The following is a 57671-nucleotide window of genomic DNA, read 5'->3' on the forward strand; positions in this document are numbered from 1 at the left end:
CTGGCCGGTGGTGGGGTGGTGGGCGCCGGGCCACCCGGCTGGCGGCATCTGGCCGGTGAAGTGCGGCGCGTTCGTGGGCGACTGCGGCCCGAGTGGTGGTCGCCGGCCGTCGGGCTTGTGGTGGCGCTGTTGGGTGCGTCGGTGCTGCCGCTCGTCGCCGGGGCGGCCGGGGTGCCGTTGCTGCGGCGGGTGCGGCTGGCCGGGGAGGCGCGCCGCGCGCGGGAGCGGCACGGGGACGCGGTGATCGCGCTGTGCGGGGCGCTCGCCGGGGAGGTGCGCGCGGGACGGCAGCCGGGGGAGGCGCTGCTGCGCGCCGCCCACGACTCCGGTGGACTCGGCGACGCGCAGGCGGCGGTGCTGGCGGCTGCGCGGTTCGGCGGCGATGTGCCGGGCGCCCTCGCAGTGGCGGCACGGAGGCCGGGAAGTGACGGACTGCTGGGACTGGCGGCGTGCTGGCGGGTGGCCGTGGACCAGGGCGCGGGGCTTGCGGCAGGGCTGGACCGGCTGGAAGGGGCACTGCGCGCGGAGCGGGATCAACGGGCCGACCTGCGAGCGCAGTTGGCGGGCGCCCGGTCCACGGTCGTGATGCTCGCCGGGCTGCCGGTCTTCGGCCTCCTCCTCGGCGCGGTCATGGGCGCTGATCCGCTGGCTGTGCTGCTGCACTCCGGGGCGGGACTGGGGTGCCTGTTCGCCGGCGGGTTGCTGGAGGGGCTGGGGATGTGGTGGGCGCTGCGGATTGTGAGAGGGGCGGAGGTGGTGTGAGGGGCGGAGGTGGTGTGAGGGGGAGTGGTGGGGCGGCCGGGACGTGTGCGGAGGGCGAGGTCGGGCGTACGGGGTGTCTGTGGAGAGCGTGGGTGGCGGTGGGTGAGAGCGGGTTGGCGTGGTGCCGGTCGGTGGGCAGCGGCGCGAGTCGTGGGAGGCGGGCATGTCGGGAGGTTCGGTGAGTACGGAGGTTGTCCACAGGTTGGGGGTGGCCGTGGGGGTTCTGCTGGCGGTCGGGTGGCTGGTGGGGTGGGGGGAATCGGTGCGGCGCGAGCGGAGAGTTCGGCACCGGGCGGCGGAGTTGCTGGTGGCCGGGGAGGCGAGACCGGCCCAGGCGCGGTTCCAGGCGTGGGGCGTGGCGCGGAGATGGTTGCCCGCGGTGGCGGTGGCCTGTGCCGGGTGGCTGCTGGTCGGCGGAGTCGTCGGGGCCGTGGTCGGGGTCACCGCAGCGGCCGCGATGGATCGGTGGCTCGGCCGGCGGACGGCTGCCGGATCCGGGACGGAGTACGACCCCGCGGAGGTGGCGCGACAACTTCCTCTCGCTGCCGATCTGTTGGCGGCCTGCATCGCGGCCGGCGCCGGACCGGTGGACGCGGCCGAGGCCGTGGGCGAGGCATTGGGCGGCCCGGTGGGAGAGGGGTTGGCCCGGGGCGCGGCGGAGATGCGGCTCGGCAGCGAACCGGGCGCTGCCTGGCAGACGTTGGCCGCGATGCCCGCGGCCGGACCGCTGGCCGGGCTGCTGGAGCGGGCCGACGTGTCCGGGCTTCCGGCGGCCGGACCGGTCGCGCGGCTCGCCGAGGACGCCCGTGCCGACTGGGCGCGCGCGGCGACCGCCAGGGCACGACGGGCGGCGGTCATGGTCACCGCGCCGGTGGGGCTGTGCTTCCTGCCCGCGTTCATCGCGGTCGGGGTGCTGCCCGTGGTGATCGGGCTGGCGGACGGGGTCCTGGGAGGGGGTGGCCCTTGACGGAGGTGGCAAGACGCAGGAACTGAACAGGTCTGACGGACAACGGAACGGATCCTCACGGGGGTTGAGATGTACAAGGCGGTACGGGCACGGATGCGTGCCCTGGTGTGCAGGGCACGGGCGGCACGGAGGGACGCGGGGATGGTCACCTCCGAGTACGCGATGGGAATCATCGCGGCGGTGGCGTTCGCGGTGGTCCTCTACAAGGTGGTGACCAGCGGGCAGGTCAACGCGGAACTCCAGGCCATCGTGAAGCGGGCCCTCGATGCGCGGATGTGAACGGCGCTGGAACGACCGGGGGTTCGTGACGGCGGAGTCGGCCGTGGTGCTGCCCGTCCTGGTGATGTTCGCGATGGCACTGGTGTGGGGCCTGCTCGTGGTCGCCGCGCAGATCCAGTGCGTGGACGCGGCACGGACGGGCGCCCGTGCGGCGGCCCGTCAGGACCCGGCCGACGCCGTCGTCGAGGTGACCCGCGAGGTCGCCCCGGCCGGTGCGGAGGTCACGGTGAGCCGGAACGGGGGCCTCGTCCGAGTGGTCGTCGTGGCGAAGCCGTCGGTGCTGAGGGGGCTGCCGTTCGAGGTGCGGGAGGAGGCCGTGGCGGCGGCCGAGGAGATGACGGGAGCCGAGGCCCCGGCGGCGGCAGGGGCAGGGGCAGGGGCGGGGGCGGGGAGATGAGGGCGCGTTCGGGCTCGCCGGACCGCGGTCGCCGCGCGCGGCGTACCCGCCGCACGGCCGAACGCCGGTACTCGGACCGGGGATCCGCCACGGTATGGAGCGTCGCCGCCCTCGCTGTCCTCTGCGTGGTGTTCGGCGTCGTCCTCGCCCTGGGGCAGGCCGTGGTGACCCGGCATCGTGCGGCCGGCGGCGCGGACCTCGCGGCGCTCGCCGCGGCGTACCACTGGGCCGAGGGCCCCGCGGCGGCCTGCGCCCGGGCCGACCGCGCGGCCCGGGCCCAGGGCACCCGCCTCGTGCGGTGCGCACTCGTCGGCGACATCTCGGACGTGACGGCAGCATCCGGCCGGGGACCCTTCGCGGCGGAGGTCAGGGCACGGGCGGGACCCGCGGAGGCGGGTCCCGAGACGGGGGTTGCCGGGTCGAGTCCGGGGGTGGGGGTTGCTGGGTCGAGTCCGAGGGTGGGGGTGGGGCTTGCGGGGCCAGGTGCGGAGACACGGCCTGCGGAGGCGGGCCCGGAGACAAGATCTGAGGGGGCGAGTCCGGGCTAGGGCTTGTGGGGCGAGCTCGGAGGTTGGGGTCGTGCGGGTTCGCTTGCGTACGTGACCCGTAGGGGTCGCATACGGGACCCGTAGGGCTCGCATTACGTGACCCCGTGGACAAGGGGGCGGAGCCATGGCCCGCGGGCCGCGCCCGGAGCCACGGCCTACGAAGAAGAACCTGAAGCCACGCCCCCCGGAGAAGAGTCCGGGGCTGCCCTTCCGGCATCGGTCGCCGTGCCCGGGGCTGCCGCCCCCGAGAGCAACCCCCCGGGCTCCTCCGCCGGCGCTCCCCGCAGCAGTGTGGTGAGGAGTCGTACGGCGCCCCTCTTGTGGAGCGGGTCGTTGCCGTTGCCGCACTTGGGGGACTGGATGCAGGAGGGGCAGCCGGCGTCGCACTCGCAGGAGGCGATGGCCTGGCGGGTGGCGGTGAGCCAGGCGCGGGCCGTGTGGAAGGCGCGCTCCGCGAAGCCGGCGCCGCCGGGATGGCCGTCGTAGACGAAGACCGTGGGGAGGAGGGTGTCGGGGTGCAGGGGGACGGAGACGCCGCCGATGTCCCAGCGGTCGCAGGTGGCGAAGAGGGGCAGCAGGCCGATCGAGGCGTGCTCGGCGGCGTGGAGGGCGCCGCCGAGGATCTCGGGGTTGATCCGGGCCTCGTCCAGCTGGTCCTCGGTCACGGTCCACCACACCGCGCGCGTGCGCAGCGTACGAGGAGGGAGGTCGAGTTTTGTCTCGCCCAGGATCTCGCCGGTGATCAGGCGTCGGCGGAGGAAGGAGACGACCTGGTTGGTGACCTCCACCGATCCGTAGCACAACCGCCCTTCCCCCCAAGGGATTTCGGTGTCCGTCTCCAGGACGGAGATCGACGTCGTGTCGCGGGCGACCGTCGCGTACGAGGGGCTCGCCTCCTCGACCAGGGCGACCGAGTCGTCCAGGTCGAGGGAGCGGACGAGGTACGTACGGCCCTGGTGCAGATGGACCGCGCCCTCGTGCACGGTCGTGTGCGCGGCGCCCGCGTCGACCGTGCCGAGCAGCCGGCCCGTGCCGGACTCGACGACCTGTACCGGCCGCTCGCCCTCGCCGCGGATGTCGGTGAGGTCGGCGGCCCGTTCCCGCCGGGTCCAGTGCCAGGCCTTCGTCCTGCGGCGCAGCAGCTTCGCGGCCTCCAGCTGGGGCAGGAGGCTCTCGGTCTCCGGGCCGAACAGCTCCAGGTCGTCGTCGGTCAGCGGCAGTTCCGCCGCCGCCGCGCACAGGTGCGGAGCCAGCACGTACGGGTTGTCGGGGTCGAGGACGGTCGACTCGACCGGCCGGTCGAAGAGGGCCTCGGGGTGGTGGACCAGGAAGGTGTCCAGCGGGTCGTCCCGGGCTACCAGGACCGCCAGCGCGCCTTGGCCGGAGCGGCCCGCCCGGCCCGCCTGCTGCCACAGCGACGCCCGGGTGCCCGGGTAGCCGGCGATGACGACCGCGTCCAGGCCGGAGACGTCGATGCCGAGTTCGAGGGCGGTCGTCGCGGCCAGGCCGAGGAGTTCGCCGGAGTGCAGGGCCTGTTCGAGGGCGCGGCGCTCCTCGGGGAGATAGCCGCCGCGGTAGGCGGCGACACGCCGGGCGAGGGAGCGGTCGACCTCGGCGAGGCGCTCCTGGGCGATCACCGAGATCAGCTCGGCGCCGCGCCGGGAGCGGACGAAGGCGACCGTGCGGACGCCCTGGACGGCGAGGTCGGTCAGCAGGTCGGCCGTCTCGGCGGTGGCGGTGCGGCGGACCGGGGCGCCCTTCTCGCCCTGGAGTTCGGTGAGGGGCGGTTCCCAGAGGGCGAACACCAGTTCACCGCGGGGGGAGGCGTCGTCGGCCACCTCCACCACCGGCAGGCCGGTCAGCCGCCGGGCGGCCACCGAGGGCTCCGCGGCGGTCGCGGAGGCCAGCAGGAAGACGGGGGAGGAGCCGTAGCGGGCGCAGAGGCGGCGCAGGCGACGCAGGACCTGGGCGACATGGGAGCCGAACACGCCGCGGTAGATGTGGCACTCGTCGATGACGACGTACTTCAGCGCCTTCAGGAAGGAGGACCAGCGGGGGTGGGAGGGCAGGACCCCGCGGTGCAGCATGTCCGGGTTGGTCAGGACGTAGTTGGCGAACTGCCGGATCCACTCGCGTTCCTCGAACGGGGTGTCCCCGTCGTAGACGGCCGGTCGAACAGAATTGCCCAAGGGTTGTGAAAGTTCCTTCACCGATCGGCACTGATCCGCCGCGAGCGCCTTCGTGGGTGCCAGGTAAAGGGCGGTGGCGCCCCGGCCGTTCGGGGCCTCGGAGCCGTCCAGGAGCGTCGAGAGGACGGGGGCGAGATAGGCCAGCGACTTGCCGGACGCGGTGCCGGTGGCGACGACCACGGAGTCGCCGTCCAGGGCGTGCTCGGCGGCGCGTGCCTGGTGGGCCCAGGGGTGTTCGATCCCCGCCGCCTGTACGGCGGCGACGACCTCCGTTCGGATCCGGTCAGGCCAGACGGCATGGCGGCCCGCGCGCGGGGGCACATGCTCCGTATGAGTGATGCGCGAAGCCCGGTTCGGCCCCGCGGCCAGCCGGCCCAGGACCGTGCCCGGGTCCACCCGGGAAGCGGGCTCTGTCGAGGATCGATCGGATCGGTGATTCTTGGCCATCGGCACCGAGTGTGTCACTGGCGTGACGGACAATGGGGCCAAGGCGTCGTGCACGCCTGCCGGTAAGTGATTGAATGCCATCGCGGCTGGCGAACCGTCCTGGGACTGCAAGCCGAGGTGTCCCGAGGGACGACCGCTCGATAGCAAGGTGCTGGAGGATCCGTGGACCTGTCCCTGTCGACCCGTACCGTCGGCGATCGTACGGTCGTCGAGGTCGGTGGCGAAATCGACGTATATACCGCGCCCAAGCTGCGCGAGCAGCTGGTCGAGCTGGTGAACGACGGGAGTTTCCACCTCGTCGTTGACATGGAGGGCGTGGACTTCCTCGACTCCACCGGGCTCGGCGTACTGGTCGGCGGCCTGAAGCGGGTGCGTGCCCATGAGGGCTCGCTGCGCCTGGTCTGCAACCAGGAGCGCATTCTCAAGATCTTCCGCATCACCGGTCTGACCAAGGTGTTCCCGATCCACACCTCGGTCGACGAAGCGGTGGCAGCCACCGACTGACCACCGGCCCCGGGCCGGTCGGAGCCCGTGCCCGGGGCGGAAGACGTTCCAGAAGGAGGACCGGGATTTCGGCGGCCCGGCCCTCCGGACAGCACGCCCGTAGTTCCGAGGGGGATGCATGGCCACCGTTGAACTCCGCTTCAGCGCGCTGCCCGAGCACGTCAGGACCGCCCGCTTGGTGGCGGCAGCGGTGGCGCGCAGGGCCGGAGTGGACGAGGCCGTCCTCGACGAGGTGCGCCTCGCCGTCGGTGAGGCCTGCACCCGGGCCGTCGGACTGCATCAGCTCGGTGGCGTCACGGCACCGGTGAAGGTGGTGCTGATCGAGGAGGAGAAGCAGTTCTCCATCGAGGTCGGCGACGAGGCGCCGCGCTCCGCCCCGGGCGACCGGGCACCGGGCGCCGCGGGCGAGGACGCGGAGTCCGAGGAGGACGAGATGGGCCTCGCGGTCATCAGCGGCCTCGTCGACGACGTCGAGGTCACCGCCGGGGAGCACGGCGGGCTGATCCGCATGACCTGGCCCACCACGCCCCCGGTGGCCGAGCTTCCCTGACTTCGGTGGCCCGAGCCCGGTGGCCGAGCTTGCCCGCCCCCCGGGGCGCTGCGTATCCGTACCCGAAGGGCCCTACTCCGGTAGGGCCCTTCGGCATGTCGGTGCACGGTTTCTGTGCCTACAGTGGACTCGTCCGAAGCAATTCGTGAATTCCTTCACGATCAATCGCGCGATAATTCGATCACGTTCCTGACGGCGCCTGTTTCGCGTCAATGCATCTGGGGCATTACCGCTTTCGGGTTCCGCGATCGGAGGTCGATCATTTGCCGGAGGGCATGTGACGACCAATTCCGTTAACCGCGCACTGTTTTGATCAGGTTCCGGTACCTACAATCCGTCCACATCTTGAGCTCAGCCCAAGCGTCAAGGAGGACGAATGGCGGGGCTTTCTACCCCTCATCAGTTGGACCACCCCACAACCCTCGCAGCCGCAGTTCTGACCGACGGCAACCGCGTCATGGTGATGGTCATCGGGGCCGTGGCCCTGGCCGCGCTGGTGGTCGCCGGAATTCTCGTGCGCCAGGTGCTCGCGGCGGGCGAGGGCACCGACAGCATGAAGAAGATCGCGGCGGCGGTCCAGGAAGGCGCGAACGCCTATCTGGCCCGGCAGTTGCGCACGCTCGGTGTTTTCGCCGTTGTCGTGTTCTTCCTGCTCATGCTGCTGCCCGCGGACGACTGGAATCAGCGCGCCGGCCGATCGGTGTTCTTCTTGATCGGCGCCGCGTTCTCGGCGGCCACCGGTTATATCGGCATGTGGCTCGCCGTACGCAGCAATGTGCGCGTTGCCGCCGCGGCCAGGGAAGCGACCCCGGCGGAGGGTGAGCCGGAAAAGGATCTCACCGCCGTCTCGCACAAAGCCATGAAGATCGCTTTCCGTACGGGCGGTGTCGTCGGCATGTTCACGGTGGGGCTCGGTCTGCTGGGCGCCTCCTGTGTGGTGCTGGTGTACGCGGCCGACGCGCCGAAGGTGCTGGAGGGATTCGGCCTCGGAGCCGCCCTCATCGCCATGTTCATGCGTGTCGGCGGCGGCATCTTCACCAAGGCCGCCGACGTCGGCGCCGACCTGGTCGGCAAGGTCGAGCAGGGCATTCCGGAGGACGACCCGCGCAATGCCGCGACCATCGCCGACAACGTGGGCGACAACGTCGGCGACTGCGCGGGCATGGCGGCCGACCTCTTCGAGTCCTACGCCGTCACCCTGGTCGCCGCGCTGATCCTCGGCAAGGCGGCCTTCGGCGACGCGGGGCTCGCCTTCCCGCTGCTGGTGCCCGCGATCGGCGTGCTCACGGCCATGATCGGCATCTTCGCCGTGGCCCCGCGCCGCAGCGACCGCAGTGGCATGACGGCGATCAACCGCGGCTTCTTCATCTCCGCGGTGATCTCGCTCGCCCTGGTCGCCGTCGCGGTCTTCGCCTACCTGCCGTCCTCGTACGCCGACCTCGACGGCGTCACCGACGGGGAGATCCTGGCCAAGGGCGGCGACCCGCGGATCCTCGCGCTCGTCGCCGTGGCGATCGGCATCCTGCTCGCCGCCGTGATCCAGCAGCTGACCGGCTACTTCACCGAGACCAACCGCCGGCCGGTCAAGGACATCGGCAAGAGCTCGCTGACCGGCCCCGCCACCGTCGTCCTCGCCGGTATCTCCGTCGGTCTGGAATCGGCCGTCTACACCGCCCTGTTGATCGGCCTCGGCGTGTACGGGGCGTTCCTGCTCGGCGGTACGTCGATCATGCTGGCGCTGTTCGCGGTGGCGCTGGCGGGCACCGGCCTGCTCACCACGGTCGGTGTGATCGTCGCGATGGACACCTTCGGGCCGGTCTCCGACAACGCCCAGGGGATCGCCGAGATGTCCGGCGACGTCGAGGGCGCGGGCGCCCAGGTGCTCACCAACCTGGACGCCGTCGGCAACACCACCAAGGCCATCACCAAGGGCATCGCCATCGCCACCGCCGTACTCGCGGCGGCGGCGCTCTTCGGCTCGTACCGGGACGCCATCACCACCGGCGCGCGGGACGTGGGCGAGAAACTCTCGGGCGACGACGCGCCACTGAGCCTGATGATGGACATCTCGCAGCCCAACAACCTGGTCGGTCTCATCGCGGGCGCGGCGGTCGTCTTCCTCTTCTCCGGACTCGCCATCAACGCCGTCTCGCGGTCGGCGGGTTCGGTGGTCTACGAGGTGCGACGGCAGTTCCGCGAGCGGCCCGGGATCATGGACTACACCGAGAAGCCGGAGTACGGCAAGGTCGTCGACATCTGTACGAGGGACGCTCTGCGGGAACTGGCGACCCCCGGCCTGCTCGCCGTGATGGCGCCCATCTTCATCGGGTTCACCCTCGGGGTCGGCGCGCTCGGCGCCTTCCTGGCGGGCGCGATCGGCGCGGGCACGCTGATGGCGGTGTTCCTCGCCAACTCCGGTGGCGCCTGGGACAACGCCAAGAAGCTCGTCGAGGACGGCCACCACGGCGGCAAGGGCAGTGAGGCCCACGCCGCCACGGTGATCGGCGACACGGTCGGCGACCCGTTCAAGGACACCGCCGGTCCCGCGATCAACCCGCTGCTGAAGGTGATGAACCTGGTGGCGCTGCTGATCGCACCCGCGGTGATCGATTTCTCGTACGGCGACGACAAGAACATCGCCGTACGGATCGTGATCTCGGTGCTCGCGTTCCTGGTCATCGCCGGTGCGGTCTACCTCTCCAAGCGGCGCGGAATCGCCATGGGCGACGAGGGCGATGCCGATCGGGCCGCCAAGTCGCCCGATCCGGCGGTGGTTTCGTAGGACCCGGCGACGAGGTTCCGTCCAAGGGGCGGGCGGACGGCGCGTATTGACGCGTCGTCCGCCCGCCCCTGTGCGTTCACGCCCTCACGTGAGCCTTCTCTCGCTTGGTGCAAATGGTTACAAAAGGCTTCTTGGTGGACCTCCCACATGCGGGCGTAGGCCATCCGGCGTGTATGTTCCGGGGCCGAGAGCCATGGAAGGGACCAATCCGGTGAACAAGAAGCTCGCGGCCGCACTGTCCGGCGGTGCGGTACTGGTACTGGCGCTGTCGGGATGCGGCGGCGACGACAACGAGAAGCTGGACGCGTGGGCCAAGGAGGTCTGCGACGCGGTGCAGCCGCAGGCGAAGAAGATCGAGACCGCCAACGCCGCGATCCAGAAGGAGACCTCGGACAACAGCACTCCGGAGGAAGTGCAGAAGACCGACTCCAAGGCCTTCCAGGACATGTCGGATGCCTACAAGGCGATCGGGGCCGCCGTGGACAAGGCCGGGGCACCGAACGTGGAGAACGGCGAGAAGAAGCAGAAGAACGCCGTCAAGGAGCTCAACGGCATCTCCGCGTCCTACGCCTCCCTGAAGAAGCAGGTCGACGAGCTCGACACCAAGGACCAGGCGAAGTTCGCCGACGGTCTGAAGGACGTCGCGGCCGAACTGAACAAGCTCAGCCAGAGCGGCAACGACGCCCTCAAGGAACTGGAGGAGGGCGAGGTCGGCGTGGCGATGGCCAAGCAGTCCACCTGCAAGTCGGCGTCGGAGTCCGCTTCGCAGTCGGCGGCTGCTTCGTAGTCGGCGGTCGCTTCGCAGCCGAGGGCTGCTTCGTAGTCGGCGTCCCCTGCGCAGTCCGCGGCCGCGAGCCGAGCCGGAGTGGCGGACGGCCTCCTTGTTGTGCCGCGGTGAGCCCGTAGTGCGGGTCACAATGGTGGCGTGAGTACCTCCAGCCTGCCCGCCCTGCCCGCGGCCCCTTCCTCCGGCCGGTCCGACGTCACCGCACGGCTGCGGGACGCCCTGCTCGGGGCGTCCTTCACCGCCGACGGTCTCCTCGAACTGCTCGGCGCCCCCGCGTACGCGGCGCTCGCCCGCAGCGAGATCGTCCCCGCCCTGCGGGCGACACGCGGAGACACGCCGCTGGAGACCCTCGTACGGCTGTTCCTGTTGCAGCAGCCCGTGCCGCACGCGCGCGTGGCGGACGTGCTGCCCGTGCAGGAGTGCCTGGAGAGCGGGTGGCTGGTCCGCGCGGGCGCCGACGAGGTGGCCGCGACGGTGGACGTACGGCCGTACGGCGGGCCCGCCGGCGAGGACTGGTTCATCGTGTCCGACCTCGGATGCGCGGTGGGCGGCGCCGGAGGGATCGGCAGCAAGGACGAGGGCGTCGTACTCGGTGTCGGCGGGGCCTCCACGACCCTCGCCGGCATCACCGTCCGTACGCCGGTCGCCTCAGCCCTCGACCTCGGCACCGGCTCCGGGATCCAGGCGCTGCACGCCGCCCAGCACGCCACGCGCGTGACGGCGACCGATCTCAACCCGCGCGCGCTGCACGTCACCGCGCTGACGCTGGCGCTGTCCGGCGCTCCGGCCGCGGACCTGCGGGAGGGCTCGCTGTTCGAGCCGCTGCGCAACGGAGAAACGTACGACCTGATCGTGTCGAACCCGCCCTTCGTCATCTCGCCCGGCGCGCGACTGACGTACCGCGACGGCGGGATGAGCGGGGACGATCTGTGCCGCTCGCTCGTTCAAGGGGCGGGCGACCGTCTGAACGAGGGCGGGTTCGCGCAGTTCCTTGCCAACTGGCAGCACGTGGAGGGGGAGGACTGGCAGGACCGGCTGCGGTCCTGGGTGCCGCGCGGCTGCGACGCCTGGATCGTGCAGCGCGAGGTGCAGGACATCACGCAGTACGCCGAGCTGTGGCTGCGGGACGCCGGTGACCACCGCGGCGACCCCGCCGAGTACCAGGCGCGCTACGACGCATGGCTGGACGAGTTCGAGGCGCGCAAGGTGAAGGCCGTGGGCTTCGGTTGGATCACCCTGCGCAGGACGGGGGCCGCCGTGCCGTCGGTCACCGTGGAGGAGTGGCCGCACCCGGTCGAACAGCCGCTCGGCGACACGGTCCGGGCTCACTTCGACCGCCTCGACTACCTGCGCGCGCACGACGACGCGGCGCTGCTGGCGGGGCACTTCAGGCTCACCGCCGAGGTCGTCCAGGAGCAGGTCGGCCTGCCCGGCGCCGAGGACCCGGAGCACGTGGTGCTGCGGCAGAACCGCGGCATGCGCCGCGCCACCAAGGTGGACACGGTCGGCGCGGGCTTCGCGGGCGTCTGCGACGGCTCGCTGAGCGCGGGCCGCATCCTGGACGCGATCGCCCAACTGGTGGGCGAGGATCCGGTGTTGCTGCGCGACCGCACGCCCGCACAGATCCGGCTGCTGGTGGAGCAGGGGTTCCTGGACCCGGCGTGAGCCTCGGCGGCGCGCCACGGGGGAGGCGCGTCCGGCCTCCTCGGGGGCGTGGGGCCGCCGTCCTCGGGGGCGTGGGACTGTCGTCCGCCGATACGACGGGGCCGCTGTCCGTTGAGACGACGGGGCCGCCGTCGGCGAGCGCCTCGCGGGCCAGTCGTCGCCGACCCGGGTGGTGTGTCCGTACGGCGAGGTCGTGGTGGTCGGCACCGTCACCGACCACGTCGACGCCCTGCCGGACGCGGGCGGCTACGCCGTCGTACCGACCCGGAGGGCTGCACCGCGGCCAACAGCGGTACGGCATGTCCTGTACGGGGCGCCATGCCGCGAGAGGCGAGTTTCCGTGGGAGGTGGGCCGTTTCCGCGACGAGGGCGGGAATCTGCCGGGCGACACATTCGAGTCGACTTGGGCGCCGGGTGAGAACACACCGTTCCACGGCGGGCCGGCCGACGCCGGGGACCGGGACGGGACATTCGCCGAGGTCGTGTGCCCCGTCGGCCGGAGCTGCGGCGCAAAGACGGCCGGAAAGGCACCCGCGCGCGGCGCGGCCCGAGCCCGGCCGGGGCCGAGCGCGGGCGAGGAGGCCGACGGGCCCACAGCCGCGTCGGTTCCGCGTTCACCTCGGGTTCGCCTGTCCGCCGCCCGTGCGTGTCAGTCTCCCCGGGCTGGACACACGCGGACGGGAGAAAAGGGGCAAGGGGGCCATGGAGAGTGGACCGGCGATCTTCGCGGGACTGGTGTTCGCCCTGTTCGGAGCCGGACTGCTGGCGTGGACGGTGACCCGCGTGCGGCACCGCCAACCGGTCGTCCACGGTGTGAACCCCGTCGCATCGCTGACCCTGGCGAGCCTCGCCGCGGTGATCGCGCTCGTCCTCGGCGCATGGTGCTTCACCCGCCTGTGAGAACCGCGCCCGAGCTGCGCCTCCGGCAACTGGGAGGCGGTCCTCCGGAAAGGCTCGAAATGGCCGGTCGGTACTCCGGGCGGCAGGAACGGCGGTAGTCGGGTTACCGTTCGAGTGGCCGTTGCGGGCTTTTCCCGTTTGACACGGGGGCGGGATGTACCGTCACACTCCGCAGCGTCACCATGACCCGACCCCGGGAGCAAGGCCTGGGGAGGCCACCCAGCGTCGACCGGAGAGAAGAGCGAAGTTGTCCCCGACCAGCGAGACCGCGAAGGGCGGCCGCCGACTCGTGATCGTCGAGTCGCCTGCCAAGGCGAAGACGATCAAGGGCTACCTCGGCCCCGGATACGTTGTCGAGGCGAGCGTCGGGCACATCCGCGACCTCCCCAACGGCGCCGCGGAGGTGCCCGAGAAGTACACCGGCGAGGTCCGCCGCCTCGGCGTGGACGTCGAACACGACTTCGAGCCGATCTATGTCGTCAACGCCGACAAGAAGGCCCAGGTCAAGAAGCTCAAGGACCTGCTGAAGGAGTCCGACGAGCTCTACCTCGCCACCGATGAGGACCGCGAGGGCGAGGCCATCGCGTGGCACCTCCAGGAAGTGCTCAAGCCCAAGGTCCCGGTCAAGCGGATGGTCTTCCACGAGATCACCAAGGCCGCGATCCAGGCCGCCGTGGCCAACCCGCGCCAGCTCAACCAGAAGCTGGTCGACGCCCAGGAGACCCGCCGCATCCTCGACCGCCTCTACGGCTACGAGGTCTCGCCGGTCCTGTGGAAGAAGGTCATGCCGCGCCTGTCGGCCGGCCGGGTCCAGTCCGTCGCCACACGACTCGTCGTCGAGCGGGAACGCGAGCGCATCGCGTTTCGTTCTGCTGAGTACTGGGACCTGACGGGCACCTTCGCGACCGGCCGCGCGGGGGACCCCTCGGACCCGTCGTCGCTGGTCGCCCGCCTCCAGACCGTCGACGGCAGGCGGATCGCGCAGGGCCGCGACTTCGACTCCCTGGGACAACTCAAGAGCGCGAACACCCTCCACCTCGACGAGGCCAACGCCCGCACCCTGGCCGCCGCCCTGGAGCAGACGCAGTTCTCGGTCCGCTCGGTCGAGTCCAAGCCGTACCGCCGCTCGCCGTACGCCCCCTTCCGGACGACGACGCTCCAGCAGGAGGCGTCGCGGAAGCTCGGCTTCGGCGCGAAGGCGACCATGCAGGTGGCCCAGAAGCTGTACGAGAACGGCTTCATCACCTACATGCGTACGGACTCCACGACCCTGTCGGACACGGCCGTCGCCGCCGCCCGCGCCCAGGTCACCCAGCTGTACGGCGCCGACTACCTGCCGTCCGCCCCGCGGACGTACGCCGGGAAGGTCAAGAACGCCCAGGAGGCGCACGAGGCCATCCGCCCGTCGGGTGATCGTTTCCGCACGCCCGCCGAGACCGGCCTGACCGGCGACCAGTTCAAGCTCTACGAACTGATCTGGAAGCGGACCGTCGCCTCCCAGATGAAGGACGCCACCGGCAACAGCGTCACCGTGAAGATCGGCGGCACCGCCGCCGACGGCCGGGACGTCGAGTTCAGCGCCTCCGGCAAGACGATCACCTTCCACGGCTTCCTGAAGGCCTACGTCGAGGGCGCCGACGACCCGAACGCCGAGCTGGACGACCGCGAGCGCCGCCTGCCGCAGGTCAGCGAGGGCGACCGGCTCTCCGCCGAGGAGATCACGGTCGACGGGCACGCCACCAAGCCCCCGGCCCGCTACACCGAGGCCTCCCTGGTCAAGGAGCTCGAAGAGCGCGAGATCGGCCGCCCGTCGACGTACGCGTCGATCATCGGCACGATCCTCGACCGCGGCTACGTCTTCAAGAAGGGCACGGCCCTCGTGCCGTCCTTCCTGTCCTTCGCCGTGGTCAACCTCCTGGAGAAGCACTTCGGGCGGCTCGTCGACTACGACTTCACCGCCAAGATGGAGGACGACCTCGACCGCATCGCCCGCGGCGAGGCGCAGTCCGTGCCGTGGCTCAAGCGCTTCTACTTCGGTGAGGGCGCGGGAGAAGGCGGCGCGGCGGACGCCGGCAACGGCGACGGGGACCACCTCGGCGGCCTCAAGGAGCTGGTGACCGACCTGGGCGCGATCGACGCGCGCGAGGTGTCGTCGTTCCCCGTGGGCAACGACATCGTGCTGCGGGTCGGCCGCTACGGCCCGTACATCGAGCGGGGCGAGAAGGACGCCGAGAACCACCAGCGCGCGGACATCCCCGAGGACCTCGCGCCGGACGAGCTCTCCGTGGAGCTGGCCGAGGAGCTGCTGGCCAAGCCGAGCGGCGACTTCGAGCTGGGCACCGACCCGGCCACCGGCCACCAGATCGTCGCCAAGGACGGCCGCTACGGCCCGTACGTCACCGAGGTGCTCCCCGAGGGCACCCCGAAGACCGGCAAGAACGCCGTCAAGCCGCGTACGGCCTCGCTGTTCAAGTCGATGTCGCTGGACACGGTGACGCTCGACGACGCGCTGAAGCTGATGTCGCTGCCGCGGGTCGTGGGCACCGACGCGGAAGGCGTGGAGATCACCGCGCAGAACGGCCGCTACGGGCCGTACCTGAAGAAGGGCACGGACTCGCGCTCGCTCCAGTCCGAGGAGCAGCTCTTCACGATCACCCTCGAAGAGGCGCTGGCGATCTACGCCCAGCCCAAGCAGCGTGGCCGGGCCGCCGCCAAGCCGCCGCTGAAGGAGCTGGGCACCGACCCGGTCAGTGAGAAGCCGGTCGTGGTGAAGGACGGCCGTTTCGGCCCGTACGTCACCGACGGGGAGACCAACGCGACCCTGCGCTCCGGCGACAGCGTCGAGACGATCACCCCGGAGCGCGGTTTCGAGCTGCTCGCCGAGAAGCGCGCCAAGGGGCCCGCCAAGAAGACGGCGAAGAAGGCCACGACCAAGAAGGCCGCCGCGAAGAAGGCCCCGGCCAAGAAGGCGACGGCCGCCAAGAAGACCGCGGCGAAGAAGACGACCACGACGAAGAAGACCGCGGCGAAGAAGACGACGGCCGCGAAGACGTCGGCCGCGAAGACGACGGCGTCGAAGCCCGCCGCCGAGGGCTGAGGGCCCCTCTCCTCGCGGCGGACTTCGCGAACTCCTCGGCGCGGACTTCGCGAAGCGAACGCCCCGGCATCACTCTTTGGTGTCGGGGCGGGCGTACGTTCGGACGGCCGCCGCGGGCTGTCGGTGCGTCCCGATAGGCTGAAAGCATGACGCGTGCCGAGCAGCCGACGGCCCACCATTCAACCCCTGACGACGCCCTGGTCGCGGACTCCCGCGAGCGCGCCGTCCGCGCCCTGCTGCGCCGACCGCAGCTCAGGCGCTTGTGGAGCGCACAGCTCGTGGGCGGAGTCGGCGATGTCCTCGCCCTTCTGGTGCTGGTCCTCCTCTCCGTCCAGGCGGCCATCGCCGCGGGCTCCTTCGGAGGCGGGCACCGGGGTGTGGCGTTCGCAGTGGCGACCGTCTTCGGCGTGCGCATCCTTGCGACGCTGCTCTTCGGCGCGGTCCTGCTGGGCCCGCTCACCTCGCTGACCTCCCACGAGGGCCCGCTCGACCGCCGCTGGACCATGGTCGGCGCGGACGGCCTGCGGGCCGCCCTGCTGATCATCGCGCCGCTGTGGATCGACTGGACGCCCGACGACGCCCTCGCCGTCCTCCTGGTGACCGTCTTCGTGACCGGTGTCGCCGAGCGGTTCTGGACCGTGTGCCGGGAGAGCGCGGCCCCCGCGCTGCTGCCCGCCCCGCCCCCGGAGGGGGCCACGGTGCGCCCGCTGCCGGACCACATGGACGCGCTGCGGCGCCTGTCGCTGCGTACGAGCTTCGTGGCCGTCCCGCTCGCGGCCGCCACGCTGGTCACCGCGGCCCTGCTCAACAACGTGCTGGGCACCGGCATCGACTGGTTCGACCAGCACCGGGCGGCCCTCGCGTCGTACGTCGCGGCCGGTCTGTTCGCCGCGTCGCTGTCCGTGGTGACGTTCCTGGAACTGCCCGACACACGCACCCCGCGCGCACGTTCCCCGCTGGAGGGGCTGCGCCGGCCCAAGACGGGCACCGGCGTCGACAAGGGCCGTACCGGCGCGATCCCGCTGCTGGTGCCCGCCTGCGCGGCCGTCGCGGGCGCGATCTCGGCCGCCGTGGCCGTCTCCGTGCTGCACGCCACCGACCTGGGCGGCGGCCCGGTGCTCTACGGGCTCCTGGTCCTCGCGCTGACCGGCGGAGTCGTGGTCGGCATCCGTACGGCACCCAGGATGCTGGTGTCGCTGTCGCGGCGGCGCCTGCTGGCGCTGGCCATCGCCTTCACCGGCATCGCCCTGCTGGCCGCCGGGCTCGTCCCGGACGTCACCACCGTCCTGCTGATCGAGGCCCTGGCGGGCGTCGGCGCGGGCGTGGCCGCCAACACCGGGCACGCACTGCTCGACCAGGAGACCGAGGACTTCCGGCGCCCGCGCACGACCGAGCACCTGCACGCGGTGGTCCGGGTCTTCGTGGCGCTCGGCGTCGTCGTCGCGCCCGTGGTGGCCGCGGCGATCGGGCCGCACCGGCTGGAAAGCGGCCGGTTCGTGTTCGCGCACGGCGGCGCCGCGTTCACGCTGATGCTGGTCGGCGCGCTGCTGCTGCCGGTGGCGGCGCTGGTGCTGGCCAAGGCCGACGACCGCTCGGGCGTACCGCTGCGGCACGACCTGCGCGACGCCCTGCTCGGCGGCGACGACCCCGAGCAGGCGCCCACCGCGACCGGCTTCTTCATCGCCCTGGAGGGCGGCGACGGCGCCGGGAAGTCCACCCAGGCCGAGGCGCTCGCCGAGTGGATCCGGGGCAAGGGCCACGAGGTCGTCGTCACGCGAGAGCCGGGGGCCACCCCCGTGGGCAAGCGGCTGCGGTCGATCCTGCTGGACGTCTCCAGCGCCGGCCTGTCCCACCGCGCGGAGGCGCTGCTGTACGCCGCGGACCGCGCGGAGCACGTCGACACGGTCGTACGGCCCGCCCTGGAGCGCGGCGCGGTCGTCATCTCCGACCGGTACATCGACTCGTCGGTGGCCTACCAGGGCGCGGGCCGCGACCTGTCGCCGACCGAGGTCGCCCGGATCAACCGCTGGGCCACCCACGGCCTGGTGCCGCACCTGACCGTGCTCCTGGACGTCGACCCGGAGACCGCGCGCGAACGCTTCACCGAGGCACCGGACCGGCTGGAGTCGGAACCGGCCGAGTTCCACGCGCGCGTGCGGTCCGGATTCCTGACGCTGGCCGCCGCCGACCCCGGGCGCTACCTCGTGGTCGACGCGGGACAGGAGCCCGAGGCCGTCACCACCGTCATCCGGCACCGGCTCGACCAGACCCTGCCGCTCTCCGAGCAGGAGATCCGGGAGCAGGAGGAGGCCCGGCGCAGGGCCGAGGAGGAGGCCCGCAGGAAGGCCGAGGAAGAGGCCGCCCGCAAGGCCGAGGAGGAGCGGCTGGAGCGCGAGCGCCAGGAGCAGCTCGCCCGGCTGCGTGCCGAGGAGGAGGAGCGCAAGCGCCGCGAGCTGGAGGAGGCGCAGCGCCGCGAGGCCGAGCGGCAGGCGGAGGAGGCGCGGCGGCGCGCCGAGGAAGCGGCTCGCCGCGCGGAGGAGGAACGGCAGCGGCTGCTCGCCGAGGAGAAGGCGCGCGCCGAGGAAGAGGCCCGGCGCAAGGCCGAGGAGGAGCGCCGCCGCAGGCAGGCCGAGGAGGAGGCACGGCTGCGTGCCGAGGCCGAGGCAAAGCGCCTGGAGAAGCAGCGCAAGGCCGAGGAGGCCCTCCTGCGCGCGGAGGAGGCGCGACGCCTCGCCGAGGCCGCCGCGGCCGCCGCGGAAGTCGGCCCCAAGCCCACGCCCCCCGCGGCTCCGACCGCCCCACCGCATGCGGCGACCGTACCGACGCCGGTCGTCACCCCGACCAACGCCTCCGGCGGTCCGGTGGAGGAGACGGCGGTCCTGCCGCGGGCCGTCCCCGGCAGGACGAGCGCCGAGCCGTCTGCGCCCTCCGACTCCGGTAAGTCGTCCGGCAAGTCCTCCGGTAAGTCGTCCGGCGCTTCCGACGCCGAGGTGACGGCTGAACTGCCGCAGCCGCCTGCACCGGAAGGGGCTGCGGACGAGACGGCTGTGTTGCCGCCGGTGAAGCCGGGTGGGGCTGCGGACGAGACGGCCGTACTTCCGCCGGTGAAGCCGGGTGGGCCTGCGGACGATGAGACGACGGTGCTGCCGCAGGTGGCTCCGGGGGCCGCGGACGAGACCGCGGTGCTGCCTCCGGTGCGGGGCGAGGGCTCCGAGGACCGGGTTCCGCCCGGATTCTTCCGCGACGAGCGTCCCGAGCAGGGCACGCGGTCCGACGAGACCGAGGACCGTACCCGGGAGATGCCGCAGGTCGACCCGCAGGCCGGCGGGTCCGGGGCGCCGCGGCGGCGCGCCCGGTCCGACTGGGCCGAGGAGACGCCGCTGGACGACCTGCCGACCCTGGCGGACGAACTGCTCGGGCCGCACGACGACGAGTACGGCGATGATCGGGGCCGGGGGCGCGGGCGGCGCTGAGCTGCAGTTGGGGCCCCGGAGGTGGTGTGGGCAGCGCTGAGCCGTGACCGGGGCCGGAGACGGTGTGGATGGACGGCGCTGAGCTGTGACCGAGGGCCGGAACGGTGTGGGCGGCGCTGAGCCGTGGCCGAGGGCCGGAACGGTGCTGAGCCGGGAGCTGCGGCCGGGGCCGGAGGCGGCGTGATCGTGTGATCGTGCCGTTGGCACCCCGGCCCCTACCGCCCCGGACCCGGTTGTCAGTCCCGGCCGCCACAATGGACGGCACACCGCGAGACGTGGACGGAAAGGGCGGCGTGAGCCATGACCGTGTGGGATGACCTGGTGGGGCAGGAGAAGGTGAGCGAACAGCTTGCCGCCGCTGCCCGGGACGCCGATGCCCTGGTCACCGCGGCCGCCGCGGACGCGCCGCCGCCGGAGGCGTCGAAGATGACGCATGCCTGGCTGTTCACGGGACCGCCCGGCGCGGGGCACACTCAGGCGGCGCGGGCGTTCGCCGCCGCGCTGCAGTGCGTCAGCCCCGACCGCGCGCTCGGCGGAGCCCCCGGCTGCGGCTTCTGCGACGGATGCCATACGGCACTGATCGGCACCCACGCCGACGTCACCACCGTCGCCGCCGTCGGTACGCAGATCCTCGCCGAAGACATGCGGGACACCGTCCGCAAGTCGTTCACCTCGCCCGCGAACGGCCGCTGGCAGATCATCCTCGTCGAGGACGCCGAGCGGCTGAACGAGAAGTCGGCCAACGCCGTCCTCAAGGCCGTGGAGGAACCGGCCCCGCGCACGGTGTGGCTGTTGTGCGCTCCCTCCATCGAGGACGTCCTGCCCACCATCCGCTCCCGTTGCCGGCACCTGAACCTGCGCACACCCTCCGTCGACGCCATCGCCGACATGCTCGTACGCCGCGAGGGCATCGAGCCCGACGTGGCGGCCGCCGCCGCGCGCGCCACGCAGGGCCACGTCGACCGGGCACGCCGCCTGGCCACGGATCCGGCGGCCCGGGCGCGCCGCGCCGCGGTGCTGAAGCTGCCGCTGCGGGTCGAGGACGTCGGCGGCTGTCTGAGAGCCGCCCAGGAACTCGTCGACGCCGCCGCGGATGACGCCAAGCAACTCGCCGAGGAGACGGACGGCAAGGAGACCGAGGAGCTGAAGGCGGCGCTCGGCGCGACCCAGGGCGGTCGGATGCCGCGGGGTACGGCGGGCGTGATGAAGGACCTGGAGGACAAGCAGAAGCGGCGCCGCACGCGTACGCAGCGCGACAGTCTGGACCTCGCCCTGACCGACCTCACGGCCTTCTACCGCGACGTCCTCGCCCTCCAGCTCGGCTCGCGCGTGGCCATCGCCAACGCCGATGCCGAGGACAGCCTGCAGCGCCTCGCCCGGGGCAGCTCCCCGGAGTCCACCCTGCGCCGCATCGAGGCGATCGCCGCCTGCCGCGAGGCCCTCGACCGCAACGTGGCTCCGCTGCTCGCGGTGGAGGCGATGACGATGGCACTCAGAGCGGGCTGACCACGGCGGGTCGGGCCTCCTGCGGGCTGACGACGACGGCACCCGGAGCGGGCCGACGCGCCGAGGATGCCGCACGTCCGATGGCGATGGCCGGCACTGCCGATCAACGACAGGTTGACCAGGTAATCCGTACGAGCCGGAGCATGCACGCAAGGCATCCGGTCGGCTGCACAGAGTTACGCTCGCGAGATGCACATCAGGCGCCCCTCACCACCCCGCCCCCGCCCCCGCCCGCACGGGGCCCGCACCGCAGGAGTTGTCCTCGCCCTCGCCGCGCTGGTCGCCACCGCCTGCACCTCTGGCGGGTCGACGAGCTCGGCCAGCCCGGCGGCCGCCGCACTGGCCGCCCTGCCGCAGTCCACACCGGACGCGCTCGCGCCGTACTACGGGCAGAAGCTGCGGTGGCGCAGCTGCGGCGTCCCCGGCTTCGAGTGCGCCACCCTGAAGGCGCCGCTCGACTACGCCGCACCGGACAGGGGCGACGTACGGCTCGCGGTCTCCCGCAAGAAGGCCACGGGCCCGGGCTCCCGGCTGGGGTCGCTCCTGGTCAACCCGGGAGGGCCGGGCGGTTCGGCGGTCGGCTACCTCCAGGCGTACGCAGGGATCGGCTACCCGGCCGGCGTCCGCGCCCGCTACGACATGGTCGCGGTCGACCCGCGCGGCGTCGCCCGCAGTGAGCCCGTCGAGTGTCTCGACGGCCCGGACATGGACACGTACACGCAGACGGACATCACGCCCGACGAGGCGTCGGAGACGACGGCGCTGGTGGAGGCGTACAAGAAGTTCGCGGAAGGCTGCGGGGAGGACTCTCCGAAGCTGCTGCGCCATGTGTCCACCGTGGAGGCGGCCCGGGACATGGACATCCTGCGGGCGGTACTGGGGGACGAGCGGCTGAACTACGTGGGGGCGTCGTACGGGACGTTCCTCGGGGCGACGTACGCGGGGCTCTTCCCGAAGCGGGTCGGCCGGCTGGTCCTGGACGGCGCGATGGACCCGTCGCTGTCGGCCCGCCGGTTGAACCTCGACCAGACGGCGGGCTTCGAGACGGCGTTCCGGGCGTTCGCACGGGACTGCGTCCAGCAGCAGGACTGCCCGCTGGGCAGCAAGGCCGACAAGATCGGCCCGAACCTCAAGGCGTTCTTCGACCGGCTCGACAGGCGCCCGATCCCCACCGGCGGCGTGGACGGCCGCAGGCTCGGCGAGTCCCTGGCCACCATCGGCGTGATCGCGGCGATGTACGACGAGGGGGCGTGGGCGCAGTTGCGCGAGGCGCTGACCTCGGCGATGGAGGACAGCGACGGGGCGGGCCTGCTGGTCCTCGCCGACAGCTACTACGAGCGGGACGCCGACGGCCGCTACTCCAACCTGATGTTCGCCAACGCGGCCGTGAACTGCCTGGACCTCCCGGCCGCCTTCACCGGCCCCGACCAGGTGGAGGACGCGCTGTCCGCCTTCGAGAAGGCATCCCCCGTCTTCGGCGAGGGCCTCGCCTGGGCCTCCCTGAACTGCGCGTACTGGCCGGTGGCCGCCACGGGCGAGCCGCACCGCATCGAGGCGAAGGGCGCGGCCCCGATCGTCGTGGTCGGCACCACCCGCGACCCGGCGACCCCGTACCGCTGGGCCCGCTCCCTGGCCGCCCAGCTCTCCTCCGCCCGCCTCCTCACCTACGAGGGCGACGGCCACACCGCCTACGGCCGCGGTAGCGCCTGCATCGACCGCACCATCAACACCTACCTCCTGAACGGCACCCCACCGCCCGACAAGAAGCGCTGCTCCTAGCCCCCGCCCCCGGCCCCGGCGACCCCCCTCCGGGGCCGGTACGGAGCACCCCCGGAAACTGTGTAGACTTACCGACGTTGCTGATCGCACCATAGTGCGGACAGCACGCCGCCTTAGCTCAGATGGCCAGAGCAACGCACTCGTAATGCGTAGGTCTCGGGTTCGAATCCCGAAGGCGGCTCTTTCCAAGCCCAGCTCAGACAATGTCTGAGCTGGGCTTTCTCGTTCAGCGGATGCGGCGGCGGCGCTTGGATCTTGCCGCTCGGCTGTCCGTGGTCTCATTTCTGGTCTCAATTGACGGTTCAAGACGGGGTCCCGGCCCGCCCTCCGGGGTGGCTTGCTGGCGTGGCATGAAGGTGTCGCCCATGCGTCGCATAGCGTCCTTCGACAGGTGCGATCGACCCTGGACGTACCTGCGGGTCTGGCTGATCTGGGTGTGCCGAAGGATCTCCATGATCGTGGGCATGTCGACCCCGAGTTCGTTCAGGATCGTGCCAGCGGTGTGGCGGCTTCCGTCGTACAGGCGGCGGTCGTCGATCCCGGCTTCCGCCAACAGCTCCTTGAACTCCTCCCAGTCCTGACGGGGATCGAGCGGACTGCCGTCCGGGCGGGTGAAGACCACATGGTGTTCCTGCCAGGCGTCCCCGGCCGCGTCGCGCGCTGCCTCCTGCTGCGCCTTGTGCTCGCGCAGGTAGGGGATGAACGGCGGCGGGATGGGCACGGCGTTCCGGCTCTTCTTGGTCTTGGGGCGGGTGAAGACGAGACCGCCGTTCTTGCGGTCGGGGCACGCACGGGCGTGCTTCACGCAGTCCTTCGGGCACGGCTTCGGGCACCCGCGCTTGTATCCCTTGTGCGTCGCGCAGTCCGGCGGGCACGGGTCGAACCGGTGGAACTTGGCGCCGCACTCGTGCGGGTCCTTGCAGCCGTGCCGCCACGTGAGGCGTTGAAGCTGCCACTCGGGACGGAACAGCTCGTTGTCGAAGTCGACGTACGGCCACCGCAGACCCAAGGTCTCGCCCTGACGGAAGCCCATGCCGACACCAACGCACCACCGCATGAAGGTGGGGCGCTTGGCGGCGGCTTCCAGGAACGCCTTGGCCTCTTCGGTCGTGAACGGGTTCGCTTCGGTCTCGTCGACTGTGGGCGGGTCCACGAGGGTGGCCACGTTCTCGACGATGAGGCGCCGGCGGTGGGCGATTTTCAGGGCGCGGGACAGGATGCGGTGCACCTTCAGCACGTGGGAGGGCGCGTGGCCCTCATCGAGCATGACGCGGTACATCCGTTCCAGATGCTCCGGCTGAAGCTTGTCGAGCCGGTGCTTCCCGATGCCGGGGATGATGTCGTTCCTGGTCTTGGACCAGTAGTCATCCAGGGAGCGCGGCTTGAGCTTCAGGGACGCGATGTCCGTGAGGTACGTGGTCATCCACTGCTCTACGGTCGGCTTGCGCCCCGCCTTGGGAGCGCGCTCCTTGTCCCGCAGGTCCTCCAACTCGCGGACCTTGCGCTTCACTTCGGTTTCCGTCCGGGCCCTACGGTGGCGTCGATCGGGGCTGCCGTCGTCCTTGACGCCCATGGTGACGCGGCCGTGCCACCAACCGTCTTTGCCCAGGTAGATGGACGACTCCATGTTCGGTTTTTTGGGGCGGGGGCTCAATGTTCTCCTCCATGCGAAAGGCGCCCCCGGACATGTGTCCGGGGGCGCCCTGGCTGTGCGCGGGTCAGTTGGGCAGCGGGGCGAGACCGGCCACGTAGGTTTCAAGGTCCGTCCGCCGGATTCGGCGGGAGCGGCCCAACTTGATGTAGGTCAGGACTCCGTCTGCCATCAGCTCGTAGAGGGTCGAACGGCCGATGGCGAGCGCTTCGGCGGCCTCTTCCGGCGTGTAGAGCAGCCGGTCGACAGGCGGAGCGGTAGCTGTGCTCATCCGAGTGATCTCCTCGGTCGGGGCTGTCTTGGCTCTATCCCTTTCTCAGATCCGCTACATCCGCTACGTCCGCTACAGCGCAGGTCAGGGGCCTGTTTCGTGTAGCGGATGGTTGGGATGTAGCGGATTGGTGGCGCTACGCGGTGCGGTCGGCGGTAGCGGCTTGGGGGGTGATGTAGCGGATGCCGGGAAGCTCTTCCGCTACGGATTCACCCCCGTTGACCTGCGGCGTAGCGGATGTAGCGGATGTAGCGGATTTCTCGGGGGGTGGGGGGCAGTAGCGTAGCCACGCGTCCGCGAGATCTTCGGCGTAGTAGCCCTTGGGAACGCCCCGGGCGGTGCGGATGGACCGGGGTCGGATCGGCTCGTTGTTCGCGGTGACGTACTCGCCGAGCATTTTCGACAGCATTCGGGCGTTGAGGAGCTTGCCGTTGCCGTCCATGTCGGCCCACGGGGCGTCGTCGACTTCGTGGAGGACTTCGAGGATCGCAGCAGTGGGCATGCGCTCGGCTCCGCAGAACACCTTGTCGCGCAGGTCGGTCAACAGCTGGATGCCCAAGGATGCCTTGTCCTGGCCGTGGGCTGCGCGGATGAGTTCGACGCAGGCGGCGCGGGCCCGTTCGGGCCACTGCCCGCCGGCCGCGTCGGCGATGGAGAGCAGGGGTTCCCACACGTCCGCGGACCGGTCGGTGACGCCCTCCGGCAGCTCCGGCCAGGCTTCGGAGATCTGCTTGCGGACAGTGTCGGCCCACTTGGCGAGTCGGTCGCGCAGGGCGTGTCCCTGCTTCTCGTGGATCCGCTCGCGGTAGCCCTCCACCTTCTCGTTCGGGGCGCGCTTGCGCATGCGGATGATGACCGAGCGGGTCAGGATCGTGTCCGGCAGGGAGCCGAGTCCGGCCATGGCCACGGCGCAGAACGCGGAGAAGAACTGCGGGGTCTGGCTCTCACCGACGCAGCGCAGGGCCTTGCCGCTGCGGCGGTAGCCGGAGTTGAGGAACCCGCGCACGGGTTCGTTGTCCCCGGCTTTCGGGCCGAACACGGTGTCGATCTCGTCGAAGAGCAGGGTGGGGCGCCCTTCGGTGGCTTCGACCAGCCGGAACAGGGCGTTGGGGGAGGCGTTGACGGTGGTCATCGCCTTGGGTGTGAGGGTTTCCACGATCTCCAGCGCGCGGGACTTGCCAGATCCCGGCTCCGGGGACAGGAAGGCGATGCGGGGGGTGGTGTCGAAGCAGTCGATCAGGTGGGTGTGCGCGTCCCACAGGGTGACGGCGACGTAGGCGGCTTCCCGGGGGAAGACGTTGAAGCGGCGGTGGAACGCTTCGACCTCATCGAGCAGCACGGCGCCGTCGATGGGCGGCTCAGGCGTGTTGGTGCTGGTCATGCGGCGTTCCTCCTTTCGTGTGTGGGGGTGGTGCGATGGGGGCACTGGCCGACGCGGACGCAGGTGGTCAGTTCGATGACGGCCGCCTTGCCGCGGGCGCGTTCGTGGTGGCCGCAGGAGCACAGCCAGTCCGCGACGGGCGGGTGGGTGAACTGGATTTGCAAGCCGGGCCCGATACCGGTGATGACGACCGTGTCGGGACCGTTGGGGGGAAGGGCTGAAAGGACGGCCTGACGGCCGTCGTTCTTCGTGCCATGACCCTCGTCCAGGCAGCCGGCCATCAGGCGCGAGCCCTCCAGGGCGGGCAGGTGAGGCTTTTCAGGGCGGGGGCTCATGCGGCCCCCTGCGGGCGGGCGGTGCGGATGGACCAGTCCAGGGCGCTTTGGATGGTGGTCCGGCACTCGCTGGCGGGCAGTCCGGCCGCCTCTCCCGCCTCCTGAAAAGCCTCCTCGACCACGGTCCGGGGGATCTCGCCCCAGGCGATGAACCGTCCCAGGGCGCGGGCGCCGGCCAGCAGCCGGGTGTTCCGGCCGCCCTCTTGCGTCGCCGCGACGGCCGCGGTCTCGCGTTCCAGGGCGACCGTGGCGCGGCGGGTGGCCTGACCGGGGACGATGAGCGGTGCGAGCGTCGTCGGGGTGGTAGCGGGCGGCTGAAGCAGGCTCAACAGCCAGGCGGGCGGTTTCGCGACCCGGGCCACGGTGGTGATCTCGTAGTCGCCTTCGGGGAGGGTGCTGCCCGCGGCGACGATGTAACCGCCCCACGCGCGGGTGTCGACCAGCGGGGCGAGCGTGCCCGCGGTGTTGGTCAGCCGGGTGCCGGGTGGGGCGGTGAAGTACAGGTGCATGCCGCCGCTGGGCGTCCGCACCGTGTAGGTCGTGGGCCAGGGCTGTCCGGCGCGCTCGCAGAGCGCCAGGAAGGAGCTCACGCCGCTAGGCGTGTCCGAACTGCCCTTCCCGCTCTTCTCCTTGGGTACGTCCAGGTCGACGACGACCAGGCCGGACGGGCCGGTCGCGATCGCGATGTTGGCCGGGTGGGCCTCCCAGCACAGTGCGATGCGCCGCGGGTCGGTGCTGGCGCGCTGTTCCCACTTCAGGTGCCCGCTGGCGCAGTCGCCGGTGGTGCGGCACCGGTCGGCGCCGTGCAGGGCGGGTTGCTTGCTGCCAGGGCGCAGGGGGAAGACGTGCCAGCCGCGGGCCGCGGCGGCGAGCGCCGCAGACAGCAGCGCGGTGTTCGGGTGGTGGGGCATGCTGGAGGTCTCCAGTTTCTGTTGGAAGTGACTGGAAGGCCGGGGCGGTCGCGGTTCTTTGGCGAGAGAGCGACCGCCCCGGGCGTATTCAGGTCATGCACCAGCCGGAGTCACAGCCGGTGTCGGTGTCGTCGAAGGGCAGCGTGTCGACCCCATCCGGGATTGCCTCGGCCAGCGGCCGAAGCAGGCTGGTCAGATACACGTGGTCCTTGCCGAGCGTGTCCCGGCGCCGGTTGAGCAGGGCTTCGAGGTCGCACGCCTTGGCGAACAGCTCCGGCTCGTCGCGGCGCATGTCGTGCCAGTTCTCCGGCCGGTGGAACGGGCAGAACCAGCACGCCGACTTCGGCGGCACCGGAAGCCCCACACTGCGGAGGATGCGCGGGCAGTCCGCCCGCCGGATACCGAGATCGAGCAGCGGGTATTCGATCCGCTCGTGCGGCTCGCAGCGCCGGGCATTGGCGCGGCCGATCTCGTCCACGCTGATCCCAATGCCGACCGTGGCCGGGTTGTCCCGGGACGCGCCGCGCCGCTTCAGCTCCTTGCCGATCACCTTGATTTTGAAGTCGCCGGTGCAGGCCCGGGTGCCCGGCGCCCCGGACGGGGACAGTCGCACCGGGATCGGCAGCGACCGCGAGCCGTCCCGGGTGATGCGCCCGTACAGGGTCTCGCTGCTCCCGTCGCGGCGTACCCGGCCGACGGTGACCAGCTCCAGCCCGTGGGCTTCGGCGAAGGGGCGCGCGTACTGCTCGACGTAACGCAGGGTGGCGGGCTTCTCGGAGTCGTCACCGACGTTGGCGAAGATGAACGTCCGGTAGTTCAGCTCCCCGCGCGCGGCCAGAGCCAGGGCGGTTGTCGACTGCACTCCGCCGCCGAAGCTGAACGCCTTGACCGGCTCGGTCGTGGTCACGCCGCCACCTCCAGCGTCTCGCCGGTGATGGCCTCAGCCACCATGGCGATCAGGTCGCGGGCGGCGGGCGGGGTGACCGCGTTGCCGAGCATGAGGACGCGGGTGCGTTTGTCGTTGGCGAGCAGCCGGTAGTCGTCGGGGAAGGCCATGGCCGCGGCGTACTCGTGCGGCTCCAGCATCCGGAAGCGGCATTCCTCCACCGACGTCACGGTGCCGCCGTACAGGGCGCCGTGCCGCTCCACCGTGGTCACGGTCGGCAGTGGCCGGGCCGCCGGGCGGGCGGTGCCGTTGCCGTAGTAGGGCACGACCAGGTCGGGGGCGGTGACGATGCCGTGGTGATTGCCGCCCGCGGTCACTGTCGCCAGGGGTGCGGTGATGGCCCGGTGCGAGGACCCCCCGCCGCGGAGTTCGACCATGTACGGGGGCAGCGCGAGTCCGGTCTCATTGCGGGTGGTGACGGTGCGCAGGGGGGCGGAGGCGGGGGCGGCCTTCTTGCCGTCGCGGCCCTCCACCGGTACCGCCAGCGGTTCGCTGAACGCGGTGAACCCGGCCCGGATACGGCGCAGGGTGTCGTCGGCGAGAGGCTGCTTGCGCTCCCCGATGGTGGCCGCGGGCAGGCGCCAGTCGATGACCTCGGCTGCCGAGCGGACGGCCGGCTCGACTACCTGGTTGCGGCACTCCACCCGCGGGCAGCGCCACACGTACTGGGCCCGCGTGCCGTAGCGGCCCCACGGCCGGGTGGGGCTGCACATCTTCGTGGACTTCCATCCCTGCATGGCCCGCACGCGTCCGTGGATGGGACAGACGGCAGTGGGGCGGGTCCACTTGTCGAAGTCGGGGGCGCGTTCACCACGGCGCCACAGCACCACGTACATGCGGTCCCGCGACTGCGGGGCCGGTCGCCCGTAGGCGGCGGCGTGCATGGAGTTCATCCACACAATGCGGTGCTCGTACCCCCAGGCGTGCAGGGTCCGCAGCCACGCGTCGAACACCGCGCCCGGCGCTTCTTTCGGGCCCCACCAGTAGGCGTCCACGACGTTCTCCACCACGATCGCCCGGTAACGGTGGACCTCGGCGAAGCGCGGCACGTCGTGCATGGTCGCGCGGGAGCGGATCGCGGCCTCATCCACGCCCGACGTGGCGAACAGGCCGTCGGCGTACTCGCCGTGACCACGTCGCCGCCCCTTGGCGATGGAGTGGTTGGTGCACTCCGGGGACGCCCACAGGATGTCCGTAGCCGGGTAGCGGCGCGGCTCCACCTGGGACAGGTCGGCGCAGTCGTGGTCGGCGTCGGGGTGGTTGGCCTGGTGGGTGTCGACGGCGTGCCGGGCGTGGTTGGCGGCCATCGCCACCATCACACCGGGCACCGCGACAGCACCGGTGGACGAACCCCCGGCGCCGCAGAACAGATCGGTCAGCGTCAGCACAGCTTTGGCTCCAATTTGGTGTTGGAAGTGACGAGAAGGCCGGGGCGGTCGCGGTTCCTTGGCGAGAGAGCGACCGCCCCGGGCGCATCTAGAACGGCGGCTCGTGGCCCGGCTCCGCTGTCTTGTCCGTGGTGTTCCACGGGCTGTCACCGGCCGGTGCGGACTGCGCGGGCCGCTTGGCGTTGATCGTGACGGTGGTGAACCGCAGCGAGGCGCCGATCTCGTCGACCTCGACGGCGAGCATGGAGCGGTTCTCGCCCTCCGGGGTCTGCCAGTCGTGCTGCCGGATCCGCCCCGCGAGCACCACCCGCGAGCCCTTGCCCAGCGAGTCGGCGACGTGTTCGGCCAGCGCGCGCCAGGCGGCGCAGCGGAAGAAGGTGGACGTGCCGTCCTTCCACTGGTTGGCCTCGCGGTCGAAGGTGCGCGGGGTGGAGGCGACGGTGAACTTGGCCAGGGCCTGGCCGGAGGCGGTGAACTTCAGCTCCGGGTCTGCGGTCAGGTTGCCGATGATGGTGATCGGGGTCTCTCCGAACGACATGGGATCACTCGCTTTCGGGTGTGACGGGCCGGTGGTAGGCGGTGAAGTACAGGCGGGTGCGCTTGCCGTCGCGGGTGGGGTACTGGCGGGCCGGGCCGGTGTCGAACGCGGCGGCCAGCATCTGGCCGATGCGGTCGGCGTCGTCCGGCTCGCAGATGACGCGGATCTCGAACACGAAGCTCCTTGCGGGGTGTTCAGCCGTGGAAGTGGTTGCGCTTGATGACGGCCTTGCGGATGTTGACGGTGGTCCCGCTGTCGCGGTGGCTGGTGGCGCCGAAGAGCTGCACGGCGATCCAGCCGCCGAAGATGACCGCGGCCAGGATGATGAGCTGGGTGACGAACGCGGTCAGCGCGACGATGAACGAGGTGAGCAGGACCAGACCGCCGCACACCGCGGCGAATCCGACGCCTCCGAGGGCGATGTTCACCGCCGTGCGGGAGACGGCCGGGCGCGTCTCGATCGGTGCCGGGGCGGGTGCGGGGGTGAGGGTGTAGCCGGTGACGACCTGGCCGTCGGGCAGCACGATGGACTGCACGGCCGGCGGCGGGCCCGGCTGCACCGGCACCAACGGCGCCGCGGCGGGCGGGTGCATGGTGAGCGGTTGCGGGTGGTGGACTTCGATGGTCGTGGGCGGGTCGGGGCGGGTCATGGAACGTTCCTCCCGGGGTAGGCGGCGGGCCCGCGCCACGGATGTGGGCGGGCCCGTGCGGGTGGGTGTCAGGCCGGGGTGTCAGGGGTGTCACGCCGGGGGCGTCACGCGTTTCTGACACCGGGTTTGCCTAGGGTTTTGGGTGTCAGGCGGCCGTGACGGTGTCAGGCGTCAGGCTGGTGTCAGGCGGCCGTGAGCATGGGGACGATTCGCCATCGGCCTGTGGTGTTCGTCGCCTCCAACCGCCCGTCCATGGCCGCTTCCTTGAGGCGGGCGGACACCCAGGGGCGGGAGAGGTTGTTGCGGTCGCACCAGTCCATGAAGTCCCGCGGGCCGACGACCATCTGTCCCGCTGCTTCGAATTCCGCGAGCGCGGCGGCGAACAGTTGGCGGGCTTCCTCCGGCGACGGCTTGCGTCCGGTGTCGTGTCCGAAGAGCGGGGTGTCGTCGCCTTCCTCCGGTGCGGGAAGCTCGGCCTCGGGGTCGATGTCCGCGTCCTCCGGGTCGACCAGCAGACCGCTGTACTCCATGTCGTCCTCCTCCTCGACAGCCCGCAGCGCCGCCGGCTCACCGGTGCTGGCGGGTGCGGTGCGGCCGGTGTAGGCGTGTCCGGCGACGCCGGAGGCGGCCTGCGCGGTGACCGGGTCGGCGACCGCGCCGTTGGCCTGCGCCCATGCGGCGAGCCGTTCCATGACCGGCACGGCCCGCAGGGTGAAGCGGCGGGTGCGCCCCGGCGAGGGGTAGCGGACTTCCTCGATGCCCGGGGAGACGACGTAGCAGTAGCCCGGCCGCCGGTTGCCCCACGCTCCGGGGTGGGCGCCCGCGTCGATGACCGTCTCCGGCAGCGAGAACCCCTCATCGCGCGGGTCGCAGCCGAGTGCGATCACGGATGGCAGGGAGGCGCGGGTGGAGGTGGACATCTGGTCGTACGACGGACGCTGCAACGACACGATCAGCGAGATACCGGCGGACCGGGCTTCCTGGGCGATGCCGGTGAACGCGTCGTCGCCCATCGCGCGGAGGGTGTTGGCGGCTTCCTCGAACCAGGCGACCAGGAACGGCATCCCCGCACAGCCGCAGGCGCGGCCGTCCGCGCGGCAGGAGTGCTCCGGGGCGTTCTGCACCCGGGCCGCGGCGGGAACCCACTGACGGTAGCCGTGCGAGCCGAGCCAGCGCGTACGCGCCGGGATGGCCGCCTCGACGGCGGCCACCATGACCTCCGTCTGCGAGCCACCCTCCGCAGCCCAGTCCAGGCCCGCCCGCACGGGTGCGAAGTCCTGGAACGCCTTGGGGTCGGAGAACCACACGATCACATCCGTGCGGGACTGGATCTCAGTGAGCAGGTTCAGGGCAGCGTCGCCCTTGCCGGACCCGGTGCCGCCCGCGACCAGCACGTGCGTGGAGTTGCGCCCCGCGTCCGGATCACCCGGAAGCCAGATCACAAGCGGGGCGCCATCGTCGTAGCGGCCGATGACCAGCGGATCGGCGATCGAGCCACCCAGGTTGGAGGGACCCTCCCACTCCACGACCTCGGCGAGCATGTCTTCCGGCACGATGACCAGGTCGCCGCGCCGCTCGGAGTCGGGGTCGGGGCTGTAGCGGACGGCGGACTTCGGCAGGTCCAGCGCGGACGCGATCCGGGCCAGCGCTTTGGCCACGTCGTCGTTGGTCTGCTCACCGGGCTGCAGCGCGAGCGGCGCGGTGACCCGGTTGGGCTCCACCTTCGCCGCGCCGATCTGCGCCCGCGCCAGACCCACCTTCTCCAGCAGGCCCCCGTCCGAACTGCCCGCGACCCCATCGACGTTGTTGCGCAGGACCACCCGGACGTTCCAGGACAGGGCCACGGCGGGCCCGCCCATCAGGTACAGGTCGTCGACCGGCCCGGCCGTCGGGCCCGCGAGGCAGGCGGCGGTCACCCACGCAGATCCGGCCGCCACCGTGACGGCCGAGTGCAGGCGACGCTGCTTGGTGGTCGACCTGCCCGCGGCCCAGGTGACGCCGGTCAGCGCCACCGACGCCAGCGTGAGGCCGACGCCGGCCGCCGTGTTGTCCGGCCACCGCCAGTGCCCCAACGCGCCGACCAGGCCGGCGGCGCCCCACGTGAGCCACGGCGGGATGTGCGGCTTGGCCTTGTGCAGCAGGTACGCCCTGACGGTGCCGTTCTCCGGTCCGCCGTTGGGGTCCATGACGTAGCCGGGCATGCCGTCGGGGTAGTAGGTCGTCATGCTGCTTCGATCACGGGCCATGGCCCGACCTCCTTACTGCTGAGCCCAGTTCATGACCGGTTGAGCGGGACGCCGGGCACGGTGACGCACCCGGTTGATCTCTTCCTCGTACTCCTGCTGGAACGCGGAGTAGCAGGCGGCGGCGTTCTTTGCCGCGTCGCGCATGCCGTCGGCGGCCTTGCGCATCTTGCGGGCCACCTTCCGTGCCCGGATGCGGGAGCCGAACGCGCGGCCCTCCGGGTCCGGCACGGCCGCCAGCACGCTTTCGAGGATCTCGGCACCCATCGCGATCTCGATGGACAGCGTCACCCCGGCCGCCCGCAGGGTGTTGCAGTAGTTGCGCACCTGCGCCGGAGAGGTGAACTCCGGCGCGGGCAACAGGGACTGCGAGCGCGAACCACCGCCCGCGCGGGCCCGGCCCCCGCCGCGGTTGTTGTTGACGGTGAGGTTGATCGGCGGGACGAACGAGCCGCCCACCGCGCCGACGAACCCGCCCACCGCAGCGCCCGCGTTCGCGAACTTGTTGCCCTTGTTGTTGGCCGCAGCGCTCGCGCCGCCGCCGGTGCGGCCGTTGCCGTTACGCGTAGGGGTTGCCATCTGGCGACCTCCTCAAGTCAGTGGGTGCGGCGGATGAAGAGCCAGACGGTCTGCGCCATGATGAGAGCCAGCAGCCAGACAAGCGGCAGGGCACCGGCCCAAGGGCCGAACCCGGCCGCCAGCGCGGCCCACGTGAACGCGAGCGTGGCGAACATGCCCAGGGCGAAGCGCCAGAGCAGGGTGGACCCGTGCGCGGGGCGCGAGCGCTGCATGACGGCGAACCACACCGCCGGCGCGAACGCAGCGGGGGCGAGCACAAGTGCGGACCACCAGGCGATGGTGTGCATCAGCGTGGTCACGCCCAGGGCCAGCACGGCGAAACCGGTCGGCGCGAGCGCCTGACGCACGCTCCACAGTCCGCGGCCCACAAAGCCGAGTGCCTCGCGGGTCAGGGAGGGCTGCTCCGGAACGACGACCACGAACGGCTGTGAGCGGCGCCCGCGTTGACGCGGGAGCTGGACGGTGTGGACACCGGCGGCGGTCCTCACCTTGCGGGTACGGGTATGGCTGGACACAGTGAATCTCCTTGATGCGGAGGGTGATTGAGGCGGTGCGCTGTTCCCCGGAGTCATGCCGAGGCAGGCTCACCGGGTCTGCACCGGGTCTGCGAGGGTGCCGCTCGCCGGGGCTCACCGGGTCTGCTTCACTGGTGCTCGACTGCTTCCGGCAGTCGCAACGAGGGCCAGCCCAATTGGCGTGGGCTGGCCCTCATTGATGTGTGCCGGACGGCTGCTTCAGGGCTGTGCGTCCTCCGCGTCGGTCAGCGCGGCGTACGCGCGGCCCATGGGTCATCCCTTGCGGGGATAGGTGTGGCCGGCGGGCGGGTAGAGGGCCACGTGCTGGTCGGCCAGCAGGCCCTCCATCACGACCGCCTCGAAGTCGGCGTGCAGCTCCGTGACCGGGTCGTAGGCGAACGCGATGTCGGCGGCGTCCAGCAGACGGTTGGTGCGGGCGCGGTCGTCGCCCGGCAACTCACACACGGGGTGTTTCATGACTGACCTCCCAGGTCAGAGCCGTTGGCCGAAGGATCGGGGTAGGCACACGACACGCACATGCCGAGTGAGGTCGGCCGGCAGTAGTCGTAGGTGAAGCGGCACTTGGGGCAGGTGCGCCGCGCCAGCATCGCCAGCGCGAGAGCGCCCCACTTGCGCGAGGTCATCGGCCGCACCGGCAGAGCGCGGTCGATGCGGTAGAGGTAGGCCACCTTCGCCCCCGACCTCCGGCCGCGATGGCGCAGCATCACCTGCGCCACGACCGGCTGACCTCCGGGCCGCAGGCCACGTTCGCGGAGCTGGCGGCGGGTGGCCAGACCGTTGGGGGCGTAGCGCCAGGGGTAGGTGGGGATCCCATAGCGGGCACCGATGGGATCGAAGCACTTGCTGTAGGCGGCACCCATCACTGCCCCGCAATGGCGAGTTCAGCGTGACTGCCCGCGCCGGGGGCGCGGTGGTCGGCGTAGCGGTGGGAGACCCAGCCGACCGACCAGCCGCACAGCTCCGCCGCCTGGCGCACCGACAGCCCCGCGGCGAACGCGGCGGCCACGATCCGGCGTGCTTCGTCCTCCGGCAGCTTGGTCCCGGCCGGGCCGCGTTGCAGCAGTGCGGCCCGTTCACGCTCCGCACGCTCCTGGCGTTCACGGCGTTCACGCTCGGCCTTTTCGGCGTGCTCGCGCTGCTCGGCTTCCGCCTGCTGCCGGGCCTGCTGTTCAAGCCTCAGCCGCTCCTGTTCACGCTGTTCATGCAAGCGTTCACGGCGTTCACGCTCCTGCCGCTCGGCCGCTTCCGCCCGCTCCCGGGCCTCCCGCTCCTCGCGGCGCTGCCGCTCTTCCCGCTCGGCCTGCTCACGGGCCAGGCGGGCTTCGTGTTCACGCTGTTCACGCGCCAACTGCGCGGCGTGCTCGCGCTCCTCACGGGCCTCGGCGCGGGCCCGCTCGGCACGCTCCCGGGCCGCCTGCTCGCGCCGCTCCCGCTCGGCCCGCTGCTCGGCCTCCACAGCGGCAACGGCGCAGGTGATGGCGCGCCGGTAGGCCAGGCTGGTCTCCGCCGTGACGATCAGCAGCAGCGGCGCGACCGCGTGTACGGCCACCCCGACCAGGTCTTTCTTCAGTGCGGAGTCGGCGGTGTTCAGGGCCAGGGTCATCAGCCCGGTCATCCACCGCAGCGCGATGGGCCAGCGTCCGCCGTGCCCGCCAAGGCGGGCCAGCACGTCATCGAGCTTGACCACGATGACGACCGCGGCATCCACCACGAGCGGCAGGATCGGGGCCGTCCAGTCCCACTCATCGGCCGTGTGCGCGGCCATCAGCGGCGTGACCGTGAGGATGGAGTACAGCATCGCCCCGCACACGATCAGCCACGTGCCGCCCGACAGCGCGCGCTCGGCTGAACGCGTCTGAACACTGTTCACGCCGCACCCCCTACCGGCTCCGGAGCGGGCACGAACGCACGCCGGAACCCGTTGCAGGCCGTGTCGTAGATGAACGCCTCACACCGCCACCGAACCGCGGCCAGCGGGCGTTCATCGGAGGGCACCCACCCGTCCGGGGCCACCCCGTGGGTGGCGGTGTCGGCGTGCGCGTCCTCGCGGGAGGCGTAGATGGTGTGCGGCCGGCCGTAGTGCAGCAGCAGCGTCAGCGCCCGCCCCTGCAGCGACTCGCCCTGAAGCTCCTCGCGAAGGCGGCAGATCTCGGCATGCGTGCGCTGCAACTCCTGCTGCACGGACGCCAGTTCCTCGCGCGTGCGGGCCAGGCTCTCGCCCGCCTCGCACGCGGCCGACTCCGCGCGCTCCGCGCGGCCGGTCGCGGCGCTCAGCTCCCGCGCGTGCCGGCCGAACACCGCCCCCGCCGCCCCGATGGCCTGCCGGGCCTGCTCACGAGCCGCACCAACCTGATCCTCAAGGCCCGCGATACGCGCCCGCGTGGTGATGCGGATCATGCCGCACCCCCGTCCACAACGGGCACGTCGGCGTAGCCGACCAGACGCACCTTGGCACCGGCGTAGTCGGTCAACGCGGTCAGCACGCGCGTCATGCCCTCGCCCTGCACCCCGTGCGTCACCTTCTCCGGTGCCACGGCCAGCGCCTCGCGCCACACCTCGAACGCGCCCAAGTCGTCGTAGATGCTCAGCCGGAGCTGGGCCGGGAAGATGTCGCTCACGTGCACTACAGGCGCCGGCAGGTGCCCGAAGTCCGCACTCAGCAGGCGCAGCGCCCGCAGGGCCACGGCCAGGTCATCGAGCGTTGCAGCTTCGCTCATGCCGCCACCCCCCGACGCACGGCACGGCGGCGGGCGGGGCGGGCCAGCGGGACCACGTTGAACAGGTCCGGGTGGTTCTCGACGACCCGCGCGGCCAGGCGGATCAGGTCCTCGGGCAGGCTGCGGAACTCGGGGTCGGCGAGGATGTCGCGCGCCGCGTCCAGCCGGGCCGCGCGCTCCTCGCTGCTCTCGCTCTCGACCCCCAGCCACAGCTCCAGCGGGGTACCGAGCGCCAGTTCCGCGAACTCCGCGTCGGTGACGGCCTGATGACCGGCAACGATGTACTTCATGGGGGATCTCTCCTCACAGTGGAGCGGCCACAGCGCGCCCGGAGATGCCTCGACAGGCGCGCGCCGCAAGAGGGGAACCGCACCGGAAGCGGGTGCGGGTGGAACCTTCGAAGTGCTCATCAAACGGGCAGGCCATCGACGTTGACGCCGGCGCCCTGCCCGCATGACGAGTGACGGGAAAGCCCGTCACTGTCGTCTCGCGGCTCCTAACGCGCCTTTCTCCGCCTCCCTTGGACGGCGCGCCGGTGACCGCGCCACTCAGTCGTCACTCGCTGAGTGGTTGCTCCCTCCCTCCCGGGTGTCATGGGCCGGGTGCAGCCCAACCACCGGGGTCCCCGTGATCCGGTCCCTGGGTCGTACGCCCGAGGGTCAGACCAGCGGCTTAGCCGATGACACCGATCGATCCGTGAAGACGACGGGCTTTTACGTCTCCCCTGCCGCTCGGACCGCGTGCAAGCGGGGCCGGCGGGGTCGTTCGTGATGCAGTACCTGTTTTACAGGTACTGCATGGGGGGTCGTCAAGTACGACGGCCGAGCTTCTTGGCTTCGCATCGGGACTTCTTGGTGCCCCATCAGAATCGGTGCAGGTCAGGGGAGTTGGTCACCACATACATGGACAGCTCAGGTTGATCTGGCTACCTTCAAGAGGTCCCTAGACGTCCCATCGGGGGTGGAGATGTCCAACGAGCGTCTGCGGTCGGCCCTCTTAGCGCAGAACATGACCATTCAGGAGCTTGCGGAAAAGATTGAGGTCAACCCGAAGACGGTCGAGCGCTGGATCACGCAGGGCAAGGTTCCTTACCGACGCCATCAGTACGCCACGGCGTCCGTGCTGAACGTTGACGTGACAACGCTGTGGGACGACACGCGCTCGCTCGACAGTGCAACTGACCTGAGCAAAGCGGAGATCGTCACGGTCTACCCTCATCGCCACGTCGTACCGACCGACCTATGGCGGGAGATGTGCGAACGTGCCAGGGAACGCATCGACATCCTTGTCTATGCAGGAATCGGCCTTGCAGAAGATCCGCGCTTTCTGTCGGTCCTCAAGGCGAAATCGAAGAGCGTCGCGATCCGTGTCCTGATGGGCGATCCGGCGTGCGAAGCCGTCATCCGGCGCGGTATCGACGAAGGTCACCGCATCATGGATGGAAAGATCCGCAACGCTCTGGTCAACTACCGCCCTCTGTTCACCAGCCACCCTGAGATCACGTTCCGCCTGCATGACACCGTGCTCTACAACTCGATCTACCGTGTGGATGACGAGATGCTCGTCAACACGCACGTGTACGGCATCGGCGCCTACCTGGCCCCGGTTCTGCACCTACGGCGACTCCCCGGGGGTGGGCTCTTCGACACCTTCGCCAATAGCGTTCAGCAGACCTGGGAAGGCGCAAGGCCAGTGACCGAACACGACATCACAGGAGCATGAGCCATGGGACGTATCGACTACCTTCACGACCCCGACGCCCCGCCGGCCAACTCGGTGGTGCCCTCCGTTGTGGCATTCGTGCAGAACGATGCGGGACAGGTGCTGATGATCCAGCGGTCAGACAACGGCCGTTGGGCCCTGCCCGGCGGCGGGCACGACGTGGGGGAGTCCATCAGCGACACCGTGGCGCGTGAGGTCTGGGAAGAGACTGGCATCAAGGCCGAAGTCGTCGACATGTCCGGGATCTACACCGACCCTGGTCACGTGATGCAGTACGACGACGGTGAGGTGCGCCAGCAGTTCAGTATCTGCTTCCGCGCGCGGCCGGTCGGCGGTGAACTCCGTACGAGCAACGAGACGACTCAGGTCCGCTGGGTCGACCCAGCGGACCTTACGACGTTGGACGTACACCCCACGATGCGGCTCCGGATCGGGCACGCCATGGATCGGAAGCGCCCGACTCCCTACATCGGCTGACGCTTGGCGGCGGCGACCCGTTCGAGCACGCGCGACGTACACGCCAGGATCTCGGGTTCGGCCCGGCGGATGAACTGCCCGATCAAGCTTTCCGGTCCGTACCGACCGGCGATCTCGTTGATTCGATCGATCGGGTTCGTGGACGTTCCGTCCGGCGTGGTGTTCATGTCGCAGTAGCAGAGCGCATCGTTCAGGTGCGCGCTCTCCCGGGGGAACTCGCCCTCCAGTTCCTGGCGCAAGCCGCGCGCTTCCGCCTCCATCCAGGCGCAGGAGTGATGGGCGACCAGGTTGATAACCCGTTCGTCGGCGCCGGCCACGTCCCGGAGGTAGCGGGCCCCGTCCAGCGGGTGAAAGCCCGTCTTGGCCAGGTCCGGCGCATAGCCGATGTCGTGCAGCACCGCCGCGGCCTCCAGTAGATCCGCGTCCTGGTCAAGAACGAGCGCGATCGTACGCGCCCTCTCGGCTACCCCGAGACAGTGCTTCCAGCGCCGCGGAAGCGGCTCAGCAAGCAGGGACTCAGCCAGGGGATAGGCCCACTCGGTCAACGTCGGCAAGCTACGAACGCTCCTCTCGCGTCGGCACGGCGCGGACCGTCCGCACCCTGCCCTGTCCGCCACCCGCCAGCACGCCGGCGGTCTCCAACTTCTCCAGTGCCTTAGTCACCGTGGGGCGCGAGACCCCGAACCGGTCGGCCAGCGCGGAAGCGCTCGGGAAGGCTTCCCCTACTTTGAACCCCTCAGCCGTGATGATGTCGGCGATCCGCTGATCGAGCGGGCGTCGGTCGACACGCGCACCCGCGCGAACGACGCGCCATCGCCCGCCAGGCGCAGGTTCGGCCACACCCTCCTGCCGCAGCACGCCAAAGGCGCGGAGGGCGACCCCGCGCGAGACCTTATGGTCGCGCATGACCTCAGCCAGGGACGGAAGCTCCGTCATGTCCGGGTCGGCCGCAACTCGGGCCTTCACTGCGTCCGCGACCTTCCTGAAGGTCCCCCGGGGGCTGACCTGCTGAGACACGCGCTCTCCCTCCCAGTCTGCTCACCGTCCGTTTCAAGCTTCCCATGGCTTCCGTTGCGGCAGGATGCTCTTTGTGCAGTGGCTACCTACCGTTGACACCAAACTCAACATCTGGACGACCGCGGCGATCATCGTCGCCAGCATCGGCCTTTACAACATCGCGCGCGGATGGTGGCGCAATACGCTTGGCAAGCGGGGATTCTTCGTCAGGAATTTCCGGAAGCTGGCTCCGCACGTCAGGCACGAGTATGTGAAGGGCCTGTTTGGAGAGCCTGCATGGCAGTACAAGCGGAGCCTCCAGGAGCACACGATTGCGGTCGAAACTGGAGATCCAGGGTTCGTTGAGAAGGAGTTCACCGTCCGCACCTGGCCGCTGGGCAGGATGGCCTATCTGACCACATGGTGCACGGAGGACGACGAAGTCGAGATTTACGGGATTACGACTCGCAGCAGGATCTTCCGTCCGGTAGTCAGGATCGGCACCGACCACGTCGTTCGGCTGGGGAAGTCGCGCCTGTCTTCGCTTCCTGCTCCTGACCCTGACGTCGAGGGCCTCGCCCTGTGGGCTGTCGGCGCCCAGCGGTACTCCTACTCGGAATCCCACTACTTCGGCAGCCCAGGCGGCTACCGAACCTGGGTGGTGGGAGTCTCTGACGCCGGACTCCCCGCTATGGCCCCTGTCCATCTGGGAGCCAACCCGCAGGAGTGTGATGACCCTGCGGAGATCGAGCGCTACCGAGCGCAAGCCCGGATCAACTCCGTTCTTATCGCTGGTAGTGGTGCCCTCCGTCTCGATTCCATCCTGCCCTCTGGGGTCGGCCCGGAGTTCGGCCGCGTGATGCTCATCGAGCCCGAATACGGCTTGCGAGCACGCCTCATCAGGTTTCGCTGGTTGATCCACGTGGCAACGTCTCGCCTGCGGGAGCCAAGGGCCTTTCGAGAATGATCTATGGCTCATAATCCGCGTAAAATGAGGGCTCCTGGGCCACCGAGTCCTCACCGCGCCAAGTAAAACCTGGAATCCGGGCACCCGCTCTGCCCTGCGACGAACAGACGCGTGTCAGCGTTCAAACGTTTTCGCCGCAGCACCCGGCTAGGCTTATGTAAGCTAGTATTGCTCAGGGCATACGATGGGCAGGAGGCAAAGTCGTGAAAGATCAGGTTTCCTCCGTAACCGACGACTCCACCAGTCCAAGATTTCAGGCGCTAAAACATTTCTCTGAGCGAATGCGCAGAGAAATTCATTTGGACCCACTCGTCTGGGAAGAACCAGACCTGGACGTTAGGGCGCTAACAATCAATAACTGCGTGCGCAGACAGCGAGACGCCATTGAGGGGGCGATTGCACTCGGTAACGTCAGACAAGGTCATCTCGCAGTGGCGTTCGTGCGAGCGTTCCTTGAGGAACGTATGTGGGCTACATTCCTCGCCTCTATGACGCGTAGTGAGGCAGATGCTCTACTGCTGGCAATGGGTCGGTGGGACGCTCGGCGGGCACTGATCGCCCAGCGGGACTACATCGGCGATCTTGATATGACTGTGCACCTCTGGTTCCCACCGGGGTTTGTTGATGCTCAGGCCGTCACGTTGGACGGCCTGAAGGCTGAACTACGCCAACTCCGCGGCAGGTGGGGGTGGCAAGGGGTAATCCCCTCTTCGAAATGGGTGGCGGAACGATCATCACTCGTAGAGGAGTACGAGTACCTGCATTCTGCGACAAGTCGCGCTGTGCACTTTTCAGCGGGTGAAGTGCTACGGAGGGGATGGGGTGCGCCTGGTGGTGCCCTTGTTACCGACAAAGAAGAGTTCCGCGAGCATCTCGCGGAGTTCGCCTACGATCAACTTTGGCGCCAGCACCTCGGGACCATCGTCGGGGCCGCCGATATTCTCGGCGACGCGGCGATCAGCGTGCCGGACGGTTTCTTCTCTGAAGAAAACCGCATCAAGTTGACTTCGGAACTGAAGAACTTGGGACGCGTGCCCCTTGTGCATGCCTACGAATGGAACTTGACGCCTCCACCGCCAGGAGTACGCATGGCGTGGGCAGCATTCATGCTTGCGCAATCAACCGATGGCGAACTCGACGAAACAAGTGACACCACCGGAGATCAGTAAAATTCTCAGGTCGTCACCGGACCGTACTGCCATCCATGCTTCTCGGCTTTATCGCGCAACTTGCTTGCTCGTCGCTGCTGGTCACCCTTGGTCTGTACTGATTTGAAATCAACGTATGCATGCGCCGGGGGACGTTCATCCTCGTCATCGACTTGGGAGTCATCGATCGCTCGCAAACCCACTTCTTGCACTTCGGCAACATCGACGTAGTACACGCCCGCTGAGTCGTAACCCATTACTTCTGTGTGATGGCGGTATGATTCTTCAGGCGTGGCAAGCGAGGATCTTGTGACCGATACTTCACCAGTGTCTTTAGGGGTGGGGCGAAAGAGCTGACTACTGACTCGTCCGTCATGAACCCAGCCTGGGTTTACTTGGCGCCACAGTTTTTCTTCCTGGTTCGTTATTTCGATTTCGCCAGGTCGAAGGCTGGAGTCGTCAGTCGCCATACTGATTGATCCCCCTGGTTACGAATTCTGTGATCTCTTCAAGTTGTCGCCAGTGAAGCAGATTTTCGCTCTCCTGGTCTTCTTCTTTCGAGAATGCGTAAGCCTCTACCTTGTCATCAGGTAGGACGATCACCGTGACTTCGCCTCTTGTGAAGGGCCACTCAAGCTGAACGCCCCCTTCTTCCGTGGGGAAGATGTATGGGCGCTCAACCTGCGCGTCCAGGAATTCAAGCAGCAGAGACTCAACTTCACGCAGTAGTTTCCGGCTCACCTCCTTGCCCACACCGTCAAGCCAGCCATTCTCAAGGGTTTGCAACTCTACCAAGCGTTCGGACCATTCAGCCGGAAGGACCGGTTCAATGGATAGAACATCCTGAATTTCGATAGTCTCGCCAATAATAGACTGGATTGCTACCACATTAACAGCGACTGTGGGCGCCATTGTTGAGCGGTCTAGATACTGTCTGAGGTCTGGAACAAGGTCATCTGAAGAGAATCGTCCTGGAATCGATTTCCCGCCGGTTAGGCGGAAGCCGAATGTTCCTTTTTCGGCATCAACACTAACTACCTGACCTGTGGCGAGCGTCTCGATTTCAAATCGCTCCAGGCGTGCCTGTTCATGGATCAGTCGACGGACGGGCTGTGAGTAGATAGCAGCAGACGGAGAGCCTCCGTCGAACTCGATAAACTCTCCATCTTGCAGGCTCCGGCCGAATCGGGAGAATTCTCGGAGTGCATGTGGGGGAAACGTGCGAGGGATCCCTGCGCCGGATTGAATTGAACGCAAAGTATCCTGGATCAGGAGGCGCGCTTCATCAAAGATACTCGTATCGATGTCGTCGAATAGGGCATCCGAGTCATTTGTGGCTCGCTCAAGCACGGGGACTACGCTTCCCGGCTGGATATCCGAAAGGCGAAGAGAGAAAGACGAAGCGAATCCCCGAGGGACGCGTTGCCGCGCAGCGTGGCGCTGCTTCCACAAGCCGCGGGCAACGTCGATGACAAGACGCTCGTACCTGGCGAACTCGGCCAGCACCTCGACAGGCAGCCCCTGCTGTTCGTAGCGGCCGCCACGCAGGCGCCATGATCCAAAGGCTCGACTATCCGTCCCCATACCCCCACCCTACTGAGACGGCATCTAAATGCATGTTGCCCAGTCCACTGGAACAAGTTTCCCCATTAGTGGCTCTTGACGCAATCGAACAGCAACGGAGCCAACGGAACACTCCTGCTGGTGGCGTGGTGGCGTGGTGGCGTGGTGGGCGCTTTGTCTCCTGCCGGCCTACCCCCAGTGCATCCCCCTCCGGGCCCTGGCGCCGGTCTCATCCGTGGTCTCAATGGCCACCCGATCCGCGACTGTCCACGAGGGTCTGCCCACGTGCGTGACCCGCTCTGGCCAGGGGCGGGTGTCTCTCGGCGGACATCTATGGACGTGTCTGGACCAAGATCGGACAACTCGTAATGCGTAGGTCTCGGGTTCGAATCCCGAAGGCGGCTCCAAGGTGAACCCCAGGTCAGGCCTTTGACCTGGGGTTTCTTCATTTCGTTGACCTTGGAATCTGAGCAAATCGGGCACTGTTCATCTGTGCATCGTAATGCGTAGGTCGGAGGTTTCGTTTCTGCGACGAGATCGACGAAGCAAGGCTCTGAACTGGTCTTTTAATGGCTCGTAGGGAACGGACCATGCCGACGCGAATAACCCCGGTGGGCAACCGGTGGACAGCTGTGCGTGAAACTCCGCCAGGGGACTCTCGCCGCCCCTGGCCGACGGGTGAAATCCACCGGTCTTCGATGGGGCTGTCGGCGGCGTCGGGACTGTGTGGTCCTGACAGCTTTCACGTCCAGCTCGGGTCCTGGCGATGATTGGTCGTGAGTACACGCAGAAACCGCTTCTTGGTACGTTCCAGCTTCATTCAGGGCGAAGCGGTCCCTGGTCGATGCGATCCAACTCGGCCCGAAGACGCTCGGCCTCGGCTTCGGCCTTTCGCAGCCTTCGCTCCAAGGTGGACCGCGAGGGCGTGGATGCGGTGCTCGCCGCCTTCTTGGGCTGTCGCTGCCGGGGGATAAGCCATCCGACGCGCTCGTAGGCCAAGATCATTCGCACTTGGGGGCAGGAATAACAGAGCTGTTCTGGCTCCGGCGTCGGCCAGCCGTCCGCGAGCATCCGTCGGAAGTGCTCCCGATCCCGCTCGGTCTGCAGCTCTGGGTTCACGCGCCAGGCGTCTTCGAACTCGGTGGACATCTGCTGGACTCGTTCCGCAGCCGCACGACGAGGCCCTGAAGCAGGCACCCAGTCGAGACTCGGGGCGATGGCCTCCTCCACGTGACCGCAAGTTAGCGTCACCTCCCAGAACGCGGAGGTGTGCGGCTCGTCATGGCGGATCACCGACCAAACTCTGGGGTCCGTGTCGTCCGGAGGCTCGACGGGGTCGGCGGGAAACGTCACCTCCCTCCGTTCTCCCCACCCGGTGATCACGCGATAAGGCGGCGGCGGGGAGTCGTCGTGATGACAGATCATCTGCCCGGGCGGCAGCGGTGAGCGGTGATCTTTCCACTGCGCCTCGTGCGGTGGGGTGCCGTCTTCGAGGACCTCGGGCATGCAGCCGCAGTCGAGCTGAACGCGCCACCGGAACACGCGGGTCAGATCCGGAATCAGGAAGTCCCAGAGCACCCGCGGGATATACCCGCGCATTTCGGCGGCCTCCGCCTCGCACTCCCGCAGCACCTCCTGGCGTGGTCTGGCCTTGCCTGGAAGCCGCTGCATCCTGGGGGTGCTCGGCGGCGGTCGGTCTTCCAGGAGAAGGTGGCGACTATTGGTTAAAGGGGCACCCATGGCCTCTCCCTCTTCCTTGCCCGGCGCTGCCGTTCATCGCCCGAGCGGACTGTGAGCTGCGGCCAGGCACGCTACAGGGCCAGCCGCACTGTGAGGGGAATGTCGCGCCGCTTTACTCGCGTGGGTGACCGTTCGCGGGCGTCGAGTCTTCAGGATCCATAAGGCTTGCTGTCAGGTGCGGGCCGGGCGGCCGGGGCTGTTCACGAACTGCACACCCCCGACCACCGCGGTCTTCGCGGTCGTCCTCACGCGGCCGTTGCCTTGGTCGTCGCGCAGGCCTGTTGCAGTAGCTCCAGCACTTGGTCCATCACACCCTCGGAGTCCTGGGTGCGGTCGATCTCGCTGAGGACGATCTGCCAGATTGCCCGCGTGCCCGCCGCTTTCGCCTCGTAGTAGGCGTCGCGGACGCTCTCGCGGATCGGGTCCTCGGTGAAGGTGGCGTAGATGCCGAGGAACTGGCGCACCATGAGCCCGCTGGTCTGCCGCGGGTCGTAGACGATGTGGTGGCCGTCGCTGTCGAGCCGGTGAGTGAAGTACTCATCCGGGCCGAGCGGGGCTTGCTGGACGTGGAGGTGCTGGTTGCCGGGCCCGTGGGGCAGCTGTCCGAAGTGGTCGCACATGCGGTTGCGGAAGGCGTCGAAGCCGACGCGCGTGGTCGACGTCGTCATACCGTCGCCTCCGCCGGCTCGCTGAGGAGGTTGCGCATCGCCGTTTCGACGGCGACCTTCGGGGACCCGCAGACGATGATGAGGACGATCAACTCGTCGGCGAACTTTTCCACGGCCGGGGAGCACGAGCCGAGTTCCCGCATCTTGGTGCGGAACGTCTCCACCTCGGCGATGGCGCGTTCGGTGATGGCTGTGGTCTTCATGCCGCCACCGCCGGTGGGTTGAGGTACGCGGTGCGGACGTTGACGAGCTGGGCGTGGGCCTCGCGCAGGGAGTCGACCTGCTTCTGCAGGCGGCTGATGACCATCTCCAGCGTGTCCGGGTCGAGGTACTCGATGTAGTGGTCGTCGATGGCCTCAATGGCTACGAAGGGCAGCCGCTCTGCTGGCCGTGCCGAGAAGGGGCGGGACTCGATCTGCCAGCCGAGGAAGCGGAAGTCCTCCGGTCTGCCCGTGTCGCACAGCGGGCCGTAGAGGGGCAGCTCGCCGACTGCGCCGGGGATGTTGCAGTAGATGTCGTGCGGGTGCTCATGCGTGTTGCTGTCCGCCTCGTGGTCGACCGTGCAGCCGGGCATGCAGGTCGCGGTCACCTTTTCACCGGTGACGGCGCTGGTGAAGGTGAATGTGCGCCGGACAGCGGACGCTCCCACGATGGGCTCACCGTCGGACGGGGCTGCGGGGACGGACTGGATCCGGGCGGCCTGGCCGGAGCTCCCGGGAGGCTGGGTGGTGTGCTCCTCGGGACCGCCGCTGCTGGCGGCCGTTGGTATGTCTTTCACGTTTGTCTCCTCCGTTGCAGGGGTCGGGCTATGGCCTCACCTCCGGTGTTGAACCCACCACCGGCCGGGACCCTTGCTTTGGTGATACGCGCCCTGTCGAACGTGGTCGAGAGCGCTGTCCCGTTCGAGGGGGCCAGACTCGGAGTAGGGTTATTTCGCGGTAACTGGTGCGTAGAATGCGCTGTTTCGGCTGGCGGGGTGACTCCCGGGAGACCTGCCCGCCTGCTCTAGTACTACAGTCGGCCGTTCGCATCATTGCAGGTCACAGTCCTGTTCCTACGACCTGTTACAGGATCTGGTGTGATCGCGTGACACAGTCCGGCCCGATCCCTATTGGGCTCCTGCCAGCTGCGGCGGAACTCGAGAGGGCTGACCGCAACAGTGTGCGATGACTTGCGAGCACCGCCGTGTCCAAGCCATCGAGTGTTTCATGGTGCACGCCTGGAGCGGCGGAATCCGTCCCCGACTGGTTGGCTTATGCCCAGCTCAGTTCAGGCGTATCACGTGCGCTTGGGAGTGATCACGGCAGTCTGTGCGGTGGGATCGATCTCGGCCAGATGTCGCCAGGCGTGTCGCGTACATGACCCTGCGTCCCTACGGTGTGACACCTCGTGTGATGACGGTGGGGGTTCACGGGGCTGGAGTGTCCCGTGAGTGCCTTGGGGAGGGCACATGCAGGGCAGGGGTGGGCGTTTTCGCGCTGTGGTCGGTGGCGGCAGACGGCGGCTGGTGACCGTGGGGGCGCTGGTTCTCGCGCTGGCCGTGGGAACCGTGTCGGCCGAGGCGGTACCGCCGGAACCCAAGCCTCCCAACGTCACCCATGACGTGGTGGACACCCTGTCGTCCCAGGAGACGGCCGAGTCTGCATCCGAGCAGGCGCAGGCCGCCGCCGAACCCACCACCGATAACGCTGTCTACGCCTATGACGCGGCAGGCCGCCTGGTTGGCGTGACCGATCCCGATGGTGAGACCGCCCGCTACCGGTACGACGAGGCCGGCAACCGGCTCGGTATCGACCGGTTCGCCTCCAGCACGCTGTCGGTGCTGTCGGTCGTACCTGTCAGTGCCGCGCCCGGTGCCGAGGTCACCCTGTCCGGCACCGGGTTCGCCGCCACCGCCGCGGACAACACGGTGGCGTTCGGTGATTCGACCGCCGAGGTGAGCGAGGCGTCGGCGACTCGTCTGGTGGTGACTGTCCCGGACGGTGCGGATGACGGGCCGGTGGCCGTGACCGTCGGCGGAACCACCGCCGAGTCCACCGAGAGCTTCACCGTGGCGCCCGTCGGCCCGGCCATCACTTCCGTGGAGCCCTCGGCGGGGCCTGCCGGGACCGAAGTGGTCATCACGGGATCGCGGTTCGCGACTGAGGCTGCGGACAATCTCGTCCGGTTCAACGGTGGGACCCTCGCTGAGCTGGTTGGCGTCACGGGCACTGCTCTCACGGTGAGGGTGCCCGAGACCACGACCACCGGACGGATCACCGTCCAGACCCCGGCTGGAAGGACGACCTCGCCCGAGGACTTCACCGTGCCGCTCGTGGACGGTGAGGAGGAGTTCGAGACCACGGTCCGCATGTCGGTGGGCGACGAGGATCCGGTCTCCGTTGCGGTGACCGAGGCCGGCAAGCGTGCCCGGGTGCTGTTCGACGCCGAGCAGGGCGAGGACATCTCTGTGGGATTCACCGAGTCCACGTTCGATCCATCGGCGATCGTGGACCTGGTCGATCCGCGGGGCGAGACCGTGGGCGGCGGTGGCCGTGTCTACGGCGCATCGAGCGACTACGAGGTGCGTGATCTGCCGGTCTCCGGGACCTACACCCTGGTGATCGACCCCTCTGCGGACATCGCCGGCGCCGTGAATGTGACCATGTCTCATCCGGTGGGCGGGGAACTGCGCTTCACCGACGATCCGGCCGCTACGGTGATGAGCCGGGCCGGGCAGGACGGTCTGTGGACGTTCGCCGCGTCGAGGGGGGACTCCCTCAGTATCGGCGTCGACACCGCAGGCATGACTGCCGGGACGTCCGTGCGTCTGTACGAGCCCGACGGGGACCAACTGGATTCGCTGACGGTGTCCAAGGCGTCCGACGGTTCCCTGGACATCGACGCCCTGCCGGCGAGTGGGACGTACACCCTCTATCTCGATCCTGCGGATGGTGCGACCGGCACCTCGCAGGTCACGGTCTCGCACTACGCGGAGGCGGGGGCACTCGACACACAGGGCGCGGCCGTGCAGATGGGGATCACCCGGCCCGGGCAGGACGGTACCGCCTCCTTCGCCGCCGAGGCCGGGCAGAAGGTGTCGCTGGGCGTCACGTCCACGGGCTTCGCTTCGTACGTCTCCTTGCGGCTGTACGCTCCGGACGGCAGCAGGGTGGACAGCTTACTCGTCTCCTCCGGGCGCACCACGGACTGGGACAGCGACGCGCTCACGCAGACGGGCACCTACCGGCTGGCGGCAGAGCCGGCCCGGATCGGCACCGGAACACTGGCCCTCACTCTTTCCCGGCCCGTGGACGTAGGGCGGTTGAGCAGCAGCGAGGACGCGGCCGCTGCGACGGTCAGCCGTCCCGGGCAGGACGCCGAGGCGACGTTCAATGCGACGACGGGGGACGACCTCTCGCTCGGCATCACGGAGAACACGTTCACCACATCCTTCAGTCTCACCGTCGTCGCGCCGTCCGGCGCCGAGGTCGTCGGCTCTGCGACGGTGAGCGCCTCCAGGGCACGAACACAGGGTCTGCCCGACCTGCCGGAAACCGGCACCTATACGGTGATCATGGACCCGCGCGACGGTGCCCAGGGCGGTGCCAAGCTGACCCTCTCGGCCGATCTGGCCGTCGATGTCGACGTGGACGGCGACTCGGTGCCGGTCACCGTGACCCGTCCCGGGCAGCGGGTGCGGGCGACGTTCACCAGCTCTGACGGCGACTATCTCGGTGTGGGGCTCACCGGGAACAGCATCGACCAGAGCACCTACGTCAACCTGGTCGGCTCCGAGGGCGGAGACGGCGACTACGTCGGTCTGATGACCAAGAACTCAGCCCAGGCACTGAACCTGACCGGTCTGACAGCAGGTTCGTCCTACGCCTTGCTGCTGGAGCCGCAGAACGCCAGCACCGGCGGCGTGACGCTGTGGCTGTCCACTCCGGCCAAGGCGGGCGCCCTGTCGGACACTGCCCGCACGGGGACGATCACCCGGCCCGGCCAGCAACTGCAGTACACGCTGGACGCACAGGCCGGGGACGGCGCCGCCGTGGTGTTCAGCGACACCACGATCACCGGAAGCACCCGGATCGCGCTGCTGGAGCCGGGGGCGAGCGAGCAGACGAACCTCGGCTACCTGTCCGCGAAGGAGGCGGACTTGAGGGCTCCGCTCACAGCGGGCACGTACCGTCTGCTGCTCCAGCCGAGCAAGCCGGTGACCGGCGGCACCACCGCCAAGCTCGTCCCTGACGTGCAGGCGGGCACCCTCACGGTGGACGGCGAAGCCCGGGACGCCACGATCGCCACCGCCGGCCAGAACGCCCGGTTCACCTTCACCGGCACCGCAGGGCAGGAACTCACCGTCGGCCTGGGCGGCACGCCGCCCTACGCCTGGTACCTGTCGGTGTACGGACCGGACGGGGAGTGGCTCGTCGACGAGCGGTACATGTCCACGAGTACGACCTCATACGCTTTGCCGGAGCTGCCGGCCGACGGCACCTACACCGTCACCGTGGATCCCGCGTCGCTGAGGACCGGTGCCTACAGCATCGGCCTGTCGACCACTGCGGTCACGAGCGCTTCGAACGCTGCGGAAGACAGCGCCGCAGCAGGCGCAGAGCAAGTCCAGGACACCCGAGCCTCGGCGAAGCACGCTGGTGACAGCGGCGATGGCATCGTCCCGACCGGCGCCGACGCCTGGCAGCCGGACAAGCACAACCTCAAGGGCCGGGACTGGCTGACCCGGCGTGGCACGGCACCGAAAGCCCCGCCGAAGCTGCGCGCCCCGCCGGGCAAGACGGCGCTCACGGGACACGTGCTCAAACTGAACGGAAAGCCTCTCGCCAGGGTCACCGTCCGGGTCGGCGACAAGACCACCCGCACCGACGCCAAGGGCCGCTTCCTGCTCACCGGGATCAGCGCGAACGCCACCACCCTGGTCGTCGACGGCTCCACGGCCAATACGAAGAAGCGCGCCTACGGCCGCTTCGACATCCGCATCCACCCCAAGGCCGGAGCGTCCGTGGACCTCGATTTCCCGGTGTGGATGACGCCGCTGGACACCAAGCACACCGTCACCTTCGACGCCCCCGCGAAGAAGGACGTCGTGCTGACCACCCCGCAGATCCCGGGACTTGAGGTCCGCATCCCCAAGGGCTCGGTGGTCCGCGACGAGCACGGCAAGGTGGTCACCGAACTCGGCATCACGGCGATACCGATCGACCGTCCCCCGTTCCCGCTGCCCAAGGACGGCGTCGTCCCCGTCTACTTCACGGTCCAGCCCGGCGGGACGTATGTGTTCCCCGAGGGCGCGCAGATCATCTACCCCAACTACACGCACGAACCGCCGGGCACCCGAGTCGACTTCATGGACTACGACCCCGACGGCAAGGGCTGGTACGTCTACGGGCACGGTGAGGTGAGCGCCGACGGCACTCAGGTGGTTCCGGACGCCAAGACGCGGGTGTGGGCCTTCCACGGTGCCATGTTCAACACCCCGTCGCTGCCCGCGTGGGCCACCTCCTGGCTGGACGGCGCGATCGACTGGCTGTCCGGTGACCCGGTGGATCTGTCGACGGGCCTGCTCACCGACAGCCGCACCGACCTGGCGGTCGAGGACTTGCTCACTCCCGTCGAGGTGACCCGGACCTACTGGCAGGGCGACACCGAAAAGCGCGCCTTCGGTATCGGTCGCGACCTCGTCTACAACGCGTTCCTGCACTCCCAGGAGCAGTACCAGGAGGTCGACCTCTACCTCCCCGGCGGCCGGAAGGTGCACTACGTCCGCACCTCCGACGGCACCAGCTTCAGGGACGCCGTCTTCGAGCCGGAGGACACCACCGGCAGCTTCCGCGGCACGACGATCGAGTGGAACAGCAGATCGGGCTGGGACCTGACCTTCCCCGACGGCAGCGTGTGGGAGTTCCCGCAGTACGCCCCGCTGAAGGAGATCCGCGACCGCTACGGCAACACCCTCACCCTCACCCGCACCAACCGCAACCGGGGCGGGATCACCCGGCTCGCCACCTCCGGCGGACGCTGGATCACACTCACCTACGACACCCAGAACCGCGTGACCGAGGCACGGGACAACGCCGGCCGCACGGTCTCGTACACGTACGACGGCGAGGGGCGGCTGGCGACGGTCACCGACCCGACCGGGAAGGTGAGTTCGTACACCTACGACGGCACCTCCAACCGCATCGCCACCGCGACGGACGCCCGCGGCATCATCTACATGACCAACACCTACGACGCGGACGGCCGGGTCCAGCAGCAGACACTGACCGAGGGCGCGAAGTACACCTTCGCCTACACCGTGACCGGCACCGGCGAGGTCACGGCGACCCAGGTCACCCAACCCGGCGGCGCCGTACGGCGGGTGGAGTTCGACGGCGGCTACGGCGTCTCGGACACCGAGGCCTACGGCACCGACCTCGCCCGCAAGACGGTCTACGAGCGCGGCACCGGCCACCGCATCGACGCCGTGACCGACCCCTACGGGCGCCGCACCGAGCTGTCCTACGACACCGACGGCCACCTGACCGGGACAGTCGAGCTCGCCGGCACCGACGACGCCCGCACCACCAGCACGGTGGTCTACGACGGCGCCTACGACCAGCCGAGCAGCATCACCGACGCACTTGGTCACACGACCACATTCGCCTATGACGCCGACGGCAACCTGACGAAGACCACCGACGCCGAAGGACGCGAGACCTCCTACACGTACAACAGCGCCGGGCAGGTCAGGACGATCACCGACGCCTTGAACGCGGTGACGACCTACACCTACAGCAACGGCGATCTCGCGGCGATCACGGACGCCGAAGGCCGGACCGCTGTCCAGTTCACGGACGCCGTGGGCCGGCCGAGCGCGCTGACCGACGCGTCGGGCTCGTCGACCACCGTGACGTACGACAAGCTCAACCAGCCCCGCAAGATCATCGACCCGCTGGGCCACACCACGGGCCTCGACTATGACGAGGGAGGTAACCTCACCGCCCTGACCGACGCCCGCGGCAACACGACGAACTGGGCGTACGACGACGCCGATCGCCCCGAAACGGCGACCGACCCGCTCGGCGCACAGTCCCTGTTCGAGTACGACGCGGCCGGGTTCCTGAAGAAGGCGACCAGCCGATCCGGCACGTCAGCCATGGCCGACTACGACCTGTTGGGCCGGCTCAAGAGCGTCCGGTACGGCATCGATGACACAGGTCAGGCCGAATCCACCGTCACCTACGGCTATGACGACAACGACCTGCTCAAGCAGATCACCGACAGCCAAGCCGGTAACCAGTCCTTCACCTACGACGTCTACGACCGCCCAGCCTCGACCACCGGCCCCACGGGCACGGTCAGCTACGACTACGACGCCGCGGACCGCCGCACCCGGATGACGGCGGCCGGGGCGAGCACGACGTACGGCTACGACAATTCAGACGTCCTGACCTCCGTCACGTCGGGCAGCCAGGAGGTCACCTTCGGCCTGGACGACGTGGGCCGGGAGAAGACGGCGTCCCTGCCCGGCGGCATCACGCGCACCACCGACTACGACACCACCGGCGTCATCAAGTCCATCGTGTATACGCAGGGCGACACGACCATCGGTGACCTGAAGTACACCCGGGACGAGCGCGCCCTCCAGGCCGGGCTGACCGGCTCGCTGGCGAAGGTGACCCTGCCCGCCGCCGAGACCGGGACGCAGTTCGGCAAGGACAACCGCATCACCGGCTACGACGGGCGTACCTTCACCTACAACGCGGACGGGCAGCTCACCAACGACGGCCTCCGCACATACACCTGGAACGCCCGTGGCGAGCTGACCGGCCTGACAAGGACTGGAACAACGTCGTCGTTCGGCTACAACCCGGTCGGCGGACGCATCTCGAAAACCATCAGCGATGCCACCACCCGCTACCTCACCGACGGCGCCAACCCGCTGGCCGAGCAGGACAGTGCGGGCGCGACCACCGCCACGGTGGCCACCTCGGGGCTGGACGAGTTCCTCACCCGCACCGAAGGCGGCACGACCCAGGCCTACCTGACCGACGCCCTCGGCAGTGTGGTCGGCCTGGCGAGCGCCGACGGAACCATCGACACGACCTACACCTACGATCCTCATGGCACACCCACCGTCTCCGGCACGGCGACCTCGAACCCGTACACCTTCACCGGCCGCGAGGACGACGGCACCGGCCTGCTCTACTACCGCAACCGTTACTACGACCCGCAGACCGGCCGCTTCATCTCCCAGGACCCCATCGGCTACGCCGGCGGCACCAACCTCTACCAGTACGCCCTCTCCTCTCCGACGACCTACACCGACCCCTCCGGCAACAACCCCATGGTCGTCGGCTGCGTCATCGGCGGTGGGCTCGGAGGATTCCTCGACTGGGGCGCGCAGCGGCTGTCGGGACGCAAGGTCAACTGGGGACAGGTCGGCGGAGCCGCGCTCCTGGGCTGTCTCGAGGGCGGCCTCGGCGGCCTGCGCGCCGGCGAGTCCGCGGTGCGGGCCGCACGTGGCCTCGCTGACCAGGCCTCGGCGATTCGCCCCGGCAGACTGAGGCCGTCTGTGGCCGAGGCAATCGAGCTGCCCAACGGGCAGGTCATCCGCCACACGAGCGTCCGGGGGACTCCGCCGGCGTTGCATCCCCGTGTCCAGGACATCCTCGATCAGGTTCCAGCCTCACAGCATGGTCGGGGGCATGGAAAGTGCGGCCTGCCCGTCTGTCTCAGCAATGCGCTCACGAACGGGATGGATCCGACCGGCTCGAAGGTGGCGGCCGTTGTCATCCGACCAGACGTCAAGCACCCCAAACATGGATACCGTGTGGGTCCGTGCAACAGTTGCAAGGCGCTGGTGAAAGAATTCAATCTCGACTTCTTGACGGGGAAATAGCATGACGAGGTTCTCGGCAGAAACCGAGGAAGTTCTGCGGTCGGTTGGATGGCGCGAAGGGCGCAAGGTGTCGACTGCTGAATGGCGGGATCAGTTTGAGCGGCGCGGGATCACCATGCATCACGCTGCTGAGAGGTTTCTCGCGGAGTTCGGCGGCATTTCCGTCGACATCAGTGGACCTGGCATCAGCAGTGCACGCGAACCGTTCGAACTGGAACCCAGCCTGGCGTACGGAGAAGAGGACCGGTTCTCCGAGTGGGGCGAAGAGGTCGGTGCGTCCTTGTTCCCGATCGGCGAACTGGATCAAGGGCGTTTCTTCCTCGCCATCGACGAGAAATCGGTCATATACCTCGTCGCAGACTGGCTGGCTCACTTCGGTGAAATGCCTGCCGCTCTCGACAATCTGGTCCTCGGAGTCGCTCCCGAAATTGTCATCGAGTGATGAGACGCCGTACGGATTCGTTCCCACACGAGAACACGTCCGTGCCTGCCCCGTTTTCCCGACTCAACCGATACGACACTCAAGCTTTGTGTCGGACGGGAGGGACAGCTCTGTGACGGCGCACAGCAGACGCAGACTCCTGCGCGCGTCGACGGCTGCCGCCCTTGGAGTCGGTGGCCTCGCCGCTGCAAGCGCCGCAGTCCTGAACAGCGAGTCTTCTCACCAGGAGGAAGAGTCGGCCTATCTGCGCGGTGCCGCACCATTGCCGTGCGCGCAGCTCATCTCCCTTGACCTCAGCGCAGATCGGCAGCACCGTCTCGGAGCCCTTCGAGCCGCACAACGTGCTGTCACTGCCACCGATGGCGGCAACATAGCCGCGTGGCTCGCGCTGGGCGACAGCCTCCTTCCCGAAGAGGCAGAACGGCCCCGACACCTCAAGCGAATGCCGTCCTTCGCGGGCGATGTGCTGGATCCCGCCCAGTCGCACGGTGACCTGCTGCTGCAGGTCACCGGTACCTCAGCCCGGGCGGTGAGCAAGGCGGCGGATCAGACGCTGGACGCGCTGCCGCAGTGGCGGGTCCGCTGGCGCATGGCTGGCCTGCGCCCCGAGAACCGCACGGAGGACGGCAGGGGCCTGGCCCGCAATCCGTTCCACTTCACCGAGGGCTACGGAAACCCGGCTACCTCGGCCGGAACCGCCGACCGCGCGATCGTCACCGGTGCCCAGGGCGAACCGTCCTGGGCAGTTGGAGGAAGCTACCAGGTTGTACGGATCATCCGGCTCGCGACCGATTTCTGGGACCGGGACACCGTCCACGAGCAGGAGCGCATCGTCGGTCGGCGAAGGGACGGGCGGTGGCTGGACGGAACCCCCAGCACCGAGCGGCCCGTCTTCTCGACCGATCCCCAAGGCAAGATCACACCGCTTGACGCCCACGTCCGCAGGGCAGCTCCGGACCGGCGCAACCCTCCGCCCATGGTCCGGCGCGGCTACAACTACCGCGGAGGGGACGGTGACCAGGGACTCATCTTCTCCTGCTTCCAGCGTGATCTGGCCAGAGGCTTCGAAACCGTGCAGAAGCGACTGGAGGGAGAGGCCATGGCAAAGTACCTCCTCACCACTGGCGGCGGCTACTTCTTCGTGCCGCCGCCCGGGGACGAGTGGATCCGCGCAATTTCGTGACGCCGAAGGCTGCGATCAGGAGCGTGCTGTGTGTCGCCCACGCCAGGCAGAGTTGCAGTTTCGAGCGGTGTCTTGCTGATTTTCCACAGTCCGATTCTGCACAGGCACAGATCAATGAACCCGAGTTCACAGACGGTGCCGCAGATGCTCAAGTACGTCGGACACCGCAAGCTCGTACTGGTCCTTATCCTTCTCCCCGTGCGCCATGACCGATGCCGCGGCTTCGGCCATCTCGGTCGGGAGACCCGCCGCCCTCAGAGTGTCAGCGACTTCCAGCATCCCGGGGCCCCATCGCCAGGCTCGCGCGGCGATGCTGGGGAGGTGGTCCGGGTCGGAGAGGATCTGCGACGACATTCGGCTCGCCTCCCTCATGAGCAGGTCGGCGACGCTGTGAGTTCGGCAAGGGCGTGCGAAACGCCGGCCAATGTACGGGCGGCCTTCTGGAATCCTGCGAACGATGCTTTGAGGGCGGAGGCGGAGCCGACGCTGTCGCCAGCGCTGCGTACCTCCACCGCGGAGTCCTTGAACAGGGTGTGGATAAGCGTCGCGGCCTGGCTGCCACTGGCGACGTACAGTCGGCACGTCCGGCTATCCACAGGTGGGGGCCAAAGATTGAGCCGTCCAGCACTACGGGGGCCGGGCGGATTTCGTTCGCGATGCGCTTCATGCGCTGCGGACTGACCGCGTTGGCGTCGACGTACAGGCCGCTGAACGAATGTCAGGCGAGCTCGGCCGCTACGTCCTCCGCAGCGTGCGGCGGGCAGATGAAGTTCCCCCACAGCGTAACCACCCGCTGTCCATGGTCAGGGGGGAACTCCAGCCGGGGATGTCGGCGTGGAAGCCGCGGCCGATCAGGTCCGGGGCAACGTACCCCGGGGGGCCGCACTGGAAGACGCGGGCGCTCGTCGCCGCCGCCGGGCGGGCGTTCGCCCGGGTGGACGACGAGATCGGGGACTTCGACCGGGAGTGGGTGGAGGCCGAACGCGCGGGGGCTGCCTTGCTGTTGCGGGTCGACCCTGCCGTCGGGCTCACGGAGGGCGACGTCGCCTTGCTCGGCGAGTGGGCCGCCGCCAACGCCGCAGCCGCCGGGCCTGGTGCGG

Annotated in this window: 52 protein-coding genes and 1 tRNA gene (2 of these 53 cut by a window edge); 24 read left to right on the forward strand and 29 right to left on the reverse strand. The window is 69.4% G+C overall.

What is annotated here, in order from left to right; all coding sequences use genetic code 11:
- The 5 genes from ICC28_RS08960 to ICC28_RS08980 form a co-directional block, all read left to right on the forward strand.
- Window positions 1-762 carry the 3' portion of a type II secretion system F family protein gene (locus tag ICC28_RS08960; RefSeq protein WP_411158579.1) on the forward strand. Its footprint begins 108 nt before the window's first position, so only the last 762 of its 870 coding nucleotides appear in the window; its start codon lies off the left edge, out of view; the stop codon is at window positions 760-762.
- Window positions 763-940: 178 nt separating this feature from the next.
- Window positions 941-1729, forward strand: coding sequence for a type II secretion system F family protein (locus ICC28_RS08965; RefSeq protein WP_188287894.1), 789 nt, complete (start codon window positions 941-943; stop codon window positions 1727-1729).
- Between the two features lie 69 nt (window positions 1730-1798).
- The gene (locus ICC28_RS08970; protein WP_188287895.1) at window positions 1799-2008 is read left to right on the forward strand and encodes a DUF4244 domain-containing protein; all 210 of its coding nucleotides are present in this window, start codon (window positions 1799-1801) and stop codon (window positions 2006-2008) included.
- On the forward strand, window positions 1995-2405 hold the full coding sequence (locus tag ICC28_RS08975; protein WP_188287896.1) for a TadE family type IV pilus minor pilin: 411 nt from the start codon (window positions 1995-1997) through the stop codon (window positions 2403-2405). The genes ICC28_RS08970 and ICC28_RS08975 overlap by 14 nt, the downstream gene beginning before the upstream one ends.
- Window positions 2402-2953: an Rv3654c family TadE-like protein gene (locus ICC28_RS08980; protein ID WP_188287897.1), complete on the forward strand. Its 552-nt coding sequence runs from the start codon at window positions 2402-2404 to the stop codon at window positions 2951-2953. The genes ICC28_RS08975 and ICC28_RS08980 overlap by 4 nt, the downstream gene beginning before the upstream one ends.
- A gap of 155 nt (window positions 2954-3108) precedes the next feature.
- On the opposite strand, the gene ICC28_RS08985 is transcribed toward ICC28_RS08980, so the two are convergent.
- Window positions 3109-5670 (reverse strand): DEAD/DEAH box helicase, encoded by a 2562-nt coding sequence (locus ICC28_RS08985; protein ID WP_223188550.1) that lies wholly within the window; start codon window positions 5668-5670, stop codon window positions 3109-3111.
- Between the two features lie 81 nt (window positions 5671-5751).
- Between ICC28_RS08985 and bldG the strand changes: the two genes are divergently transcribed.
- From bldG to ICC28_RS09040, 11 genes are all read left to right on the forward strand, one after another.
- On the forward strand, window positions 5752-6093 hold the full coding sequence (gene bldG, locus ICC28_RS08990; protein ID WP_005475923.1) for an anti-sigma factor antagonist BldG: 342 nt from the start codon (window positions 5752-5754) through the stop codon (window positions 6091-6093).
- A 118-nt stretch (window positions 6094-6211) separates the two neighbouring features.
- Window positions 6212-6643, forward strand: a complete 432-nt coding sequence (locus ICC28_RS08995) for an ATP-binding protein (RefSeq protein WP_188287898.1) — start codon at window positions 6212-6214, stop codon at window positions 6641-6643.
- Between the two features lie 376 nt (window positions 6644-7019).
- Window positions 7020-9425, forward strand: a complete 2406-nt coding sequence (locus tag ICC28_RS09000; protein ID WP_188287899.1) for a sodium-translocating pyrophosphatase — start codon at window positions 7020-7022, stop codon at window positions 9423-9425.
- Between the two features lie 193 nt (window positions 9426-9618).
- Window positions 9619-10212 carry a small secreted protein gene (locus ICC28_RS09005; RefSeq protein ID WP_188287900.1) on the forward strand — a complete coding sequence of 198 codons (594 nt, stop codon included), beginning with the start codon at window positions 9619-9621 and terminating at the stop codon, window positions 10210-10212.
- 138 nt (window positions 10213-10350) lie between these two features.
- Entirely contained in the window at window positions 10351-11877 is a 1527-nt protein-coding gene (locus ICC28_RS09010; protein ID WP_188287901.1) for a methyltransferase, read from the forward strand.
- A gap of 702 nt (window positions 11878-12579) precedes the next feature.
- Window positions 12580-12777 (forward strand): hypothetical protein, encoded by a 198-nt coding sequence (locus ICC28_RS09015; protein ID WP_188287902.1) that lies wholly within the window; start codon window positions 12580-12582, stop codon window positions 12775-12777.
- Window positions 12778-13024: 247 nt separating this feature from the next.
- Window positions 13025-15874, forward strand: coding sequence for a type I DNA topoisomerase (topA, locus tag ICC28_RS09020; RefSeq protein WP_188287903.1), 2850 nt, complete (start codon window positions 13025-13027; stop codon window positions 15872-15874).
- 146 nt (window positions 15875-16020) lie between these two features.
- On the forward strand, window positions 16021-19347 hold the full coding sequence (tmk, locus tag ICC28_RS09025; RefSeq protein WP_188287904.1) for a dTMP kinase: 3327 nt from the start codon (window positions 16021-16023) through the stop codon (window positions 19345-19347).
- A 300-nt stretch (window positions 19348-19647) separates the two neighbouring features.
- A complete protein-coding gene (locus ICC28_RS09030) occupies window positions 19648-20853 on the forward strand; it encodes a DNA polymerase III subunit delta' (RefSeq protein ID WP_188287905.1) in 1206 nt (401 codons plus the stop codon).
- Between the two features lie 189 nt (window positions 20854-21042).
- Window positions 21043-22632 carry an alpha/beta hydrolase gene (locus ICC28_RS09035; RefSeq protein ID WP_188287906.1) on the forward strand — a complete coding sequence of 530 codons (1590 nt, stop codon included), beginning with the start codon at window positions 21043-21045 and terminating at the stop codon, window positions 22630-22632.
- Window positions 22633-22739: 107 nt separating this feature from the next.
- Window positions 22740-22813, forward strand: a tRNA-Thr gene (locus ICC28_RS09040).
- Between the two features lie 45 nt (window positions 22814-22858).
- On the opposite strand, the gene ICC28_RS09045 is transcribed toward ICC28_RS09040, so the two are convergent.
- From ICC28_RS09045 to ICC28_RS09135, 19 genes are all read right to left on the reverse strand, one after another.
- On the reverse strand, window positions 22859-24259 hold the full coding sequence (locus ICC28_RS09045) for a tyrosine-type recombinase/integrase (RefSeq protein WP_188287907.1): 1401 nt from the start codon (window positions 24257-24259) through the stop codon (window positions 22859-22861).
- Between the two features lie 91 nt (window positions 24260-24350).
- Window positions 24351-24554, reverse strand: coding sequence for a helix-turn-helix domain-containing protein (locus ICC28_RS09050; protein WP_188287908.1), 204 nt, complete (start codon window positions 24552-24554; stop codon window positions 24351-24353).
- 136 nt (window positions 24555-24690) lie between these two features.
- Entirely contained in the window at window positions 24691-25935 is a 1245-nt protein-coding gene (locus ICC28_RS09055) for a DUF3631 domain-containing protein (RefSeq protein WP_188287909.1), read from the reverse strand.
- A complete protein-coding gene (locus ICC28_RS09060) occupies window positions 25932-26270 on the reverse strand; it encodes a hypothetical protein (RefSeq protein WP_223188551.1) in 339 nt (112 codons plus the stop codon). The genes ICC28_RS09055 and ICC28_RS09060 overlap by 4 nt, the downstream gene beginning before the upstream one ends.
- Entirely contained in the window at window positions 26267-27181 is a 915-nt protein-coding gene (locus ICC28_RS09065) for a bifunctional DNA primase/polymerase (RefSeq protein WP_188287910.1), read from the reverse strand. The genes ICC28_RS09060 and ICC28_RS09065 overlap by 4 nt, the downstream gene beginning before the upstream one ends.
- Window positions 27182-27269: 88 nt before the next feature.
- Complete coding sequence (locus ICC28_RS09070) at window positions 27270-28088, reverse strand: phosphoadenosine phosphosulfate reductase (RefSeq protein WP_188287911.1); 819 nt, start codon at window positions 28086-28088, stop codon at window positions 27270-27272.
- On the reverse strand, window positions 28085-29515 hold the full coding sequence (locus ICC28_RS09075) for a DNA cytosine methyltransferase (protein WP_188287912.1): 1431 nt from the start codon (window positions 29513-29515) through the stop codon (window positions 28085-28087). The genes ICC28_RS09070 and ICC28_RS09075 overlap by 4 nt, the downstream gene beginning before the upstream one ends.
- Before the next feature lie 88 nt (window positions 29516-29603).
- Window positions 29604-30053, reverse strand: a complete 450-nt coding sequence (gene ssb, locus ICC28_RS09080) for a single-stranded DNA-binding protein (RefSeq protein ID WP_188287913.1) — start codon at window positions 30051-30053, stop codon at window positions 29604-29606.
- 4 nt (window positions 30054-30057) lie between these two features.
- Complete coding sequence (locus ICC28_RS09085; RefSeq protein ID WP_188287914.1) at window positions 30058-30228, reverse strand: hypothetical protein; 171 nt, start codon at window positions 30226-30228, stop codon at window positions 30058-30060.
- A 19-nt stretch (window positions 30229-30247) separates the two neighbouring features.
- Window positions 30248-30703 (reverse strand): hypothetical protein, encoded by a 456-nt coding sequence (locus ICC28_RS09090; RefSeq protein WP_188287915.1) that lies wholly within the window; start codon window positions 30701-30703, stop codon window positions 30248-30250.
- 182 nt (window positions 30704-30885) lie between these two features.
- On the reverse strand, window positions 30886-32904 hold the full coding sequence (traB, locus tag ICC28_RS09095) for a plasmid transfer protein TraB (protein WP_188288063.1): 2019 nt from the start codon (window positions 32902-32904) through the stop codon (window positions 30886-30888).
- Window positions 32905-32961: 57 nt separating this feature from the next.
- Entirely contained in the window at window positions 32962-33525 is a 564-nt protein-coding gene (gene traA, locus ICC28_RS09100) for a plasmid transfer protein TraA (RefSeq protein ID WP_188287916.1), read from the reverse strand.
- Window positions 33526-33542: 17 nt separating this feature from the next.
- Window positions 33543-34040 (reverse strand): hypothetical protein, encoded by a 498-nt coding sequence (locus tag ICC28_RS09105; RefSeq protein ID WP_188287917.1) that lies wholly within the window; start codon window positions 34038-34040, stop codon window positions 33543-33545.
- 273 nt (window positions 34041-34313) lie between these two features.
- Complete coding sequence (locus tag ICC28_RS09110) at window positions 34314-34517, reverse strand: hypothetical protein (protein ID WP_188287918.1); 204 nt, start codon at window positions 34515-34517, stop codon at window positions 34314-34316.
- The gene (locus ICC28_RS09115) at window positions 34514-34921 is read right to left on the reverse strand and encodes an RRQRL motif-containing zinc-binding protein (RefSeq protein WP_188287919.1); all 408 of its coding nucleotides are present in this window, start codon (window positions 34919-34921) and stop codon (window positions 34514-34516) included. The genes ICC28_RS09110 and ICC28_RS09115 overlap by 4 nt, the downstream gene beginning before the upstream one ends.
- Complete coding sequence (locus tag ICC28_RS09120) at window positions 34921-35931, reverse strand: DUF2637 domain-containing protein (RefSeq protein ID WP_188287920.1); 1011 nt, start codon at window positions 35929-35931, stop codon at window positions 34921-34923. The genes ICC28_RS09115 and ICC28_RS09120 overlap by 1 nt, the downstream gene beginning before the upstream one ends.
- A complete protein-coding gene (locus ICC28_RS09125; RefSeq protein WP_188287921.1) occupies window positions 35928-36458 on the reverse strand; it encodes a hypothetical protein in 531 nt (176 codons plus the stop codon). The genes ICC28_RS09120 and ICC28_RS09125 overlap by 4 nt, the downstream gene beginning before the upstream one ends.
- Window positions 36455-36778 carry a hypothetical protein gene (locus ICC28_RS09130; RefSeq protein ID WP_188287922.1) on the reverse strand — a complete coding sequence of 108 codons (324 nt, stop codon included), beginning with the start codon at window positions 36776-36778 and terminating at the stop codon, window positions 36455-36457. Before ICC28_RS09130 ends, ICC28_RS09125 begins: the two co-directional genes overlap by 4 nt.
- Entirely contained in the window at window positions 36775-37068 is a 294-nt protein-coding gene (locus tag ICC28_RS09135) for a hypothetical protein (RefSeq protein WP_188287923.1), read from the reverse strand. Before ICC28_RS09135 ends, ICC28_RS09130 begins: the two co-directional genes overlap by 4 nt.
- A gap of 676 nt (window positions 37069-37744) precedes the next feature.
- Between ICC28_RS09135 and ICC28_RS09140 the strand changes: the two genes are divergently transcribed.
- Window positions 37745-38500 carry a helix-turn-helix domain-containing protein gene (locus ICC28_RS09140; RefSeq protein WP_188287924.1) on the forward strand — a complete coding sequence of 252 codons (756 nt, stop codon included), beginning with the start codon at window positions 37745-37747 and terminating at the stop codon, window positions 38498-38500.
- A 3-nt stretch (window positions 38501-38503) separates the two neighbouring features.
- Window positions 38504-38977, forward strand: coding sequence for an NUDIX domain-containing protein (locus tag ICC28_RS09145; protein ID WP_188287925.1), 474 nt, complete (start codon window positions 38504-38506; stop codon window positions 38975-38977).
- Here the strand turns inward: ICC28_RS09145 and ICC28_RS09150 are convergent.
- Both ICC28_RS09150 and ICC28_RS09155 read right to left on the reverse strand, forming a co-directional pair.
- Window positions 38965-39531, reverse strand: a complete 567-nt coding sequence (locus ICC28_RS09150; protein WP_188287926.1) for an HD domain-containing protein — start codon at window positions 39529-39531, stop codon at window positions 38965-38967. The two genes, ICC28_RS09145 and ICC28_RS09150, sit on opposite strands and share 13 nt — an antisense overlap.
- A gap of 1 nt (window position 39532) precedes the next feature.
- Complete coding sequence (locus ICC28_RS09155; RefSeq protein WP_188287927.1) at window positions 39533-39994, reverse strand: GntR family transcriptional regulator; 462 nt, start codon at window positions 39992-39994, stop codon at window positions 39533-39535.
- Window positions 39995-40058: 64 nt separating this feature from the next.
- Between ICC28_RS09155 and ICC28_RS09160 the strand changes: the two genes are divergently transcribed.
- Both ICC28_RS09160 and ICC28_RS09165 read left to right on the forward strand, forming a co-directional pair.
- On the forward strand, window positions 40059-40940 hold the full coding sequence (locus ICC28_RS09160) for an ETEC_3214 domain-containing protein (protein WP_188287928.1): 882 nt from the start codon (window positions 40059-40061) through the stop codon (window positions 40938-40940).
- Window positions 40941-41143: 203 nt separating this feature from the next.
- Window positions 41144-42109: a hypothetical protein gene (locus ICC28_RS09165; RefSeq protein WP_188287929.1), complete on the forward strand. Its 966-nt coding sequence runs from the start codon at window positions 41144-41146 to the stop codon at window positions 42107-42109.
- 5 nt (window positions 42110-42114) lie between these two features.
- Here ICC28_RS09165 and ICC28_RS09170 read toward each other — a convergent pair whose 3' ends face one another.
- The 6 genes from ICC28_RS09170 to ICC28_RS09195 form a co-directional block, all read right to left on the reverse strand.
- The gene (locus ICC28_RS09170) at window positions 42115-42558 is read right to left on the reverse strand and encodes a hypothetical protein (protein ID WP_188287930.1); all 444 of its coding nucleotides are present in this window, start codon (window positions 42556-42558) and stop codon (window positions 42115-42117) included.
- Entirely contained in the window at window positions 42548-43672 is a 1125-nt protein-coding gene (locus ICC28_RS09175) for a hypothetical protein (protein WP_188287931.1), read from the reverse strand. Before ICC28_RS09175 ends, ICC28_RS09170 begins: the two co-directional genes overlap by 11 nt.
- Window positions 43673-44467: 795 nt before the next feature.
- Window positions 44468-45322, reverse strand: a complete 855-nt coding sequence (locus ICC28_RS09180) for a hypothetical protein (RefSeq protein WP_188287932.1) — start codon at window positions 45320-45322, stop codon at window positions 44468-44470.
- Window positions 45323-45636: 314 nt separating this feature from the next.
- The gene (locus ICC28_RS09185; protein WP_188287933.1) at window positions 45637-46059 is read right to left on the reverse strand and encodes a hypothetical protein; all 423 of its coding nucleotides are present in this window, start codon (window positions 46057-46059) and stop codon (window positions 45637-45639) included.
- Complete coding sequence (locus tag ICC28_RS09190) at window positions 46056-46262, reverse strand: hypothetical protein (protein WP_188287934.1); 207 nt, start codon at window positions 46260-46262, stop codon at window positions 46056-46058. The genes ICC28_RS09185 and ICC28_RS09190 overlap by 4 nt, the downstream gene beginning before the upstream one ends.
- Window positions 46259-46837 (reverse strand): DUF6907 domain-containing protein, encoded by a 579-nt coding sequence (locus ICC28_RS09195; protein WP_188287935.1) that lies wholly within the window; start codon window positions 46835-46837, stop codon window positions 46259-46261. Before ICC28_RS09195 ends, ICC28_RS09190 begins: the two co-directional genes overlap by 4 nt.
- Window positions 46838-47566: 729 nt before the next feature.
- Between ICC28_RS09195 and ICC28_RS09200 the strand changes: the two genes are divergently transcribed.
- The 3 genes from ICC28_RS09200 to ICC28_RS09210 all read left to right on the forward strand — a co-directional run bounded on the left by ICC28_RS09200 (window position 47567) and on the right by ICC28_RS09210 (window position 56571).
- The gene (locus tag ICC28_RS09200; protein ID WP_317453984.1) at window positions 47567-54946 is read left to right on the forward strand and encodes an RHS repeat-associated core domain-containing protein; all 7380 of its coding nucleotides are present in this window, start codon (window positions 47567-47569) and stop codon (window positions 54944-54946) included.
- A 1-nt stretch (window position 54947) separates the two neighbouring features.
- Window positions 54948-55388: an SUKH-3 domain-containing protein gene (locus ICC28_RS09205; RefSeq protein ID WP_188287937.1), complete on the forward strand. Its 441-nt coding sequence runs from the start codon at window positions 54948-54950 to the stop codon at window positions 55386-55388.
- 112 nt (window positions 55389-55500) lie between these two features.
- The gene (locus tag ICC28_RS09210) at window positions 55501-56571 is read left to right on the forward strand and encodes a Dyp-type peroxidase (protein ID WP_317453985.1); all 1071 of its coding nucleotides are present in this window, start codon (window positions 55501-55503) and stop codon (window positions 56569-56571) included.
- A 126-nt stretch (window positions 56572-56697) separates the two neighbouring features.
- On the opposite strand, the gene ICC28_RS40420 is transcribed toward ICC28_RS09210, so the two are convergent.
- Window positions 56698-56925, reverse strand: a complete 228-nt coding sequence (locus ICC28_RS40420) for a DUF1932 domain-containing protein (protein ID WP_262928461.1) — start codon at window positions 56923-56925, stop codon at window positions 56698-56700.
- A gap of 472 nt (window positions 56926-57397) precedes the next feature.
- Here ICC28_RS40420 and ICC28_RS09220 point away from each other — a divergent pair, with 472 nt between their 5' ends.
- A protein-coding gene (locus tag ICC28_RS09220) for a hypothetical protein (protein WP_188288072.1) crosses the window boundary here: on the forward strand, window positions 57398-57671 show its 5' portion. 41 nt of this gene lie beyond the right edge of the window; 274 of the gene's 315 nt are visible here — the first part of the coding sequence; its start codon is at window positions 57398-57400; its stop codon lies off the right edge, out of view.

Source organism: Streptomyces sp. TRM68416 (assembly GCF_014596915.1).
GTDB lineage: Bacteria > Actinomycetota > Actinomycetes > Streptomycetales > Streptomycetaceae > Streptomyces.

What these genes read in the sequence shown, in the direction of transcription:
- ICC28_RS09015 (WP_188287902.1), top strand. Translation starts at nt 12,580, where the DNA reads ATGGAGAGTGGACCGGCGATCTTCGCGGGACTGGTGTTCGCCCTGTTC.
- ICC28_RS09090 (WP_188287915.1), bottom strand. Translation starts at nt 30,703, where the DNA reads ATGACCCGCCCCGACCCGCCCACGACCATCGAAGTCCACCACCCGCAA.
- ICC28_RS09060 (WP_223188551.1), bottom strand. Translation starts at nt 26,270, where the DNA reads ATGAGCCCCCGCCCTGAAAAGCCTCACCTGCCCGCCCTGGAGGGCTCG.
- ICC28_RS08980 (WP_188287897.1), top strand. Translation starts at nt 2,402, where the DNA reads ATGAGGGCGCGTTCGGGCTCGCCGGACCGCGGTCGCCGCGCGCGGCGT.
- ICC28_RS40420 (WP_262928461.1), bottom strand. Translation starts at nt 56,925, where the DNA reads ATGTCGTCGCAGATCCTCTCCGACCCGGACCACCTCCCCAGCATCGCC.
- ICC28_RS09125 (WP_188287921.1), bottom strand. Translation starts at nt 36,458, where the DNA reads ATGATCCGCATCACCACGCGGGCGCGTATCGCGGGCCTTGAGGATCAG.
- ICC28_RS09185 (WP_188287933.1), bottom strand. Translation starts at nt 46,059, where the DNA reads ATGACGACGTCGACCACGCGCGTCGGCTTCGACGCCTTCCGCAACCGC.
- ICC28_RS09130 (WP_188287922.1), bottom strand. Translation starts at nt 36,778, where the DNA reads ATGAGCGAAGCTGCAACGCTCGATGACCTGGCCGTGGCCCTGCGGGCG.
- ICC28_RS09045 (WP_188287907.1), bottom strand. Translation starts at nt 24,259, where the DNA reads ATGGAGTCGTCCATCTACCTGGGCAAAGACGGTTGGTGGCACGGCCGC.
- ICC28_RS09205 (WP_188287937.1), top strand. Translation starts at nt 54,948, where the DNA reads ATGACGAGGTTCTCGGCAGAAACCGAGGAAGTTCTGCGGTCGGTTGGA.
- ICC28_RS09170 (WP_188287930.1), bottom strand. Translation starts at nt 42,558, where the DNA reads ATGGCGACTGACGACTCCAGCCTTCGACCTGGCGAAATCGAAATAACG.
- ICC28_RS09110 (WP_188287918.1), bottom strand. Translation starts at nt 34,517, where the DNA reads ATGAAACACCCCGTGTGTGAGTTGCCGGGCGACGACCGCGCCCGCACC.
- ICC28_RS09180 (WP_188287932.1), bottom strand. Translation starts at nt 45,322, where the DNA reads ATGCAGCGGCTTCCAGGCAAGGCCAGACCACGCCAGGAGGTGCTGCGG.
- ICC28_RS09190 (WP_188287934.1), bottom strand. Translation starts at nt 46,262, where the DNA reads ATGAAGACCACAGCCATCACCGAACGCGCCATCGCCGAGGTGGAGACG.
- ICC28_RS09140 (WP_188287924.1), top strand. Translation starts at nt 37,745, where the DNA reads ATGTCCAACGAGCGTCTGCGGTCGGCCCTCTTAGCGCAGAACATGACC.
- traA (WP_188287916.1), bottom strand. Translation starts at nt 33,525, where the DNA reads ATGGCAACCCCTACGCGTAACGGCAACGGCCGCACCGGCGGCGGCGCG.
- ICC28_RS08985 (WP_223188550.1), bottom strand. Translation starts at nt 5,670, where the DNA reads ATGGCATTCAATCACTTACCGGCAGGCGTGCACGACGCCTTGGCCCCA.
- ICC28_RS09050 (WP_188287908.1), bottom strand. Translation starts at nt 24,554, where the DNA reads ATGAGCACAGCTACCGCTCCGCCTGTCGACCGGCTGCTCTACACGCCG.
- ICC28_RS08975 (WP_188287896.1), top strand. Translation starts at nt 1,995, where the DNA reads ATGCGCGGATGTGAACGGCGCTGGAACGACCGGGGGTTCGTGACGGCG.
- tmk (WP_188287904.1), top strand. Translation starts at nt 16,021, where the DNA reads ATGACGCGTGCCGAGCAGCCGACGGCCCACCATTCAACCCCTGACGAC.
- ICC28_RS09000 (WP_188287899.1), top strand. Translation starts at nt 7,020, where the DNA reads ATGGCGGGGCTTTCTACCCCTCATCAGTTGGACCACCCCACAACCCTC.
- ICC28_RS08970 (WP_188287895.1), top strand. Translation starts at nt 1,799, where the DNA reads ATGTACAAGGCGGTACGGGCACGGATGCGTGCCCTGGTGTGCAGGGCA.
- ICC28_RS09145 (WP_188287925.1), top strand. Translation starts at nt 38,504, where the DNA reads ATGGGACGTATCGACTACCTTCACGACCCCGACGCCCCGCCGGCCAAC.
- ssb (WP_188287913.1), bottom strand. Translation starts at nt 30,053, where the DNA reads ATGTCGTTCGGAGAGACCCCGATCACCATCATCGGCAACCTGACCGCA.
- ICC28_RS09175 (WP_188287931.1), bottom strand. Translation starts at nt 43,672, where the DNA reads ATGGGGACGGATAGTCGAGCCTTTGGATCATGGCGCCTGCGTGGCGGC.
- ICC28_RS09160 (WP_188287928.1), top strand. Translation starts at nt 40,059, where the DNA reads ATGCTCTTTGTGCAGTGGCTACCTACCGTTGACACCAAACTCAACATC.
- ICC28_RS09115 (WP_188287919.1), bottom strand. Translation starts at nt 34,921, where the DNA reads ATGGGTGCCGCCTACAGCAAGTGCTTCGATCCCATCGGTGCCCGCTAT.
- ICC28_RS09035 (WP_188287906.1), top strand. Translation starts at nt 21,043, where the DNA reads ATGCACATCAGGCGCCCCTCACCACCCCGCCCCCGCCCCCGCCCGCAC.
- ICC28_RS08995 (WP_188287898.1), top strand. Translation starts at nt 6,212, where the DNA reads ATGGCCACCGTTGAACTCCGCTTCAGCGCGCTGCCCGAGCACGTCAGG.
- ICC28_RS09030 (WP_188287905.1), top strand. Translation starts at nt 19,648, where the DNA reads ATGACCGTGTGGGATGACCTGGTGGGGCAGGAGAAGGTGAGCGAACAG.
- ICC28_RS09055 (WP_188287909.1), bottom strand. Translation starts at nt 25,935, where the DNA reads ATGACCAGCACCAACACGCCTGAGCCGCCCATCGACGGCGCCGTGCTG.
- ICC28_RS09135 (WP_188287923.1), bottom strand. Translation starts at nt 37,068, where the DNA reads ATGAAGTACATCGTTGCCGGTCATCAGGCCGTCACCGACGCGGAGTTC.
- ICC28_RS09065 (WP_188287910.1), bottom strand. Translation starts at nt 27,181, where the DNA reads ATGCCCCACCACCCGAACACCGCGCTGCTGTCTGCGGCGCTCGCCGCC.
- ICC28_RS09005 (WP_188287900.1), top strand. Translation starts at nt 9,619, where the DNA reads ATGGAAGGGACCAATCCGGTGAACAAGAAGCTCGCGGCCGCACTGTCC.
- traB (WP_188288063.1), bottom strand. Translation starts at nt 32,904, where the DNA reads ATGCCCGGCTACGTCATGGACCCCAACGGCGGACCGGAGAACGGCACC.